54 protein-coding genes, 1 tRNA gene and 1 pseudogene (2 of these 56 cut by a window edge) are annotated in these 56,737 nt (G+C 60.4%); 28 read left to right on the top strand and 28 right to left on the bottom strand.

Annotated elements, in window-relative coordinates:
- From mexE to HW090_RS00810, 4 genes are all read left to right on the top strand, one after another.
- Positions 1–289, top strand: partial view of a multidrug efflux RND transporter periplasmic adaptor subunit MexE gene (gene mexE / locus HW090_RS00825; RefSeq protein ID WP_179111688.1) — the 3' portion only. 947 nt of this gene lie to the left of the window's left edge; only the last 289 of its 1,236 coding nucleotides appear in the window; its start codon lies off the left edge, out of view; its stop codon occupies positions 287–289.
- Between the two features lie 77 nt (positions 290–366).
- Positions 367–3,549, top strand: a complete 3,183-nt coding sequence (locus HW090_RS00820; RefSeq protein ID WP_179111687.1) for an efflux RND transporter permease subunit — start codon at positions 367–369, stop codon at positions 3,547–3,549.
- Between the two features lie 74 nt (positions 3,550–3,623).
- Positions 3,624–4,988 (top strand): efflux transporter outer membrane subunit, encoded by a 1,365-nt coding sequence (locus HW090_RS00815; protein WP_179114780.1) that lies wholly within the window; start codon positions 3,624–3,626, stop codon positions 4,986–4,988.
- A gap of 138 nt (positions 4,989–5,126) precedes the next feature.
- On the top strand, positions 5,127–5,486 hold the full coding sequence (locus HW090_RS00810) for an MmcQ/YjbR family DNA-binding protein (RefSeq protein ID WP_179111686.1): 360 nt from the start codon (positions 5,127–5,129) through the stop codon (positions 5,484–5,486).
- A 4-nt stretch (positions 5,487–5,490) separates the two neighbouring features.
- Here the strand turns inward: HW090_RS00810 and HW090_RS00805 are convergent, their stop codons facing one another.
- Together HW090_RS00805 and HW090_RS00800 are read right to left on the bottom strand one after the other, a co-directional pair.
- Positions 5,491–6,321, bottom strand: coding sequence for an undecaprenyl-diphosphate phosphatase (locus HW090_RS00805; RefSeq protein WP_179111685.1), 831 nt, complete (start codon positions 6,319–6,321; stop codon positions 5,491–5,493).
- A gap of 99 nt (positions 6,322–6,420) precedes the next feature.
- Positions 6,421–6,508, bottom strand: a tRNA-Ser gene (locus HW090_RS00800).
- A gap of 115 nt (positions 6,509–6,623) precedes the next feature.
- Here HW090_RS00800 and HW090_RS00795 point away from each other — a divergent pair.
- From HW090_RS00795 to HW090_RS00770, 6 genes are all read left to right on the top strand, one after another.
- Positions 6,624–7,292, top strand: a complete 669-nt coding sequence (locus HW090_RS00795; RefSeq protein ID WP_179111684.1) for a Bax inhibitor-1/YccA family protein — start codon at positions 6,624–6,626, stop codon at positions 7,290–7,292.
- A gap of 110 nt (positions 7,293–7,402) precedes the next feature.
- Positions 7,403–7,795, top strand: a complete 393-nt coding sequence (tusD, locus tag HW090_RS00790) for a sulfurtransferase complex subunit TusD (protein WP_179111683.1) — start codon at positions 7,403–7,405, stop codon at positions 7,793–7,795.
- Between the two features lie 2 nt (positions 7,796–7,797).
- Positions 7,798–8,154, top strand: coding sequence for a sulfurtransferase complex subunit TusC (gene tusC / locus HW090_RS00785; RefSeq protein WP_179111682.1), 357 nt, complete (start codon positions 7,798–7,800; stop codon positions 8,152–8,154).
- Positions 8,154–8,456, top strand: coding sequence for a sulfurtransferase complex subunit TusB (gene tusB / locus HW090_RS00780; RefSeq protein WP_179111681.1), 303 nt, complete (start codon positions 8,154–8,156; stop codon positions 8,454–8,456). The genes tusC and tusB overlap by 1 nt, the downstream gene beginning before the upstream one ends.
- On the top strand, positions 8,453–8,788 hold the full coding sequence (locus tag HW090_RS00775) for a TusE/DsrC/DsvC family sulfur relay protein (protein ID WP_179111680.1): 336 nt from the start codon (positions 8,453–8,455) through the stop codon (positions 8,786–8,788). Before tusB ends, HW090_RS00775 begins: the two co-directional genes overlap by 4 nt.
- A gap of 96 nt (positions 8,789–8,884) precedes the next feature.
- Complete coding sequence (locus tag HW090_RS00770) at positions 8,885–9,859, top strand: glutathione S-transferase family protein (protein ID WP_179111679.1); 975 nt, start codon at positions 8,885–8,887, stop codon at positions 9,857–9,859.
- A 6-nt stretch (positions 9,860–9,865) separates the two neighbouring features.
- Here the strand turns inward: HW090_RS00770 and cysG are convergent, their stop codons facing one another.
- The 6 genes from cysG to ftsK form a co-directional block, all read right to left on the bottom strand.
- Positions 9,866–11,233 carry a siroheme synthase CysG gene (gene cysG, locus HW090_RS00765; RefSeq protein ID WP_179111678.1) on the bottom strand — a complete coding sequence of 456 codons (1,368 nt, stop codon included), beginning with the start codon at positions 11,231–11,233 and terminating at the stop codon, positions 9,866–9,868.
- Between the two features lie 46 nt (positions 11,234–11,279).
- Positions 11,280–12,560 carry a serine--tRNA ligase gene (gene serS / locus HW090_RS00760; protein ID WP_179111677.1) on the bottom strand — a complete coding sequence of 427 codons (1,281 nt, stop codon included), beginning with the start codon at positions 12,558–12,560 and terminating at the stop codon, positions 11,280–11,282.
- Positions 12,561–12,625: 65 nt separating this feature from the next.
- Positions 12,626–13,000 (bottom strand): fluoride efflux transporter CrcB, encoded by a 375-nt coding sequence (gene crcB / locus HW090_RS00755; protein ID WP_179111676.1) that lies wholly within the window; start codon positions 12,998–13,000, stop codon positions 12,626–12,628.
- The gene (locus HW090_RS00750) at positions 12,997–14,322 is read right to left on the bottom strand and encodes a replication-associated recombination protein A (protein ID WP_179111675.1); all 1,326 of its coding nucleotides are present in this window, start codon (positions 14,320–14,322) and stop codon (positions 12,997–12,999) included. Before HW090_RS00750 ends, crcB begins: the two co-directional genes overlap by 4 nt.
- Before the next feature lie 52 nt (positions 14,323–14,374).
- A complete protein-coding gene (lolA, locus tag HW090_RS00745; RefSeq protein ID WP_179111674.1) occupies positions 14,375–14,995 on the bottom strand; it encodes an outer membrane lipoprotein chaperone LolA in 621 nt (206 codons plus the stop codon).
- Positions 14,996–15,011: 16 nt separating this feature from the next.
- Entirely contained in the window at positions 15,012–17,414 is a 2,403-nt protein-coding gene (gene ftsK / locus HW090_RS00740) for a DNA translocase FtsK (RefSeq protein ID WP_179111673.1), read from the bottom strand.
- 193 nt (positions 17,415–17,607) lie between these two features.
- Between ftsK and trxB the strand changes: the two genes are divergently transcribed.
- The 4 genes from trxB to infA all read left to right on the top strand — a co-directional run bounded on the left by trxB (position 17,608) and on the right by infA (position 20,323).
- On the top strand, positions 17,608–18,555 hold the full coding sequence (gene trxB, locus HW090_RS00735; RefSeq protein ID WP_179111672.1) for a thioredoxin-disulfide reductase: 948 nt from the start codon (positions 17,608–17,610) through the stop codon (positions 18,553–18,555).
- 14 nt (positions 18,556–18,569) lie between these two features.
- On the top strand, positions 18,570–19,265 hold the full coding sequence (gene aat / locus HW090_RS00730) for a leucyl/phenylalanyl-tRNA--protein transferase (protein WP_179111671.1): 696 nt from the start codon (positions 18,570–18,572) through the stop codon (positions 19,263–19,265).
- 31 nt (positions 19,266–19,296) lie between these two features.
- Positions 19,297–20,004, top strand: a complete 708-nt coding sequence (locus HW090_RS00725) for an arginyltransferase (protein WP_179111670.1) — start codon at positions 19,297–19,299, stop codon at positions 20,002–20,004.
- 100 nt (positions 20,005–20,104) lie between these two features.
- The gene (gene infA, locus HW090_RS00720; protein WP_002553999.1) at positions 20,105–20,323 is read left to right on the top strand and encodes a translation initiation factor IF-1; all 219 of its coding nucleotides are present in this window, start codon (positions 20,105–20,107) and stop codon (positions 20,321–20,323) included.
- Positions 20,324–20,388: 65 nt separating this feature from the next.
- On the opposite strand, the gene clpA is transcribed toward infA, so the two are convergent.
- Entirely contained in the window at positions 20,389–22,656 is a 2,268-nt protein-coding gene (clpA, locus tag HW090_RS00715; protein ID WP_179111669.1) for an ATP-dependent Clp protease ATP-binding subunit ClpA, read from the bottom strand.
- A gap of 32 nt (positions 22,657–22,688) precedes the next feature.
- Complete coding sequence (clpS, locus tag HW090_RS00710; protein WP_179114779.1) at positions 22,689–23,051, bottom strand: ATP-dependent Clp protease adapter ClpS; 363 nt, start codon at positions 23,049–23,051, stop codon at positions 22,689–22,691.
- 215 nt (positions 23,052–23,266) lie between these two features.
- Here clpS and cspD point away from each other — a divergent pair, with 215 nt between their 5' ends.
- Entirely contained in the window at positions 23,267–23,521 is a 255-nt protein-coding gene (cspD, locus tag HW090_RS00705) for a cold shock domain-containing protein CspD (protein ID WP_179111668.1), read from the top strand.
- 51 nt (positions 23,522–23,572) lie between these two features.
- Here the strand turns inward: cspD and rlmKL are convergent, their stop codons facing one another.
- Positions 23,573–25,729: a bifunctional 23S rRNA (guanine(2069)-N(7))-methyltransferase RlmK/23S rRNA (guanine(2445)-N(2))-methyltransferase RlmL gene (gene rlmKL / locus HW090_RS00700; protein ID WP_179111667.1), complete on the bottom strand. Its 2,157-nt coding sequence runs from the start codon at positions 25,727–25,729 to the stop codon at positions 23,573–23,575.
- A 338-nt stretch (positions 25,730–26,067) separates the two neighbouring features.
- Here rlmKL and rmf point away from each other — a divergent pair, with 338 nt between their 5' ends.
- Positions 26,068–26,283, top strand: coding sequence for a ribosome modulation factor (gene rmf / locus HW090_RS00695; RefSeq protein ID WP_131184119.1), 216 nt, complete (start codon positions 26,068–26,070; stop codon positions 26,281–26,283).
- 57 nt (positions 26,284–26,340) lie between these two features.
- Here the strand turns inward: rmf and HW090_RS00690 are convergent, their stop codons facing one another.
- On the bottom strand, positions 26,341–27,363 hold the full coding sequence (locus HW090_RS00690; protein ID WP_179111666.1) for a quinone-dependent dihydroorotate dehydrogenase: 1,023 nt from the start codon (positions 27,361–27,363) through the stop codon (positions 26,341–26,343).
- Between the two features lie 81 nt (positions 27,364–27,444).
- Positions 27,445–27,663: a DUF2835 domain-containing protein gene (locus HW090_RS00685; RefSeq protein WP_179111665.1), complete on the bottom strand. Its 219-nt coding sequence runs from the start codon at positions 27,661–27,663 to the stop codon at positions 27,445–27,447.
- A gap of 212 nt (positions 27,664–27,875) precedes the next feature.
- On the opposite strand from HW090_RS00685, the gene HW090_RS00680 reads away from it, so the two are divergent.
- From HW090_RS00680 to HW090_RS00665, 4 genes are all read left to right on the top strand, one after another.
- Entirely contained in the window at positions 27,876–29,006 is a 1,131-nt protein-coding gene (locus HW090_RS00680) for an MFS transporter (protein WP_179111664.1), read from the top strand.
- A gap of 24 nt (positions 29,007–29,030) precedes the next feature.
- The gene (locus HW090_RS00675; protein ID WP_179111663.1) at positions 29,031–30,083 is read left to right on the top strand and encodes an RNA methyltransferase; all 1,053 of its coding nucleotides are present in this window, start codon (positions 29,031–29,033) and stop codon (positions 30,081–30,083) included.
- A 200-nt stretch (positions 30,084–30,283) separates the two neighbouring features.
- Entirely contained in the window at positions 30,284–31,939 is a 1,656-nt protein-coding gene (locus HW090_RS00670) for a nitrite/sulfite reductase (protein WP_179111662.1), read from the top strand.
- Positions 31,923–32,420 (top strand): DUF934 domain-containing protein, encoded by a 498-nt coding sequence (locus HW090_RS00665; RefSeq protein WP_179111661.1) that lies wholly within the window; start codon positions 31,923–31,925, stop codon positions 32,418–32,420. The genes HW090_RS00670 and HW090_RS00665 overlap by 17 nt, the downstream gene beginning before the upstream one ends.
- 69 nt (positions 32,421–32,489) lie before the next feature.
- On the opposite strand, the gene HW090_RS00660 is transcribed toward HW090_RS00665, so the two are convergent.
- Together HW090_RS00660 and sohB are read right to left on the bottom strand one after the other, a co-directional pair.
- Positions 32,490–33,488, bottom strand: a complete 999-nt coding sequence (locus HW090_RS00660) for a YhdH/YhfP family quinone oxidoreductase (RefSeq protein ID WP_179111660.1) — start codon at positions 33,486–33,488, stop codon at positions 32,490–32,492.
- Positions 33,489–33,498: 10 nt separating this feature from the next.
- Positions 33,499–34,530 (bottom strand): protease SohB, encoded by a 1,032-nt coding sequence (gene sohB / locus HW090_RS00655; protein ID WP_179111659.1) that lies wholly within the window; start codon positions 34,528–34,530, stop codon positions 33,499–33,501.
- 232 nt (positions 34,531–34,762) lie between these two features.
- On the opposite strand from sohB, the gene HW090_RS00650 reads away from it, so the two are divergent.
- Entirely contained in the window at positions 34,763–35,077 is a 315-nt protein-coding gene (locus HW090_RS00650; RefSeq protein WP_179111658.1) for an SCP2 sterol-binding domain-containing protein, read from the top strand.
- A 7-nt stretch (positions 35,078–35,084) separates the two neighbouring features.
- Here HW090_RS00650 and HW090_RS00645 read toward each other — a convergent pair whose 3' ends face one another.
- Together HW090_RS00645 and cysK are read right to left on the bottom strand one after the other, a co-directional pair.
- Positions 35,085–35,729: a tRNA-uridine aminocarboxypropyltransferase gene (locus tag HW090_RS00645; RefSeq protein ID WP_179111657.1), complete on the bottom strand. Its 645-nt coding sequence runs from the start codon at positions 35,727–35,729 to the stop codon at positions 35,085–35,087.
- A 142-nt stretch (positions 35,730–35,871) separates the two neighbouring features.
- A complete protein-coding gene (gene cysK, locus HW090_RS00640; RefSeq protein ID WP_179111656.1) occupies positions 35,872–36,846 on the bottom strand; it encodes a cysteine synthase A in 975 nt (324 codons plus the stop codon).
- A 205-nt stretch (positions 36,847–37,051) separates the two neighbouring features.
- Between cysK and HW090_RS17785 the strand changes: the two are divergent.
- The 4 genes and pseudogenes from HW090_RS17785 to HW090_RS00625 form a co-directional block, all read left to right on the top strand.
- Positions 37,052–37,417, top strand: a pseudogene (locus HW090_RS17785) (IS3 family transposase); the annotation flags it as partial.
- A gap of 119 nt (positions 37,418–37,536) precedes the next feature.
- Positions 37,537–37,917 carry a hypothetical protein gene (locus HW090_RS00635; protein ID WP_179111655.1) on the top strand — a complete coding sequence of 127 codons (381 nt, stop codon included), beginning with the start codon at positions 37,537–37,539 and terminating at the stop codon, positions 37,915–37,917.
- Positions 37,918–38,352: 435 nt separating this feature from the next.
- On the top strand, positions 38,353–39,198 hold the full coding sequence (locus HW090_RS00630; RefSeq protein WP_179111654.1) for a MoxR family ATPase: 846 nt from the start codon (positions 38,353–38,355) through the stop codon (positions 39,196–39,198).
- 16 nt (positions 39,199–39,214) lie between these two features.
- On the top strand, positions 39,215–40,393 hold the full coding sequence (locus tag HW090_RS00625; protein ID WP_179111653.1) for a VWA domain-containing protein: 1,179 nt from the start codon (positions 39,215–39,217) through the stop codon (positions 40,391–40,393).
- Between the two features lie 6 nt (positions 40,394–40,399).
- Here the strand turns inward: HW090_RS00625 and HW090_RS00620 are convergent, their stop codons facing one another.
- The 3 genes from HW090_RS00620 to HW090_RS00610 are packed head-to-tail and all read right to left on the bottom strand — an operon-like array spanning position 40,400 to position 42,135.
- A complete protein-coding gene (locus HW090_RS00620; RefSeq protein WP_179111652.1) occupies positions 40,400–40,912 on the bottom strand; it encodes a DUF2937 family protein in 513 nt (170 codons plus the stop codon).
- Positions 40,912–41,688 (bottom strand): class II glutamine amidotransferase, encoded by a 777-nt coding sequence (locus HW090_RS00615; protein ID WP_179111651.1) that lies wholly within the window; start codon positions 41,686–41,688, stop codon positions 40,912–40,914. The genes HW090_RS00620 and HW090_RS00615 overlap by 1 nt, the downstream gene beginning before the upstream one ends.
- A gap of 18 nt (positions 41,689–41,706) precedes the next feature.
- Positions 41,707–42,135: an MFS transporter gene (locus HW090_RS00610; protein WP_179111650.1), complete on the bottom strand. Its 429-nt coding sequence runs from the start codon at positions 42,133–42,135 to the stop codon at positions 41,707–41,709.
- 142 nt (positions 42,136–42,277) lie between these two features.
- On the opposite strand from HW090_RS00610, the gene HW090_RS00605 reads away from it, so the two are divergent.
- Complete coding sequence (locus HW090_RS00605) at positions 42,278–42,712, top strand: universal stress protein (protein ID WP_179111649.1); 435 nt, start codon at positions 42,278–42,280, stop codon at positions 42,710–42,712.
- A 50-nt stretch (positions 42,713–42,762) separates the two neighbouring features.
- On the opposite strand, the gene HW090_RS00600 is transcribed toward HW090_RS00605, so the two are convergent.
- Entirely contained in the window at positions 42,763–44,673 is a 1,911-nt protein-coding gene (locus HW090_RS00600; protein ID WP_179111648.1) for an ATP-binding cassette domain-containing protein, read from the bottom strand.
- A gap of 150 nt (positions 44,674–44,823) precedes the next feature.
- Between HW090_RS00600 and rimO the strand changes: the two genes are divergently transcribed.
- The gene (gene rimO, locus HW090_RS00595; RefSeq protein ID WP_179111647.1) at positions 44,824–46,161 is read left to right on the top strand and encodes a 30S ribosomal protein S12 methylthiotransferase RimO; all 1,338 of its coding nucleotides are present in this window, start codon (positions 44,824–44,826) and stop codon (positions 46,159–46,161) included.
- A gap of 197 nt (positions 46,162–46,358) precedes the next feature.
- Entirely contained in the window at positions 46,359–47,651 is a 1,293-nt protein-coding gene (locus tag HW090_RS00590; RefSeq protein WP_179111646.1) for an OprD family porin, read from the top strand.
- A gap of 304 nt (positions 47,652–47,955) precedes the next feature.
- Here the strand turns inward: HW090_RS00590 and HW090_RS00585 are convergent, their stop codons facing one another.
- From HW090_RS00585 to rpsA, 7 genes are all read right to left on the bottom strand, one after another.
- Entirely contained in the window at positions 47,956–49,800 is a 1,845-nt protein-coding gene (locus tag HW090_RS00585) for a SurA N-terminal domain-containing protein (RefSeq protein ID WP_179111645.1), read from the bottom strand.
- Between the two features lie 163 nt (positions 49,801–49,963).
- Positions 49,964–50,236 (bottom strand): nucleoid-associated protein HU-beta, encoded by a 273-nt coding sequence (hupB, locus tag HW090_RS00580; RefSeq protein ID WP_010490206.1) that lies wholly within the window; start codon positions 50,234–50,236, stop codon positions 49,964–49,966.
- 132 nt (positions 50,237–50,368) lie between these two features.
- The gene (lon, locus tag HW090_RS00575; protein WP_179111644.1) at positions 50,369–52,765 is read right to left on the bottom strand and encodes an endopeptidase La; all 2,397 of its coding nucleotides are present in this window, start codon (positions 52,763–52,765) and stop codon (positions 50,369–50,371) included.
- A 125-nt stretch (positions 52,766–52,890) separates the two neighbouring features.
- Entirely contained in the window at positions 52,891–54,171 is a 1,281-nt protein-coding gene (gene clpX / locus HW090_RS00570; RefSeq protein ID WP_179111643.1) for an ATP-dependent Clp protease ATP-binding subunit ClpX, read from the bottom strand.
- A 91-nt stretch (positions 54,172–54,262) separates the two neighbouring features.
- A complete protein-coding gene (gene clpP, locus HW090_RS00565; protein ID WP_179111642.1) occupies positions 54,263–54,901 on the bottom strand; it encodes an ATP-dependent Clp endopeptidase proteolytic subunit ClpP in 639 nt (212 codons plus the stop codon).
- Between the two features lie 84 nt (positions 54,902–54,985).
- Positions 54,986–56,299, bottom strand: a complete 1,314-nt coding sequence (gene tig / locus HW090_RS00560; protein ID WP_179111641.1) for a trigger factor — start codon at positions 56,297–56,299, stop codon at positions 54,986–54,988.
- Between the two features lie 171 nt (positions 56,300–56,470).
- Positions 56,471–56,737, bottom strand: partial view of a 30S ribosomal protein S1 gene (gene rpsA / locus HW090_RS00555; RefSeq protein WP_179111640.1) — the end only. Its footprint extends 1,416 nt past the window's final position; 267 of the gene's 1,683 nt are visible here — the last part of the coding sequence; its start codon lies beyond the right edge, outside the window — the gene reads right to left on this strand; its stop codon occupies positions 56,471–56,473.

Below are 56,737 nucleotides of genomic sequence, written 5' to 3'. Positions count from 1 at the left end.
GAAATTCGTGCTGGTGCTGGGCGAAGACAACAGCGTGGCCTACCGCGCCATCGAACTGGGGCCGAAGCTGGAAGGCCTGCGCATCGTGCGCCAGGGCCTGAGCAAGGGCGAAAAGATCGTCGTCAACGGCCTGCAACGCGCCATGCCCGGTGCCATCGTCGACCCGCTCGCGGTGCCCATGGCCGATGAAAACACTCTGGCCCAGCTGACGCGCCTGCAACAGGGCGCCGACAGTAGCCAGGCCGCACGCCTGGCCATCGAAAGCAACGCCCGCTCTCCACGCGGCTGACAAGACGCCTGGTGCGCACGACACGCCCTACCCCGACCGTAGGGTGCGCCATGCGTGCCAGAGCCTGAGGACTCTCCATGAATTTCTCGCAATTCTTTATCCAGCGGCCGATCTTCGCTGCGGTGCTGTCGCTGCTGATCCTGATCGGCGGGTCTATCTCGCTGTTCCAGTTGCCGATCAGCGAATACCCGGAAGTGGTACCGCCCACCGTGGTGGTGCGTGCCACCTTCCCCGGCGCCAACCCCAAGGTCATCGGCGAGACCGTTGCCTCGCCGCTGGAACAGGCCATCGTCGGCGTGGAAGGCATGCTCTACATGTCGTCGCAATCGACCAACGACGGCAAGCTGACCCTGACCGTTACCTTCGCCCTCGGCACTGACCTGGACAACGCCCAGGTGCAGGTGCAGAACCGCGTGACCCGCACCCAGCCGACCCTGCCCACCGAGGTGCAGCGGCTCGGCGTGACCGTGGACAAGGCCTCGCCGGACCTGACCATGGTGGTGCACCTGACCTCGCCGGACAATCGCTACGACATGCTCTACCTGTCCAACTACGCCGCGCTCAACGTCAAGGACGAGCTGGCGCGGCTGGACGGTATTGGCGACGTGCAACTGTTCGGCATGGGCAACTATTCGCTGCGGGTCTGGCTCGATCCCCAGCAGGTGGCCTCGCGCAACCTGACCGCCAGCGACGTGGTCGAGGCCATTCGCGAGCAGAACCGCCAGGTCGCCGCCGGCGCCCTCGGCGCGCCGCCGTCCGATGCCGGCAACAGCTTCCAGCTGTCGATCAACACCCAGGGGCGCCTGGTCACCGAGGAGGAGTTCGAAAACATCATCGTCCGCGTCGGCGACAACGGTGAGATCACCCGCCTCAAGGACATCGCACGTATCGAACTTGGCTCCAGCCAGTACGCGCTGCGCTCGTTGCTGAACAACCAGCCGGCCGTGGCCATCCCGGTGTTCCAGCGCCCTGGTTCGAATGCCATCGAGATCTCCGACTCGGTGCGTGCGCGCATGGCCGAGCTCAAGCAGAGTTTCCCGCAGGGCATGGACTACGAGATCGTCTATGACCCGACCATCTTCGTCCGTGGCTCCATCGAGGCGGTGGTGCATACCCTGCTCGAAGCCATCGTGCTGGTGGTGCTGGTGGTGATCCTGTTCCTGCAGACCTGGCGCGCCTCGATCATCCCGCTGGCCGCCGTGCCGGTGTCGCTGATCGGCACCTTCGCCGTGATGCATATGTTCGGCTTTTCGCTCAATGCGCTGTCACTGTTCGGCCTGGTGCTGGCCATCGGTATCGTGGTGGACGACGCGATCGTGGTGGTGGAGAACGTCGAGCGCAACATCGCCCTCGGCAAGTCGCCGCTGGATGCGACCCGCCAGGCCATGAAGGAAGTGACCGGACCGATCGTCGCCACCGCCCTGGTGCTGTGCGCGGTGTTCGTACCGACTGCATTTATTTCCGGCCTGACCGGCAAGTTCTACCAGCAGTTCGCGCTGACCATCGCCATCTCAACGGTGATCTCCGCCTTCAACTCGCTGACTCTGTCGCCCGCCCTGGCCGCCGTGCTGCTCAAGGACCACCATGCGCCGAAGGACCGCTTCTCACGCCTGCTCGACAAGCTGTTGGGCGGCTGGCTGTTCGGCCCGTTCAATCGCCTGTTCGAGCGGGCCAGCAACGGCTATGTCGGCACCGTGCGCCGTGTGCTGCGCGGCAGCGGCATCGCCCTGGTGCTGTATGTGGGCCTGCTGGCGCTCGGCTACCTGGGCTTCGCCAACACGCCGACCGGCTTCGTACCGCCACAGGACAAGCAGTACCTGGTGGCCTTCGCCCAGTTGCCGGATGCGGCGACGCTGGATCGCACCGAGGCCGTGATCAAGCGCATGTCGGAGATCGCCGGGCAGCACCCTGGTGTGGCGAACACCGTGTCCTTCCCGGGCCTGTCGATCAACGGTTTCACCAACAGCCCCAACAGCGGCATCGTCTTCACGCCGCTCAAGCCCTTCGATGAGCGCAAGGACCCATCGCTGAGCGCAAGCGCCATCGCCGCCGAACTCAATGCGCAGTTCGCCGGTATCCAGGATGCCTATATCGCCATATTCCCGCCGCCACCGGTGCAGGGACTGGGCACCATCGGCGGCTTCCGTCTGCAAATTCAGGACCGTGGCAGCCTGGGCTACGACGAGCTGTACCTGCAGACGCAGAACATCCTCAACAAGGCGCGGCAACTGCCGGAGCTGAACCCCATGTCGGTGTTCACCAGCTATCAGGTCAACGTGCCACAGGTGGATGCCGCCATCGACCGCGAGAAGGCCAAGACCCATGGCGTGGCCATCAGCGATGTGTTCGACACCCTGCAGGTGTACCTGGGCTCGCTGTACGCCAACGACTTCAACCGTTTTGGTCGCACCTACCAGGTCAATGTCCAGGCCGACCAGCAGTTCCGCCTGGAGCCCGAACAGATCGGCCAATTGAAGGTGCGCAACAACCGGGGCGAAATGGTGCCGCTGTCGGCCTTCGTCAAGGTCGACGACAGTGCAGGCCCCGACCGGGTGATGCACTACAACGGCTTCCTCACCGCCGAAGTCAACGGTGCCGCGGCACCGGGCTACAGCTCCGGCCAGGCCGAGGTCGCCATCGCCCGCCTGCTGGCCGAGGAACTGCCCAATGGCATGACCTACGAGTGGACCGACCTGACTTACCAGCAGATCCTTGCCGGCAATACCGCGATCTTCATCTTCCCGCTCTGCGTGCTGCTGGCCTTCCTGGTGCTGGCCGCCCAGTACGAAAGCTGGAGCCTGCCGCTGGCAGTGATCCTGATCGTGCCGACGGTGCTGTTCGCCGCCATCATCGGGGTGATCCTGGCCGGTATCGACAACAACATCTTCACCCAGATAGGCCTGATCGTACTCGTGGGCCTGGCGTGCAAGAACGCCATCCTGCTGGTGGAGTTCGCCAAGGACAAACAGGAAGAAGGCCTGGATCGCGTCGCCGCCGTGCTGGAAGCCTGCCGCCTGCGCCTGCGCCCGATCCTGATGACCTCCATCGCCTTCATCATGGGTGTGGTGCCGCTGGTGCTGTCCACCGGTGCCGGTGCCGAGATGCGCCATGCCATGGGCGTCGCGGTGTTCTCAGGAATGATCGGCGTGACCTTCTTCGGCCTGTTGCTTACCCCGGTGTTCTACGTGCTGATCCGCGCGTTCGTCGAAAAACGCGAAGCACGCAAGGCCAACGCCATTCAGACGGAGGTCCATGCATGAACCTGCCACATATCCCTCGCGAGCCTGGATATCGCTCGCGAAGCCTCTCTGGCGCCCATTTCGCCAAGGCCGGCATGCCCGCGTTGCTCGCCCTGGCACTCAGCGCCTGCGCTGTCGGCCCGGATTATCAGGTGCCAGTCACCGAACCTGCGCACATCGCCACACAGGACGCGGGCAACTACGACCGCTCGCGCTTCGAAAGCGCCTGGTGGCAGCAGTTCGACGATCCGATCCTGGACCAACTGGTGCAACGCTCGCTGACGGACAACCGCGAGCTGCGCGTGGCCTTCAATCGCCTGCGCGCCGCCCGGGCGATTCGTGACGACACGGCCAACGACCGCTTCCCCACCGTGACCAGCCGTCTTGGTAGCGAGTTCGGCAAGGGCCAGCAGCCGCCGACCAGCGAGCAGCGCATCCGTCAGGAACGCTATGACCTTGGCCTTGACACGGTCTGGGAGCTGGACCTGTTCGGCCGTATCCAGCGTCAACTGGAAGCCAGTGAAGCACGCATCGAAGTGGCCGAGGCCGATTACTACCAGTTGCAGGTGAGCCTGATCGCCGAGCTGGTCGACGCCTATGGCACCCTGCGCGGGGCACAACTGCGCGAACGTATCGCCCGCGACAATCTGAAGAACCAGCAGGACTCGCGGGCCATCACCGAGCAGTTGCGCGACGCGGGTGTCGGCAGCGAACTGGACGTGCTGCGTGCCGATGCCCGTCTGGCCGCCACCGAAGCCAGCCTGCCGCAACTGCAGGCGCAGCAGGTGCGCGCACAGAACCGTATCGCCACCCTGCTCGGCCAGCGGCCCGAACGGCTGGGGGTGGACCTGTCCGCCAGGCCACTGCCGGCCATCGCCAAAGCTCTGCCCATTGGCGACCCATCCGAGCTGCTGCGCCGACGCCCAGACGTGCGCGCCGCCGAACACCGGCTGGCGGCCGCCACAGCGGATATTGGCGTGGCCACGGCGGATTTGTTCCCTCGGGTCAGCCTGTCCGGCTTCCTCGGTTTCACTGCCGGGCGAGGTTCGCAACTGGGCGCAGCGGATGCGCGGGCGTGGAGCGTGGCGCCGAGCATCAGTTGGGCAGCCTTCGACCTCGGTAGCGTACGCGCCCGTCTTCGTGGTGCCGAAGCCGACGCCGATGGCGCCCTGGCGCAGTACGAGCAACAGGTGTTGCTGGCGCTGGAGGAAACGGACAACGCCTTCAGCGACTACGGCAAGCGTCAACAGCGCCTGCTCTCGCTGGTGCGCCAGGCCGAAGCCAGTCGGGCCGCCGCGAGCCAGGCGACGATCCGCTACCGCGAAGGCACCGTGGATTTCCTGGTGCTGCTGGATGCCGAGCGTGAGCGCCTGGCGGCCGAGGATGCCCAGGCCTCGGCCGAGGTCGAGCTGTACAGCGGTATCGTCGCCCTCTACAAGGCGCTTGGTGGCGGCTGGTAGCCACACACTTTCCGCTTTCGATTGGCCCCGCTCCGCCAATCGCTTACGCCCCGGGGATTCCATGATCTCCGGGGCTTTTTTGATCGAGCGCGAAGCCGATAGACTTGCCCGCTCAACCGTTTGCTATGGGAAAGGATGATGACCCCGGAACAGATCGCCGCATTCTGCCTGTCACTGCCAGGCGCCCGCGAAGACTTCAAATGGGGCAGCAACCGGGTGTTCTCCGTGGCGGGCAACAAGATGTTCGCCGTCCTCGACTTTCTCGGTGAAGGGCTGGCCTTCAAGGTCGATGACGACCTGTTCCTCGGCTATGTCGATCGCCCAGGCATCCACCCCGCCCCGTACCTGGCGCGTGCACACTGGATCAATATGAACGCCCGCCAGTTACCGCTCGGCGAGGACGAGTTGCGTCGTGCACTGGTGCGCTCGCACCAACTGGTGGTCCGCCGGTTGCCGAAGCGCCAGCAGCCCGGATTGCTGCTGGACGAGCAAAGGTAGCGCGTCAGGGCTGCACCGTACTCCAGTCGATCAACTGGAAGTGCCAGGTCGCGAGGATGAACAGGCCGAATGCAATGCGGTACCAGGCAAACACCCCGTAGCTGTGATTGGCGATGAATTTCAGCAAGGCACGCACAGTGAGCATCGCCACGACGAAGGTGGTGACGAAGCCGATGGCGAAGATCGGCAGATCGCTCCATTGCAGGATGTCGCGGTACTTGTACAGCGAGTAGACCGTCGCCGCGACCATGGTCGGCATCGCCAGGAAAAAGGAAAATTCCGTCGCCGCCTTGCGCGACAGACCGAACACCAGGCCGCCAATGATGGTGGCGCCGGATCGGGACGTACCCGGAATCAGCGCCAGGCACTGGGCGAGGCCCACCTTGAACGCCAGGCTCCAGGTCATGTCGTCCACCGACTCCGCTCGGATCGGGTGCTCGCGCTTTTCCGCCCAGATCATCACGATGCCGCCCAGAATCAAGGCGGTCGCCACCGTGATCGGGTTGAACAGCCAGTACTCGATCAGATCGGCGAACGTCAGGCCGAAAATGACCGCTGGAATGAACGCCAGCAGCAGATTACCGGTGAAACGCCGTGCCTTGGGCTCATTCGGCAGCCCTCGCAATACCCCGAAGATACGTGCACGAAACTCCCACATCACGGCCAGGATGGCACCGAGCTGGATGATGATCTTGAACGCCGTAGCGGTTTCGCCATTGAAGGCCAGCAGATCGCCGACCACGATCAAGTGTCCGGTGCTGGAGATCGGCAGGAACTCGGTCAGCCCCTCCACCACACCCAGAATGAAGGCCTGAAACGCTACCCAGATATCCATCGTGCTCCCCAGTTCGGAAACGGCACCTTGACCAATGATCGGACTGTGCCACCCCGGAAACGCGAAAGCCCCGGATTACGGGGCTTTCAGGGTATCAGGTGGCGGAGGCGTAGAGATTCGAACTCTAGGTGCTGTTACACACGGCGGTTTTCAAGACCGCTGCCTTAAACCACTCGGCCACACCTCCAAATTTGCGGCGTAATCATACCGAATCGACACACACTGTCAAACACTGTCGTCAATCCGCAGTATCGCTCTGTTATGATCGTGCCGTTTCTACCCTATCGACAGGAGTGCCGCACATGCACGAACACGAATACGCGCTTGGCCATGCGCAGGCGGACCAGCAAGCGGTCAGCCGCGTTCTGCGCAATACCTATGGCCTGCTGGCCATGACCCTGGCCTTCAGTGGGGTGGTCGCCTACATGGCGATGCAGGCGAATGCTCCCTATCCAAACCTGATCGTCCTGCTGGTCGGTTATCTGGGGCTCTTCTTCATCACGGCGAAACTGCGCAATTCGGTATGGGGCCTGGTCTCCACCTTCGCCCTGACCGGTTTCATGGGGTATACCCTAGGCCCGATCCTCAACATGTACCTGGGCATGGCAAACGGTGGCGAGCTGGTTTCCACTGCCCTGTCCATGACCGCGCTGGTGTTCTTCGGCCTCTCCGCCTTCGTGCTGGTCACGCGCAAGGACATGAGCTTCCTCAGCGGTTTCATCACTGCCGGTTTCTTCGTCCTGCTTGGAGCTGTCGTAGCGAATCTGTTCTTCGAGATCAGCGGCTTGCAACTGGCGATCAGCGCAGGCTTCGTGCTGTTCTCCTCGGCCTGCATCCTGTTCCAGACCAGCGCCATCATCCACGGTGGCGAGCGCAACTACATCATGGCCACCGTCGGCCTGTATATCGCGCTGTACAACCTGTTCATCAGCCTGCTGCAACTGCTGGGAATCTTCGGCTCCGACGATTGATTCGTACCAGGGTAGCCAACGCGCCCCGAGAGGCCTGACCTCTCGGGGCTTTTCGTTTTCATGGACTGAAGCAGTATCATGACGCCCGGTTTCCCGATGTGGAGCGCTGTATGAAGTTCGCCATTGCACTGTTCTCCCCTGCTCACTCGCCCGCAGCCCGGCGCGCGCTGCGCTTTGCCCAGGCGGTATTGCAGCAGGGGCATGAGATCGTGCAGGTATTCCTCTATCAGGATGGCGTGCAGACGGCATCGGCCAACCTCGTGTTTCCTCAGGACGAGTCGGACGTTGCCCAGCAGTGGCGACAGTTCATCCAGGCGCACCAGCTCGATGGGGTCGTGTGCATCGCGGCCGCCTTGCGCCGTGGTGTGCTCGACCAGCAGGAAGGCGCTCGTCATACCCGACCTGCGGCCAACCTCGCCACGGAGTGGAGCCTGTCCGGCCTGGGGCAGTTGCATGACGCCGCGCAGCAGGCAGACCGCCTGGTCTGTTTCGGAGGGCATTGAACATGCGCTCCATGTTGATCATCAGCCGACAATCACCCTGGTCAGGTTCTGGCGCGCGTGAGGCCTTGGATATCGCCCTGGCTGGCGGAGCGTTCGAGCTGCCAATATCGCTGCTGTTTCTCGATGACGGCGTTTTCCAGCTTTCTCCCGGGCAGGCCGCGTCTTGCCTGGAGCAAAAGGACCTGGCCGCGAACCTGCAAGCCTTGCCGCTGTTCGGCATAGAGGCCATCCATGTCTGCCGACATAGCCTGCTCGAACGCGGATTGTCCGAGGGCGAACTGTCCATCCCGGCCAGCGTGCTCGATGACGAGGCACTGCGCGCCCTTATCGCCACCCATGACCACGTGATCTGCCTCTGATGAGCACACTGCACATACTCTCCCACTCGCCTTTCGACGGCAGCCGCCTGGATACCTGCCTCCGGCTCCTGCAAGCCGGGGATGCCTTGTTGCTGTGTGGCGACGCCACCTATGCGCTCGCCAGCGGAACCCGCCAGCGCCAGGCGATCGAGTGCCTGCCGGTCGCTATTGCCCTGTATGCCCTGGCCGAGGATATCCAGGCCAGGGCGCTGACCGATCTGCCCGAACGCCTTACCGAGGTCGACTATCCGGGGTTCGTCGATCTCTGCTGTCTCCACGCGAAGAGCACCAGTTGGTCATGAACGCATTGCATGTAGCCGGTCGTGACATTCCCCTGGACCCGGATGGTTATCTGGTCGAGCTGGACGACTGGCAGCCCGAGGTCGCCCGGGCACTGGCACAGGACGAAGGCATCGAACTGGATGAGCGGCACTGGGAAATACTCGAGTTGCTGCGCCGCTTCTACGATGAATTCCAACTGGCTCCAGCCAATCGCCCATTGATCAAGTACGTGTCGCTCAAGCTCGGCGCGGAAAAAGGCAACAGTCTTTACCTGAATGCCTTGTTCCAGGGGCCTCCAGCAAAGCGGGCCGCACGCCTTGCCGGCCTGCCCCGGCCAGCCAATTGCTTCTGACCGATCGACCAGAAAGATCGTTATCAGCAGCCTTTCCGTCGTTTTCACGGTCGTATCGCTCATAGACTGTCGAAAAACGACTGAAAGGAGACCGGCATGGGACGTCTTGCACAGGGTGTCTGGTTCGCTCAGGAAGATCTGATCGACAAGGATGGTCAGTTCCGGCGCCAGGCGACGCAGCGACGCAACTGGATCAGCGCAGAGGGCGACTTCCAGCCCGAAGCGGGACGCTACCACCTGTATGTATCGCTGGCCTGTCCCTGGGCCCACCGGACGCTCATCTACCGCAAGCTCAAGGGGCTGGAATCCCTGATCAGTATGTCCGTGGTCAGTTGGCTGATGGCCGAGGATGGCTGGACCTTCGACCAGAGTCTCGGGTCGAGCGGCGACGCCTTGCAAGGACTGCAGTACCTTCACCAGCTCTATACGCTGGACGACCCCGGCTACAGCGGCCGGGTCACCGTACCCGTGCTCTGGGACCGCAAACACCAGCGCATCGTCAACAACGAATCGGCCGATATCATCCGCATCTTCAACGATGCCTTCGATGACCTGACGGCTTCACCTCTCGACCTTTACCCCACCCACCTGCGTGAAGAGATCGACAAGCTCAACGAGCGCATCTATGAAGACCTCAACAATGGGGTATACCGGGCGGGTTTCGCGACCCGGCAGGCAGCTTATGAAGCGGCGTTCGATACGGTTTTTTCCAGCCTGGATGATCTGGAAGCCTTGCTGCACGAACGTCGCTACCTGACAGGAGAGTACCTGACCGAAGCGGATTGGCGCCTCTTCACCACGCTGGTGCGTTTCGACGCTGTCTACCACGGGCACTTCAAGTGCAACCTGCGCCGCATCGGCGACTATCCCAACCTGAGCGGCTGGCTGCGCGAGCTGTACCAGTGGCCAGGCATTGCCGAAACAGTCAACCTGCAGCACATCAAGCGGCACTACTACCAGAGCCACCGCGCGATCAATGCCAACGGCATCGTACCGAAGGGACCAGCACTCGACCTGCAAGCCCTACCCGGCAGGGAGCATCTGCCAGGCAAGGGGATACACAAAAGGTGATGCCAATCAGACCTTGAACCAGGCCAGCTTGTCGCGCAGGGTGACGACCTCGCCGACGATCAGCAAAGTCGGCGCCTGGACCTGCTCAGAAGCAATGCGCTCCGGCATATCGCCCAGTGTGCCGGTGAATACCTGCTGATTCTCCGTGGTGCCCTGCTGGACCAGTGCAATCGGCGTTTGCGCCGAACGACCATGGGCGATCAGTTCCCGGCAGATGATTGGCAGCCCGACGAGGCCCATGTAGAACACCAGGGTTTGTCCCGGCGCGACCAGGTCCTGCCAGGGCAGGTCGCAACTGCCGTCCTTCAGGTGTCCGGTCACGAAGCGGACCGACTGGGCATGATCGCGATGCGTCAGCGGAATCCCTGCGTAGGCCGCACAACCGCTGGCCGCGGTAATGCCAGGCACCACCTGGAAAGGTATGCCATGGGCCGCCAACTCCTCGATCTCCTCTCCGCCGCGACCGAAAATGAAGGGATCGCCCCCTTTCAAGCGTAGGACGCGCTTCCCAGACAAGGCCAGGTCGACCAGTTGCTGGTTGATCTGCCCCTGGGGCAAAGCATGCTGGTCGCGTTGCTTGCCGACATAGACACGCTCTGCATCACGGCGGCACAGCTCGACGATCGCCGGTGCCACCAGGCGGTCATAGAGCACCACATCGGCCTGCTGCATCAACCGCAGGGCACGGAACGTCAGCAGGTCAGGATCGCCCGGACCGGCACCGACCAGATAAACCTCTCCTTGCGCGGGACTGCCGAACGTATCCAGGCGCTCCGCCAGGTGAGCGGCTGCCTTGTCGTCTTGCCCGGCCAGGACCTGCTCGGCGATGGGCCCCTGAAAGACCTCCTCCCAGAACAGACGCCGTTGCCGGGCATCCTGCAAACGCTCCTTGACGGTCGAACGGAAGCGCTTGGCCAATCCGGCCAGGCGGCCATAAGCCGCCGGAATCCAGGTTTCGATCCGGGCACGCACCAGCCGAGCCAGTACCGGTGCATCACCACCGCTGGAGACGGCGACGATCAATGGTGAGCGGTCGACGATGGCCGGGAAGATGGCGCTGCAAAGTGCGGGCGCATCGACCACGTTCACCGGAATGCCCAGCGCCTGGGCATCGTGCGAAACCTGGGCATTGACCTTTAGATCATTGGTACAGGCGACGATCAGCGACATGCCGTTCAGGTCGCTGGCCTGGTAGGCACGCGGCCGGCAGTGCTCCGCCAACGCTTCGAGCTCAGGCTCGATCTGTGGTGCGACGACATGCAGCACGGCCCCGCTCTGGGCAATCAGACGAGCCTTGCGCAGGGCGATGGTGCCGCCACCGACGATCAGGACGGCACGTCCCTTGAGGTTGTGAAACAGCGGAAGAAACTCCATACCGCTCAATACCCCCGCACGCGGATCAAGGTCGGATCGACAGCGTTCAACCGATCACCTCGATGCCGCCCATGTAGGGTTTGAGCGCATCCGGAACCCGCACCGAGCCATCCGCCTGCTGGTAGTTTTCCAGCACTGCGACCAGCGTGCGGCCCACTGCCAGGCCAGAGCCATTGAGGGTATGCACCAGTTCCGGCTTGCCCGTCTCGGGGTTGCGGTAGCGGGCCTGCATGCGCCGCGCCTGGAAGTCGCCACAGTTGGAGCAGGAGGAAATCTCACGGTATTTGTCCTGGCTCGGCACCCAGACTTCCAGGTCATAGGTCTTGGTCGCGCTGAAGCCCATGTCACCGGTGCACAGCGCCAGGACACGATAAGGCAGGCCAAGCGCCTGGAGCACCTTCTCGGCATTGCCCGTAAGCTCTTCGAGCGCCTCGAAAGAACGCGACGGCTCGACGATCTGCACCATCTCGACCTTGTCGAACTGGTGCTGGCGGATCATGCCGCGGGTGTCGCGACCAGAGGCACCCGCCTCGCTGCGGAAGCACGGCGTGTGGGCGACGAATTTCAACGGCAGCGTACGCAGGTCAAGGATCTCGCCGGAAACGATATTGGTCAGCGACACTTCGGCGGTCGGGATCAGGTAGAAGTCCGCCTCGCCCTCACGGGAAATCTTGAACAGGTCTTCCTCGAACTTCGGCAATTGACCGGTGCCCTGCAGCGCCGGCGCCTGCACCAGATACGGGGTGTAGGCCTCTTCATAGCCGTGCTCGCGGGTGTGCAGGTCGATCATGAACTGCGCCAGGGCGCGGTGCAGTCGGGCGATGGGGCCGCGCATCAGGGCAAAACGCGCGCCGGAGAGCTTGGCGGCGGTTTCGAAGTCGAGCCAGCCGTGCTGCTCGCCCAGGGCGACATGGTCCTTGATCGCGAAGTCGAACGTCGTCGGCGTGCCCCAGCGACGCACTTCGACGTTTTGCTCCTCGTCCGCGCCGACCGGCACCGAGGCGTCGGGCAGGTTGGGAATGTTCAGCAGCAGTTGGTCGAGTTCCGTCTGGATCGCCTCCAGTTCACGCTTGCCTGACTCGAGGTCCGCGCCCATACGGTCCACTTCAGCCAGCAGCGGCGCGATGTCTTCGCCCTGCTGCTTGGCTTTGCCGATCGCCTTGGAGCGTGCATTGCGCTCGGCCTGGAGCTGCTCTGTGCGGCTCTGTACGGTCTTGCGTTGCGCCTCGAGCGCTTCGATACGCGCCACGTCCAGCGTATAGCCACGGGTGGCCAGGCGGGCCGCGACGTCCTGTAGCTGGCTGCGCAGCAGTTTCGAATCAAGCATGATGGTTCTCGTCTTCTGGAGTTTCTTGGATGAGTAAGGGCAGGCGGTGCAGTGTACTGTCCGGCTCAGAGCCTGGCGAGGGTCAGCCCCAGCCAGGTCGCCAGCAGCCCGCCGAATACACTGAGGCCCATGTAACCGAACAAGGTCGCCAGTTGACCGCTCTCGAGCAGGCGCAGGTTGTCCAGGGAAAAGCTCGAGAAGGTCGTCAGGCCACCGACGAAGCCGACGATCAGGGTATTGCGCCATTCAGGCGAGATGGCCGGTCGGTCGAGAAAAAAGGCATAGAGATAGCCGATCAACAGGCAACCGACCAGATTCACCGCCAGTGTCGCGAGGAAATACTGGCGCGGCCAGTGCTGGGTGACCCAGAGCCCGACAGCGAAGCGCAGCAAGGTGCCCGCGACACCGGCGCAGGAGATCATCAGCAGCATGCGTATCATGGCTTGCGCCTCTGCCGTGGGCTCTCGTGATCCAGGCGTGCCAGGTGTTCCAGCTTGTCGCGAATCTTGCTTTCGAGGCCGCGTGGCACGGGTTGATAGTAGTGGCGCGGCTCCATGGCTTCGGGGAAATAGTCCTCCCCGGCGGCATAGGCATCCGGCTCGTCATGGGCATAGCGGTATTCCTCGCCATAGCCCAGCTCCTTCATCAGCCGGGTCGGCGCATTGCGCAGGTGCAGCGGCACTTCATGCGAGCCATTTTCCGCGACATCGCGTCGCGCGGCATTGAACGCGGCATAGACCGCATTGCTCTTCGGCGCACAGGCCAGGTAGACGATGGCCTGCGCCACCGCCAGCTCGCCCTCGGGACTGCCCAGGCGCTCCTGAACCTCCCAGGCGCCCAGGCACAGGTTCAATGCGCGAGGATCGGCATTGCCCACCTCCTCACTGGCCATACGCACCACGCGGCGGGCGATATAGAGCGGGTCGCAACCGCCGTCGAGCATACGCGCGAACCAGTACAGCGCGGCGTCTGGGTTGGAGCCTCGTACGGATTTGTGCAACGCCGATATCTGGTCGTAGAAGGCTTCTCCTCCCTTGTCGAAGCGACGGCGACTGTCGCCCAGCAGGTTCTGCAAGAGCTCCGGGGCGACGCTTTCACCAGGCTCGAGCAGGTCGGCAGCGTTCTCCAGCAGGTTGAGCAGACGCCGACCGTCGCCGTCTGCTGCCGCCATGAGGATGGCCAGGCTTTCCTCTGGCAACGTCAGGTTCAGCGCGCCCAGGCCTCGTTCCTCGGTCAATGCCCGGTTCACCAGCTTGCGCAACGCGGTCTCGTCCAGCCCCTTGAGCACATAGACCCGCGCCCGCGACAGCAGCGCATTGTTCAGTTCGAAAGAAGGGTTTTCGGTGGTGGCGCCAATGAAGATCAGCGTGCCGTCTTCCACATAAGGCAGGAAGGCATCCTGCTGCGACTTGTTGAAGCGGTGGACCTCATCGACGAACAGGATGGTCTTGCGCCCGTACTGGGCCGCCTGCTGCTTGGCGATCTCTACCGCCTGGCGGATCTCCTTGACCCCGGACAACACCGCCGAAATCGTCTCGAAATGCGCATCCGAAACCTTTGCCAGCAGGCGTGCCAGGGTGGTCTTGCCAACGCCTGGTGGGCCCCAGAACACCATGGAATGCAGGGCGCCCTGCTCCAGAGCTTCCCGCAGGGGCTTGCCACGGGCCAGCAGGTGCTGCTGACCGACGTATTCGTCCAGATTCTCCGGGCGCAAGCGAGCCGCCAGGGGCTGGGCGACAGGTTCGCGCTTGAACAGGTCCATCGCGTGATGGCTCCTCGTATCTGCTGGTCGTCGCCCGCTGCCGGGCGGCGGCTCACTCGGAAATGACGTCAGCCCCTTCGGGAATCTCGAAATGGAACTGCTTGGTGTCGATCGGCTGGTTCATCTTCACGCCGCTGAACAGGATATTGGTCCGCTGGCCGACGCTGTCGATCAGTTGCATATCGTTGATCACACCGCCACGGAAAGACAGGCGCAGGTTATCGAACAGGGTGTCCTTGGCCTTGGGTGTCAGCGTGAAGTCCACTACTTCACCCGCCTCCTTGTGCGTGACCTCGAAGTTCTCGCTGATACGCGAGACATCGCCGGACAGCAGCAGCGCCGGGGTATGGGTCAGGCGCTGGTCGAGTTGCTGGATGGTCACCTGCTCCAGGTCCGGATCATACAGCCAGACCTTCTTGCCGTCGGACACCAGCACCTGCTCCATCGGCGCATCGGTATGCCAGCGGAACTGTCCGGGGCGCTTCAGTGCGAGTTCACCCGCGGTTTCCTGGAGTTGCGTGCCACTGCCATCCAGGGAGAGCTGCGAAAAACGCCCGGTCAGGGTTTCCGCCTGGCTCAAGAGACCGCTCAGGCGCTGGGCGGACAATGCATCGGCATGCACCGGCATGGAAATCAGCAGAGCGGATGCGAACAACGAACGGATCAATTGCATAGTGCCTCTGTGCGACTCAGTCGCGGTGAGAGCCCGGCGCAATCACTTCGCGCGAGCCATTGGTATTCATGGCGCTGACCACACCGGCCATTTCCATCGCCTCGATCATGCGGGCGGCGCGGTTGTAGCCGATCTTCAGCTTGCGTTGCACGGCGGAGATCGACGCGCGACGGCTCTCGAGGACGAAGTTGACCGCCTCGTCATACAGCGGGTCGCTCTCGCTGTCCTCGCCCTCACCGCCCGAACCGCCCTCGAAACCACTGCCCGACTCTTCCACGCCAGCCAGGATTTCCTCGACATAATCCGGTGCGCCCCGGGCTTTCCAGGCCTCGACCACGCGGTGCACTTCGTCGTCGGAGACGAAAGCGCCATGCACGCGGATCGGCAACCCGGTGCCTGGCGGCAGGTAGAGCATGTCGCCGTGACCCAGCAGTTGCTCCGCGCCACCCTGGTCGAGAATGGTGCGCGAGTCGATCTTGCTCGACACCTGGAACGCCATGCGGGTCGGGATGTTGGCCTTGATCAGACCGGTGATCACGTCCACCGAAGGACGCTGGGTGGCCAGGATCAGGTGAATCCCCGAGGCCCTCGCCTTCTGCGCGATACGGGCGATCAGCTCTTCGACCTTCTTGCCGACGATCATCATCATGTCGGCGAATTCGTCCACGACCACGACGATGGTCGGCAAGGGCTTCAGGTAAGGCGGCTCGTCATCCATCGACTCGCGCTTGTAGAGCGGGTCGTGCAACGGCTCGCCGGCCTCGATGGCATCCTTGATCTTGCGGTTGAAGCCCGCCAGGTTACGCACCCCCATCGCCGCCATCAGCTTGTAGCGGCGTTCCATCTCGGCAACGCTCCAGCGCAGCGAGTTGGCGGCTTCCTTCATGTCGGTGACGACCGGGCACAGCAGGTGCGGAATGCCTTCATAGATCGAAAGTTCGAGCATCTTCGGGTCGATCATGATCAAGCGCGCCTCTTGCGGCGTCGACTTGAAGAGGATCGACAGGATCATCGCGTTGACCCCCACCGACTTGCCCGAACCGGTCGTACCCGCCACCAACAGGTGCGGCATCTTCGCCAGGTCGGCGATAACCGGCTGACCGCCGATGTCATGGCCAAGGGCGATGGTGACCGGTGATTTGGCCTCATCGTACTGGGTCGAAGACAGCACCTCGGAAAAATGCACGATCTGCCGGTCTTCGTTGGGAATCTCGATACCGACCGTGGTCTTGCCCGGAATCACCTCGACCACACGCACGCTGACCATCGCCAGGGAGCGGGCAAGGTCCTTGGCCAGGTTGGAGATGCGGCTGACCTTCACCCCGACGCCGGGCTGGATTTCGAAACGTGTGATCACCGGACCGGGATGGACCGACTCGACGACGACCTCGACCCCGAACTCCTTCAACTTGATTTCCAGCAAGCGCGACATCGCTTCCAGGGACTCGGGCGAGTACTGCTTCGGCTTCTTCTCGGGGGCATCGAGCAGAGAAATGGGCGGCAAACTGCCTTCGACCAGGGTATCGACGAACAGTGTCGCCTGCTTCTCCTTGAGCACCCGTTTGCTCGGCTCGGCCGCTTTCGGCGGAGCTGGCGGCTCGATGACGGGCACCACGCGGTTCTCCCGGGCACTCATGTGCCGGTTGAGCGACTCTTCACGCTCCAGCAGGCGCTCCTTGGCGCGCGCGCGCTCACGCTGGTCGGGCACCACCGGTGCGACCACCTCATTGACCACGTCGTCCGCTTCACGCAGTTGCGCGACCAGTTGCCGGCGCTCGTTGCGCGCGCTCCACCAACGGCTGCAGAAGCTCTGGATCAACTCGATCAGGTCGAGGGTGATCTTGCCGGTCAGGTCCATCACGCGGAACCAGGAGAGGTCGGTGAATACCGTCAGGCCGAAGAGGAAGAACGCCAGCAGCACCAGGGTGCTGCCTTGCACATTGAAAGTCACCTCGGCCCAGTTGCCGAGGCTTTCGCCCAGCGCGCCACCTGCCGAACCCGGCAGGCCGGAAGCGCCCTGGAAATGGATATAGGCCAGCGCCGAGCCGGACAGCACCAGGAATACCAGACCGATCAGCCGCCAGGAGAACAACCAGCCACTCCAGCTCCAGGGCTGGTGACGTGCACGGAAGACCTGCCAGGTCTTGACCGCGAGCAACAGGGGAAACAGATAGGCGAAGTAACCCAGCGCCATGAACAGCACATCGGCGAACCAGGCCCCTGCCCGTCCAGCGGCATTTTTCACCTGCTCCACGTTGCTGGTGTGCGTCCAGCCCGGATCACCTGCGTCGTAGGTGAGCAAGGCCATCCACAGGTAGGCGCAAAGCACACCAAGGGCAATCAGTGCTCCTTCCTTGAGGCGGGAGCCCAGTTGCTGCCGCCAGGCTGAGGTCGATGCTGTTGATACGGGATTCTTCAAAACGCTCTATATCCTGCGCCCTGGGCGCGCTCGGTGAACCAGTCTGCGGCATTGTACGGAGGATGCCGCACGCATACCAAGCCGGTTTGGGCTTTTCGCGATGCTTCGGTGTAGCATAACCGCCAGTTTTCTTTGTGTGCCTTTTGCGGCACAGGTTCATCCATTTCGAAACAAAGGCTTATGAGGGCTTTTTATGAGTGAAGTCAAGCATTCACGTCTGATCATTCTCGGCTCTGGCCCTGCCGGTTATACCGCTGCCGTCTATGCCGCTCGCGCCAACCTGAAGCCCCTGGTGATCACCGGAATCCAGCCGGGTGGACAACTGACCACCACCACCGAAGTCGACAACTGGCCCGGCGATGTCGAAGGCCTGACCGGACCGGCGCTGATGGAGCGCATGCGCGAGCACGCCGAGCGTTTCGACACCGAAATCGTCCACGACCATATCCACACCGCCGAACTGCAGCAGCGCCCGTTCCTGCTCAAGGGCGACGACGCCACCTACAGTTGCGACGCGCTGATCATCGCCACGGGCGCATCGGCCCAATACCTGGGCCTGCCATCGGAAGAAGCCTTTGCCGGACGCGGCGTATCCGCCTGTGCCACCTGCGATGGTTTCTTCTACCGCAACCAGGTGGTCGCGGTCATCGGTGGCGGCAATACCGCGGTCGAGGAAGCGCTTTACCTGTCCAACATCGCCAAGGAAGTGCACCTGGTCCACCGCCGCGACAAGCTGCGCTCGGAGAAGATCCTGCAGGACAAACTCCTGGAGAAAGCCGCCAACGGCAATATCCGCCTGCACTGGAACCACACCTTGGAAGAAGTGCTGGGCGATGCCAGTGGCGTAACGGGTGCGCGCTTGAAAAGCACGGAGTCCGGAGAAGAGAAGCGCCTCGACGCGGCAGGTGTCTTCATCGCCATTGGCCACAAGCCGAACACCGAGCTGTTCGTCGGGCAACTCGACACCCATGACGGCTATCTGGTGGTCAAAGGTGGCAGCCAGGGCGACGCCACCAGCACCAGTATCCCTGGCGTCTTCGCCGCAGGTGACGTAGCCGACCATATCTACCGCCAGGCCATCACCTCTGCCGGTGCCGGTTGCATGGCGGCACTGGATGCCGAGAGGTTCCTCGACAACTGAGTCGGGAGCGCCCGATGCTGACCTGGCTGTCGCGTGACTACCATGGCTTTCCACCGCTCGAAAGCGCATTGCGCGAGCCGAACGGGTTGCTGGCCGCCGGTGGCGACCTGAGCGTCGAGCGCTTGCTGGCCGCCTACCGGCATGGCTGTTTCCCCTGGTACCAGGAGGGACAGCCGTTGCTCTGGTGGTCGCCAAACCCGCGCATGGTGCTGTTCCCTGCCGAGTTGCACGTGTCGCGCAGCCTGGGCAAGAGCCTGCGCCGACAGCCTTTCCAGATCACCTTCGACCAGGACTTTGCTGCCGTCATCGGTCATTGTGCCGGGCCTCGCCGGGATGCCGACGGCACCTGGATAACCAGCCCGATGCAACAAGCCTATCTGCGACTGCACACGCTGGGCGTGGCGCACTCGGTGGAAGTCTGGCAGGACGAGCGGCTGGTGGGTGGCTTGTACGGTCTTGCCATGGGACGGCTGTTCTTCGGCGAGTCCATGTTCAGCCATGTCACGGATGCCTCGAAGATCGGCTTCGTCCATCTGGCCAGACGCTTGCAAGCGTGGAACTTCGAACTGATCGACTGCCAGATGCACACCCGGCATCTGGCCAGCCTCGGTGCACGCGAAATACCCCGGCAGGCGTTCGCGACGGCCCTGCGTGACTACCTGGGCAAGCCGGGCGAGTCGAACTGGCAGAGCGGCACGGCTGTCTCCTAAACTGACGCCATGAAATGGATGAGGGTTGACCATGACCTCGCTGGCGCGCCTGAAATTCTATGCCACACAGCCACACGACTGTAGCTACCTTCCAGAGCAGCAGGCCACGACGCTGTTTCTCGACCCCAGCCAGCCCATGGACGAGGAGGTTTACGCGCAGTTATCGGAAGTCGGCTTCCGCCGCAGTGGCGACCACCTCTACCGCCCCCATTGCCAGGCGTGCAGCGCATGCGTGCCTGCACGGCTGCCGGTGGCCGCACACGTATTCAATCGCCAGCAGAAACGCATCCTGAAGCGCAATGCCGACCTGGAAGTGACACGCAGCCGTCCCGCCTGTACCGACGAAATCTACGCGCTCTATGCCCGCTATATAGAACAGCGTCATGCCGATGGCGACATGTATCCCCCCAGCCGCGAGCAGTTCATGTCCTTCCTCGTCAGGGACCTGCCCTTCTCGCACTTCTACGAATTTCGCCAGGCAGGGCAACTGCTGGCCGTGGCGGTCACCGACGTGCTGCCCAACGGGCTGTCGGCGGTCTACACCTTCTATGAACCCGAGCAGGCCCATCGAAGCCTTGGACGTTACGCGATTCTCTGGCAGCTCGAAGAAGTTGCCCGCCTGGAACTGGATGCGCTCTACCTTGGCTACTGGATCAGGGGCTGCCGGAAAATGAACTACAAGACCGAATACCGGCCAATCGAGCTCCTGGTCAATCAGCGATGGGTACGACTCAACTGAAGCCTTGGCTCTAGTGGCCATTTCGGGCACAATACCCGCCGCTTTTGCCTGGGCATCGACTTGTATCAGGCTACTCTTTGGTCACCGAGGACTTTACTGAATGTCGAAAGAAGACAGCTTCGAAATGGAAGGCACTGTCGTCGACACCCTGCCAAACACCATGTTTCGCGTGGAGTTGGAAAACGGGCATGTCGTTACCGCGCACATCTCCGGGAAGATGCGCAAGAATTACATCCGGATTCTCACCGGTGACAAGGTACGGGTCGAACTGACCCCGTACGACCTGAGCAAGGGTCGTATCACCTACCGCGCACGCTGATCCGAGATACGAAAAAGCCCGGCAAGTTTCCTTGCCGGGCTTTTTCAATTGGCCCGCAAAAACACTCAGGCCATTTCTTCGGCGATCTCGAACTCGAAATGCAGTTCCTCGCCCTGCATGTCCACGTGCACCACGCCGCCGCCATGGGATAGCTCGCCAAAGAGGATTTCCTCGGCCAGCGGACGCTTGATGCGATCCTGGATCAGGCGCGCCATGGGGCGCGCACCCATCTGCGCATCGTAGCCATGTTCGGCCAGCCAGTTGCGCGCCACTTCCGAGACTTCCAGCGTGACGTGCTTGTCCTCCAGTTGTGCCTGCAGCTCCACCAGGAACTTGTCGACGATGCTCTTGATGACTTCGTGGCTGAGACGGCCGAACTGGATGATGCTGTCCAGGCGGTTACGGAACTCGGGCGTGAAGCTCTTGCGGATGACTTCCATGGCATCCGAGGTGTGATCCTGATGGGTGAAGCCGATCGACGCCCGCGCAGCGGTTTCCGCGCCGGCGTTGGTGGTCATGATCAGGATGACATTGCGGAAGTCCGCCTTGCGCCCGTTGTTGTCGGTCAGGGTGCCGTGGTCCATCACCTGCAGCAGCAGGTTGAAGACTTCCGGGTGGGCCTTTTCGATTTCATCCAGCAGCAGAACGCAATGCGGCTGCTTGGTAATCGCCTCGGTGAGCAGGCCACCCTGGTCGAAACCGACGTAGCCCGGAGGCGCGCCGATCAGACGCGAGACCGTGTGCCGCTCCATGTACTCGGACATATCGAAGCGCACCAGCTCGATCCCCATGGCCCGCGCCAACTGGCGGGCCACCTCGGTCTTGCCGACACCGGTCGGGCCTGCGAACAGGAACGAGCCAATGGGCTTGTCCGGCGCCTTCAGGCCTGCACGTGACAGCTTGATCGCCGTCGCCAGCGAATCGATGGCATCGTCCTGACCGAAGACCGTGAGCTTGAGGTCACGCTCCAGGTTGCGTAGCAGCTCCTTGTCCGAAGAGGTGACGTGCTTGGGCGGAATACGGGCGATCTTGGCCACGATATCTTCCACCTGGGGCACATCGATACTGCTGACGCGCTTCTCCTCCGGCAACAGGCGCTGATAGGCCCCGGCCTCATCGATCACGTCGATGGCCTTGTCCGGCATGTGCCGATCATTGATGTAGCGCGCCGCCAGTTCGGCCGCGGCACGCAGCGCCTCATCCGTGTACTCGATGTGGTGGTGCTGCTCGAAGCGACTCTTGAGGCCACGCAGTATGCCGATGGTGTCTTCCACCGAGGGTTCGCTGACATCCACCTTCTGGAAACGCCGGGCCAGCGCCCGGTCCTTCTCGAAAATGCCGCGGAACTCCTGGAAGGTCGTGGAACCTATGCAACGGATTTCCCCGGAAGACAGCAGAGGCTTGAGCAGGTTGGAAGCATCCATTACACCGCCGGATGCCGCACCGGCGCCGATGATGGTGTGGATCTCGTCGATGAACAGGATCGCCTGTGGCCGCTTGCGCAGCTCACCCAGCAACGCCTTGAAGCGCTTCTCGAAGTCGCCACGGTATTTGGTGCCAGCCAGCAAGGCGCCAAGGTCCAGGGAATAGACCACGCTGTCGGCCAGCAGGTCAGGCACCTGGCCATCGACGATACGCTTGGCCAGCCCTTCGGCGATCGCCGTCTTGCCGACACCCGCCTCGCCCACCAGCAGCGGGTTGTTCTTGCGTCGACGCGCCAATATCTGCGCGACGCGCTCCACTTCGCTTTCGCGCCCGACCAGCGGGTCGATCCGACCCTGGCGCGCCGCCTCGTTCAGATTGCTGGCATAGGCGTCGAGCGGGCTGCTTGTGCTGCCACCCTCCACGCTCTCTTCGTCCTGCATTTCCGCGTCGCTTTCCCCGGGCTCATTGCCGGAAACCTTGGAAATCCCATGGGCGATGTAGTTGACGACGTCGATACGGGCCACGTTCTGCTGCTTGAGCAGGAACACAGCCTGGCTTTCCTGCTCGCTGAAAATGGCCACCAGCACGTTGGCGCCCGTCACTTCGCGCTTGCCGGAACTCTGCACATGGAATACCGCACGCTGCAGCACACGCTGGAACCCCAGGGTCGGCTGCGTCTCGCGCTCTTCATCATGCTGAGGGATAAGTGGCGTGGTGGAGTCGATAAACTCCTGCAAGTCGTGACGCAGCCTATCCAGGCTGGCACCGCACGCACGCAATACCGCGGCAGCCGCCTCGTTATCGAGCAGGGCCAGCAGCAGGTGCTCCACCGTCATGAACTCATGCCGCTTGGCACGGGCCTCCTTGAAGGCCAGATTCAGAGTGACTTCCAGCTCTCGATTCAACATAGCTTCACCTCTTGCCTGGACCGTTCTTCGGATTAAGCGTCTTTCTCTATCTCGCAGAGCAGCGGATGCTGGCATTCCCTAGCATATTGATTGACTTGAGCGGCCTTGGTTTCAGCGATATCACGCGAATAGATACCGCACACCGCCTTTCCTTCCGTATGGACGGCCAACATGATCCGGGTGGCCTGCTCCCGGTTGTGACTGAAGATACCTTCAAGCACCTCGACGACGAAGTCCATTGGCGTGTAGTCGTCATTGAACATGATCACTTTATACATCGGCGGCGCCTGTAAAGCAGGCTTGGCCTCCTGCACAGCGATGCCGGAATCATGACCATCTGTGTCGTCATAGTGATCCTGGCCGGAAGACTGACGAATCTCGGGTATTGCATGCATGCGTATCGGTTTCTCGATCTGGGCCGGACAGCCGGAATGGTTGATGTGTTTCACGGCAGCCGACGAGCCACCTTGACTATCAGCCAAACGATGATAAAAACGGTAAGTGCCTACATCGGTAACGGGTTGTGCGCGACAGACCCAGCGGGCCTCGTGAGCGCAGAATGAAATGGATGTTACTCCAGTAATGGACTCCTTTGCAGAGGGATACCAGCATGCTAAGTGGTAAGGTCAAGTGGTTCAACAATGCCAAGGGCTACGGTTTCATCGTTGCCGATGGCGAGAGTGAGGACCTGTTCGCCCACTATTCGGCCATACAGATGGATGGTTACAAGACACTGAAAGCCGGGCAAGCGGTCAAGTTCGAGATCATCCAGGGGCCCAAGGGGCTGCACGCGGTCAATATCCAGAACCCGCAGAGCGCAGATGCCTCCACCCTCATCAGCGCACCGATATCGGCAGCGGTCTGAACGCCTCGGCGGTGTGGACGGCGCCCAGCGCGCCACACCGTCCGGCCACGCTCATTTACCTGCGCTGATCATCCAGGCGCGGTGGATACGGCTGCTGCGCTGGAAGTCGGCATCCAGCGTTCGCGCACTGATCTCTTCTATTACATAGCGTGAAGCAAGCCCCTCATCCAGGGAGAAGCGACGGAAGTTGTTCGAGAAGTACAGAACACCACCCGGCGCCAGTCTGGCCATGGCGAGGTCGAGCAATTCGACATGATCGCGCTGCACATCGAAAACCCCCTCCATGCGCTTTGAGTTGGAGAACGTCGGCGGGTCGATGAAGACCAGGTCGTATTCACCGCGGTCACTGCGCAACCATTCCATGACATCCGCCTGTTCCAGGCGCTGCCTGTCCGAGAAACCATTGAGCGCCAGATTGCGCCGCGCCCAATCCAGATAGGTTTTCGACAGGTCGACGCTGGTGGTGCTCCGAGCACCACCACGGGCAGCGTGCACCGTCGCCGTCGCCGTGTAGCAGAACAGGTTGAGAAAGCGCTTGCCGGCGGCTTCGTGCTGGATGCGCTGGCGCAGCGGGCGATGATCGAGGAACAGACCGGTATCGAGGTAGTCGGTCAGGTTGACCAGCAACCTGACCCCGCCCTCCGCCACTTCGAGAAATTCCCCCTTGGTTGCTTGCCGCTCGTACTGGCGAGTGCCTGTCTGGCGCTCACGCCGCTTGACCACGATACGGTCCTGGGGGATTTCCAGTGCCTGCGGCAAGGCGGACAGCGCATCCATCAATCGCTCCTGGGCCTTTACCGGATCGATGGAGCGCGGCGGTGCGTATTCCTGCACATGCACCCAGTCCCGATACAGATCCACCGCAACGGCGTATTCAGGCATGTCCGCGTCATACAACCGATAGCATTCCACACCTTCGCGACGTGCCCACTTGCCCAGCGTACGCATGTTCTTGCGCAGGCGGTTGGCGAACATCTGTGCGCCTTCGCTCAGGCGCGCCGTTGGCACTTCCTGCTGTTCGCGCCGTTCGGTCACGAAACTCTGAGGATCGATCTGCATCAACAGCAACTTGCAAGGCAAGGCTCCGTTCCAGAACGCATATTGCTTGTGACTGCGAATACCCATGCGTTTACCAAGATCCGGGGCGGCCGTGAAGATGCCCGCCTCCCAGCCAAGGCAGGACTGGCGCAGACGCTCGCCCAGGTTCTGGTAGAGATACAGCAGGCTCGCTTCGTCGCCCAACCGCTCGCCATACGGCGGGTTGCAGATCACCAGACCTTTCTGGCCCTTGTCGGTGCGTGGCTCGAAGGTCGCCAGTTCACCCTGATAGATGCGCACCCACTCCGACAGTCCCGCACGCTCTATATTGTTGCGTGCCGGCTGGATCAGGCGCGGATCAGCCTCATAGCCTCGAATCCAGAGTGGCGACTTGGCCAGCCCGGCTTCGGCGCGCTCTTTCGCTTCATTGGCCAATCGCGTCCAGATCGCCGGGACATGGCCAAGCCAGTGACTGAAGCCCCAGCGCTCACGCTTCAGGTTGGGGGCGATATCGGCAGCGATCATCGCCCCTTCGATCAGGAAAGTACCGACACCACACATGGGATCGGTCAGCGCACCGCCCTCCTGCGCGATACGTGGCCAACCGGCTCGGATCAGGATGGCGGCAGCCAGGTTTTCCTTCAGTGGTGCCGCACCTTGCTGGAGGCGATAGCCGCGCTGATGCAGGCTGTGCCCGGACAGGTCGATCGACAGCACAGCCTGCCCGCGCTCCAGGTGCAGGTGCACGCGTAAATCAGGATTCACCTTGTCGACCCCAGGCCGCAGGCCTGTCGGCGTACGCAGGCGATCGACGATGGCATCCTTGACCTTCAGGGCGCCGAAGTGCGTGTTGTCGATGCCCGAACCCACGCCACTGAACTCGACGGCCAGGGTCCCATCAGCACTCAGGTGTTCGGACCAGTCCAGCTCATGGACGCCCTGGTAGAGCGTCTCGGCGCTCTGCGTGGGAAAGCGTTTGAGCACCAGCAACACACGGTTGGCCAGGCGTGACCAGAGGCACAGCCGATAGGCCACCTCCAGGCTGGCCTGGCCGCGTACGGCAGAGACCTGCTCGCGCGCGTCTTCCAGTCCGAGTTCGCTCGCCTCGGCCAGCAGCAGGTTTTCCAGCCCTTTGGGGCACGTCAGTATCAGTTCGTGGCGATCGCTCATGAGGCATCCGTGAGTCGCAATGGGTAGGCCGCGCCCTCCCTTCGTCGGATGGTCACGGTCGTTATGGCAGGGGAACTCGGATCTCCCACTGCGTGAAAAGTCTGTCAGGGCCGCCCCTTACAGCGTTATGGGGCTATAGCTTATGGGTTAGCACCATGGTCAGGTTACGTGCTTATGACAAAACGATCATTCCAGCCACAGGTGCATTGGGTTAGAACTCGACCGGCCAGTCATTTTTACGCACTGGCCGGAGGTCGCCACGCCGGCAGCGACCTCTCTGCAGTAACGAAGCTTCATCACAAGCAGGAACACCAGTCAACCACTGAGGGCAATACCCAATGAGAAGACTCAAGCGTGATCCGATGGAACGAGCATTTCTGCGCGGTTATCAACATGGCATCCATGGTAAATCCCGTGATCTGTGCCCATTTTCCCACCCCGGCATCCGCCAAGCCTGGATCAACGGCTGGCGCGAGGGTCGCGGAGACAACTGGGACGGCCTGACCGGAACAGCCGGTCTGCATCGGCTGAATGAATTACGAGCTGTCGGCTGATCCTGGCCAGTAGAATTCGCTGCACCAGGGGCTCCCAGGAGCCCCTACCCGCTTGACTCAGCGCGGTAGCACTGCAATCGCATCCACGGCTTCCCGGATCAGGGCCGGTCCCTTGTAGATGAACCCCGAATACAGCTGGACCAGACTGGCCCCGGCCTGGATCTTCTCCGCCGCATGGCGCCCTTCCGTTATACCGCCCGCCGCGATGATGGGTAGACGTCCGCCCAAGGCTTCAGCCAGGACACGTACCGTATGCGTACTCTTGTCACGCACCGGAGCCCCCGACAATCCACCCGCCTCATCGGCATGAGCAAGACCGGCGACACCGTCGCGGGCCAGGGTGGTATTGGTCGCGATGATCCCGTCCAGGCCTGCATCGAGTACGGATTGGGCCACGGACGCGATTTCTTCGTCGGTCATGTCAGGTGCGATCTTGACCGCCAGCGGTACACGTCGGCCATGCTGGATTTCCAGCCGTTCGCGGCAGGCACGCAGTGCGTCGAGCAATTGTTTGAGCGACTCACCGAACTGCAGGCTGCGCAGGCCGGGGGTATTGGGTGAACTGACATTCACCGTGACATAGCTGGCATACGGATAGACACGCTCCAGGCAGAGCAGATAGTCCGTATCGGCCTGTTCGACGGGTGTGTCGAAGTTCTTGCCGATATTGATGCCCAGCACACCCTTGAAGTCTGCCGCGACCACATGCGCCAGCAGGGCATCCACCCCATGATTGTTGAAGCCCATGCGGTTGATGATCGCTTCGGCTTCGGGCAGGCGAAACAGGCGTGGCTTGGGATTGCCCGGCTGCGCCCTGGGCGTGACCGTGCCGATCTCGAGAAAACCGAAACCCAGTTGCGACAACCCGAGAATGGCCTCGCCATTCTTGTCCAGCCCGGCGGCAAGACCGACCGGATTGGGGAACTCCAGCCCCATGACCGTGACCGGCAAGGCAGTAGGCTTGCGAGTCAGCAACCCATTGAGACCCAGGCGTCCCCCCGCCCCGATCAATTCGAGCGACAGTTCATGGGAGGTTTCTGGCGTGAGTTTGAAAAGTAACTGGCGGGCCAGGTTATACATGCGCAATCCAGTGTCGAGACCATGACGATGCGGCAGTATAACAGGGGCTTCCGTGTGCGGCTGCAGATCGCGGCGGCGGGATTACAGGCGCCGCAGACTGATCAGTTCGCCCTTGTCGGTGAAGTCCAGTACGAAGCTGCCATTCAGCCCTTCCCGGCTGAAGAATGGCCGCAGGTGATGAGCCGGCAGGCTGACACGCTTGCCCTCACGGCTGCGCACCAGGATGCGATTGGCCCGCCCCTGGTAAAGCGCCAGCAAGCGCTCGGGGGAAATCACGATATCCAGCACCAGACTCGGCATGCGGCTCCCTACGTTCAGTATCGATTGAAAGTGCTCACTGAGCAGGCGGGCATTCTGCCTGGCCCGTCACCTACAGGCCAGGCGGCAGGCGCACTGTCATCGTCTTTCGTGTATGTTGGCCGCCCCTTGATGGGGCCGGTTCGACATGTACCGGACTTTATGCTTTTTATTACGCGACTTAATTACGCGACTCGTAGACCAAGACACCCCACATGACCGACAGGAACGACTCTCCCCTGATACGCCGAGCCACCCGCAGTGGCTTTTTCATGGCGGGCCTGGGACTTTCCGTCTGGGCGCCGCTGGTGCCCTATGCACGAGAGCGCATCGAAATGAGCGATGCGCTGTTCGGCATCCTGTTGCTGTGCATTGGCTTCGGCTCACTGACCTGGATGCCGCTCTCCGGGCTACTGGTCGCCCGCGTAGGCATCCGCCCGGTCATCATTGCCTGCATCGCCTTCCTGCTGCTGGCCCTTGCCGGCATGGTCCTGACAAGCTCCTTGCCATTGCTGGCCCTGGCGCTGTTCTGCTTCGGTGGTAGCCTGGGCGTGCTCGACGTGGTGCTCAATATCCAGGCGCTGTTGGTGGAGCGCAGTGCCGGCAAACGGCTGATGTCGAATTTTCATGGCATGTTCAGCCTGGGCACCATCAGCGGCTCCCTGCTGCTGACTGCCCTGCTGATGCTTGGCCTGCAGCCTGCCACCGGCACGGCGGCCATGATCCTGCTTATCCTCGTGGGTACGCTGGTCGTCTACCGTGGATTCCTGCCGGATCGTGCGCCCGGAGGTGGCGTCGCATTCATGCGGCCTACTGGCATGGTGCTGCTGGTCGGTGCAATGTGCTTCGTGGTCTACCTGGCCGAAGGCGCCATCCTCGACTGGAGTGCGCTCTACCTGACACAGGAAAAGGCCCTGGACACGGCACGGGGAGGCCTCGGCTACGCCAGCTTCGCCTTGATGATCACCCTCGGCCGCTTCACGGGTGACAGGCTCACCCGGATATTGGGGACCGTGCGCGTCATTCTGTTCGGCGGACTGCTGGCGGCAAGCGGCATCCTGCTGAGCATATGGGCCGATGCCTGGCCACTGGTCCTGGTGGGTTATGGCATCTGCGGGCTGGGTTGCGCCAATGTTTCGCCCGTGCTGATCTCCTCGCTCAGCCAACAGAAGAGCATGCCGGTTCACCAGGCTGTCACCGCCGCCACCACCATCGGCTTCGCGGGAGTGCTCGCGGGGCCGGCACTCATCGGCGCCATCGCACATTTCAGTTCCCTCGGCTTTGCCTTTGCCGCCGTGGCACTGATGCTGGTAGCCATTGCCTGCAACAGCCGACGTTTCGCCTGATCCTGAGACCCGCCCGAAGACACCATGCGTATATCCGACCTTTACCAGCAGCTCGCCCGAACAGGCGCAAAAGAGGTCCACAGCCAGCGCTTGATGCGTATGTGGCTGCAAGGCCTACCGCCAGGCAGCGGCACGCGGCGCCAGAAAAGCGAGGACTTCCTGCCGCTCGCGGTGCGCGAGGCCTTGCCCGGCCTGGAGGATGAGTGGCAACGACTGGCCCGCGTGCATACACAGAACCCTGGCGAGGACGGCTCGAACCGGTTACTGGTCGAGCTGGCTGACGGGCAAATGGTCGAAAGCGTGCTGCTGCCTCGGGGCGGCTTGTGTGTTTCCAGCCAATTGGGCTGCGCTGTCGGTTGCATCTTCTGCATGACGGGCCGCTCAGGGCTGCTGCGCCAGCTCGGCAGCGCCGAGATCGTCGCCCAGGTCGCCATCGCCCGTCGGCTGCGCGCAGTCAACAAGGTGGTCTTCATGGGCATGGGCGAGCCCGCACACAACCTCGACAATGTTCTGGAAGCCATCGACCTGCTTGGCACGATGGGCGGTATCGGCCATAAGCAGTTGGTGTTCTCCACCGTCGGCGATATGCGCGTTTTCGAGCGCCTGCCGCAACAGCGGGTCAAGCCAGCGTTGGCGCTATCGTTGCACAGCACTAATGGCGCGCTACGCGAACGCCTGTTGCCGAAAGCTCCGCGCATCAGCCCGCAAGCGTTGGTGGAACATGCCGAAGTCTATGCCCGCGACGGGAACTACCCCATCCAGTATCAGTGGACGCTGCTGGCCGGTATCAACGACTCTCAGGAAGAAATGGACGCTCTTATACACTTGCTCAAGGGCAAGTTCGCCATCCTCAATATCATTCCCTACAACAGCATGGAGAATGACCAGTTCCAACGCCCGGCCACGGAACGCACACGCCAGATCATGCGCTACCTGCACAGCAATGGCGTCCTGACCAAGGTTCGCGATTCCGCAGGGCAGGAAATCGATGGCGGTTGCGGGCAATTGCGCGCCAGGGCCACGGCTGCGCCTCGCAATACAAGAGTGATATCCGGTGAGAGCTCACTGACGGAATAAGAGTGATTCCCAGGCAGCCTTTCCTGCGCTCGGAGGCGTGCATTGGGGGCTGCATTCATGGCATCGCCATATAGATGGAATGAATATTCTTATTCTAAAACTTCGATTTGGTGCATAAGCGGATAACTGGTATCTTGCCCTCCCGCGCGACCGTGTGCGCGATATAAAAGCTGCAATCAGCCTGAATAACAGGACGCCTCATGTACGTTTACGACCAGTACGACCAACATATCATCGAGGATCGCGTACGCCAGTTCCGCGACCAGACGCGCCGCTTCCTCGCCGGTGAACTGGGCGGCGAAGAGTACCGTCCGCTGCGCTTGCAGAACGGCCTCTATATCCAGCGTTTCGCCCCCATGCTGCGCGTTGCCGTGCCCTATGGCCTGATGTCTTCGACCCAGGTCCGCAAGCTGGCGGATATCGCACGCAAGTACGACAAGGGCTATGCCCATATCAGTACCCGGACCAACGTGCAGTACAACTGGCCGGAACTCGAAGACGTGCCGGAAATCCTGGCCGAGCTGGCGACCGTGCAGATGCATGCGATCCAGACCAGCGGCAACTGTATCCGCAATACCACCACCGACCAGTTCGCCGGCGTCGCCAAGGACGAATTGATCGACCCGCGCCCCTGGTGCGAGATCATCCGTCAGTGGTCGACCTTCCACCCGGAATTCGCCTTCCTGCCGCGCAAGTTCAAGATCGCCGTCAACGGTGCCGTCAGTGACCGCGCCGCCATCGAAGTGCACGATATCGGCCTCGAGTGCGTCGAAGAAGCAGGCGAACTGGGCTTCCGCGTCACCGTGGGTGGCGGCCTGGGCCGTACCCCTATCGTCGGCAGCCTGATCCGCCCCTTCCTGCCCTGGCAGCACCTGCTCACCTACCTCGATGCCGTGCTGCGCGTCTACAACCGTTACGGTCGTCGCGACAACAAGTTCAAGGCGCGCATCAAGATTCTGGTCAAGGCCCTGACACCTGAAGTGTTCGCCGAGCGTGTCGAAGCCGAGTGGCAGCACCTCAAGGATGGCCCGAACACCCTGACCAGTGAAGAAGTCCAGCGCGTCAGCCAGTACTTCGTCGATCCGCACTACCTGCAACTGGCAGACCAGGACGAGCTGCTCGCCAGCCTCGATGCCGAGTACCCCGGTTTCGCCCGCTGGCGCCAGCGCAATGTCGTGGCGCACAAGAAGCCTGGCTATGCCGCCGTCACCCTGTCGCTCAAGAGCACGGCGGTCGCGCCTGGCGACGTCACCGACAAGCAGCTGTACGCCATCGCCGACCTGGCCGATCGCTACAGCTTCGGCGAAGTGCGCAACTCCCACGAACAGAACATGATTCTTGCCGATGTCGAGCAGAGCCGCCTGTTCGAACTCTGGAACGAGCTGCGCGAACTGGGCGTCGCCACCCCCAATATCGGCCTGCTGACCGATATCATCTGCTGCCCGGGCGGCGACTTCTGCTCGCTGGCCAACGCCAAGTCGATCCCGATCGCCGAGTCGATCCAGCGCCGCTTCGACGATCTGGACTACCTGTTCGACATCGGCGACCTCGACCTGAACATCTCTGGCTGCATGAACGCCTGTGGCCACCACCACGTCGGCCATATCGGCATTCTCGGCGTGGACAAGAAAGGCGCCGAGTTCTACCAGGTCTCCCTGGGCGGAAGCGCCGGGCGCAATGCCAGCCTGGGCCAGATCCTCGGCCCATCCTTCGCGCAAGATGTGATGCCCGACGTGATCGAGAAGATCATCACCGTCTACGTAGAGCAACGTACCGAAGACGAGCGTTTCATCGACACCTACCGCCGAATCGGCATTGACCTCTTCAAGGAGCGCGTCTATGCAGCGAATCATTAAGAACCGCCAGGTCATCGACGATGACTGGAGCCTGGTCGCGCGCGACACAGCGCTTGATGCACTGCCCAACAGCGGCAAGCTGATCGTGCCGTTCACGCTCTGGAAAGAGCACGCCCCCGCCCTGAAGGCGCGGGATGGCGAACTGGGCGTATGGCTGGATGCAGATGAAGCCGTCGAAGATATCGCAGAGCAGTTGGGTGACTTCCAACTTGTCGCGCTCAACTTCCCGGCATTCACCGATGGCCGCCATTACTCCAGCGCCCGCCTGCTGCGCGAGCGCTATGGCTACAAAGGGGAGGTGCGCGCCATTGGCGATGTGCTGCGTGACCAGCTGTTCCTGATGAATCGCTGCGGTTTCGATGCATTCGCGGTGCGGGCGGATTGCGATCCGCATGCAGCCCTGGAGGGATTGAGCGACTTTTCCGTAACCTACCAGCCTGCTGCGGACGAACCACTGCCACTGTTCCGCCGTCGCGGCTGATACAGCCTTGGCTGGACCTGCCCGCGAATAGCGCAATGCTTCGCGGGCAGGGTTGGAGCGCTTATCGGGTCAATCCTTCAGGCTGACCAGCACACGCCCTACCTGCTTGCCGGCCAATGTGGTTTCTATGGCCTTCGGCAGCTCTTCCAGACTCACTTCATGAACCAGCTCGTCCAGGTGCGGGATCTTCCACTGCAGGGACAGCTTGTCCCACATGGACGCTTTCACCACCAGCGGAATCTCCACCGAATCCACGCCCAGCAGGTTCACACCACGCAGGATGAAGGGCAGCACACTGGCCTGGAAATTGACACCGGCGGTCAAGCCGCAGCAGGCGACGCTCGCACCGCGACGCAGGGATTTGACGACATTGAACAGGATGTCTCCACCCACCGTATCCACCGCACCAGCCCATTGCTCCTTGAGCAGCGCTTTCTCCATGCCGGCCTGTAGAACCGAACGCTCGACAACATGATGGGCGCCCAGCGCACGAAGAAAGTCGCCCTGCTCCGCCTTGCCGGTGACCGCCGCCACTTCATAGCCAAGGCTGGACAGCAGTGCGATGGCAATGCTGCCCACACCGCCCGTGGCACCTGTCACCAATACCGGACCTTGTGCCTGCCCCGACTCAAGGCCGGCTCGCTCGAGCTTTTCCACGCACAGGGCGGCAGTCAGGCCGGCGGTTCCCAGTAACATGGCTTCGCGCAGGGAAAGGCCGCTTGGGCGCTTGATCACCCAGGACGCGGGCACACGGATGTATTGGCCGTAACCGCCCGACGTATTCATGCCCAGGTCGTAGCCGGTAACGATGACCTCATCCCCCACGGCGAACTCGCCAACCGAGGACTCTGCCACCACTCCGGAAGCATCGATGCCAGGCGTATGCGGGTACTCGCGGGTGACACCGCGATTGCCACTGGCCGACAGTGCATCCTTGTAGTTCAAGGATGAATAGTGGACGCGGATCAGTACCTCACCTGCCGGCAGCTCGTCGACACGCCGCTCGACGATGCTGGAAACGAAAGAACCTTGCTGTTCATGGACCTGCAATGCCTTGAAGTGGGTCATATTCTTCTCCTTATTGCCAGAATCGTTGTTCGCTCAGACGGCTCCAGCCTCGACTCAGCGCCTGCTCGCAGGCTGTTGCCGCTGCCAGGCCGAAGCGCTGGGGAAGGCTCTTGCGTTGTGCATAGTGCACATGGAAGACCTGCGCATTCGCGGCGCGGTCCGCCAGGTATTCGTCACTGGTGCTGATCTCGTCGACCAAGCGCAAAGCCTGGGCACGGGTTCCCAGCCAGACCTCGCCAGTGGCCACCTCATCGATGGAGAGCTGCTCGCGGTATTGGGCTACGAAGTCCTTGAACAGTTCATGGGTGGTTTCCAGGTCTTCCTGGAATTTCTCCCGCCCCTTGTCGGTATTCTCACCGAACACGGTCAGGGTGCGCTTGTACTCACCAGCAGTGAGCACCTCGAAATCGACTTCGTGCTTTTTCAGCAACCGGTGCAGGTTCGGCAACTGCGCCACCACACCGATGGAACCAAGGATGGCGAATGGTGCCGCCAGTATCTTGCCGCCGATGCAGGCCATCATGTAGCCGCCACTGGCCGCCACCTTGTCGACACAGACTGTGAGGGGAATGCCGGTATCGCGGATACGCACCAGTTGCGAAGCGGCCAACCCGTAGGAGTGCACCATGCCGCCACCGCTTTCCAGGCGTACTACGACTTCATCGGTGGGTTTTGCCAGGGTCAGGACCGCAGTCACTTCATGACGCAGGCTTTCGACGGCGGAAGCCTTGATATCGCCGTCGAAGTCGAGCACGAAGACCCGAGAAGCTGACGGCGCAGCCTCTTTGCGTGAAGCCTTCTCGGCCTTGGCTTCCTGCTTGCGCAGCGCTTTCAGGGCATCCTTTTCCAGCACAGCCTGCTCCAACCGCTGGCGCAGGCCCTTGTAGAAATCATTGAGCCTGCGCACTTCCAGCTCACCCTCTCGCTGCTGCCCCCCTCTGGCCCGGCGCAGTGCCGCCAGGGCGATCAAGATGGCAATGATGGCGAACACCACCGTCAGTGTCTTGGCCAGAAATCCAGCGTAGTCAGCAAGAAATTCCACATACCCTCCTAGGCAAGCTCATGCATCGAAGCATCAGCATACCGATGCCCCTCATTTCGAGCTAGAAAAAGGCATTTCAAACAATCGTATGAATTTACGTTGACACTCCCAGGCCTTGCCCCTACCCTCGCGAAAACCGTGCAGTACTGCGGCTTATACCCGCAGTCTGGTCGGCATTCGGCTCCATCATGCCGAGGAGTCAGCCCCCACAGCCTATAAGAAGGAATCGACCATGAGCTCCGTAGACGAAACCATCAAGGGTATGCAAGCCAAGTTCAACGCCAGCGCCGCTGCCGGCCTGGACCTGATCTTCCAGTTCAACATCACCGATGCCAGCAACTACTATCTGGTCGTCAAGGACGGAACCGGCGAATTCAAGGAAGGCGAGTCCGACGATGCCAACGTCACCCTGATCATGGACAGTGAGACCATCAAGGGCATCATCAGCGGTGAAACGGACGGCATGCAGGCCTTCATGGGTGGCCGCCTGCGCACCGAAGGCGACATGATGCTGGCGCTCAAATTGAGCGAGCTCTTCCCAGCCTGACTCTCGCCTAGGTCGACCGGTCCGGTTCCGGACTGGTCGTCGCGTACGTATCGGCGCCCTTGCCGACATGATTACGCTGGAACGTATCCTCTCCCATCGCCTCGATCTGCCCCTCGATCAGCGCCTCGAAAGGCCGTAGCAGCTCATCGAAACGCGTAGGCGCTTCCAGTCTGTTCAGCACCTGAACCACTGCTTCCACCGTAGACAAGGCCCCTGCCATCGGCGCTTTACGAATACGGTAGCGACTGACTTGCCCGGCCGGCAGGCTAATCCGAGGCAGGCACTTCAGGCATGGATTCAGGTGAAGGATCTTGCGCGCTTTGCGCCAACTGCCATCCGGCACCAGCAATAGCCCCGGTTTCGACGGTATCGCCCCACAGGCAGGCTCGCGCCCCGACTCGTCCGGAAACAGCAGTGCAACGCCTTCCATCTCGGCAGCCAGCAAGGCCTCCAGAGCCTCGAAACGCTCACCGACCCAGAGTTGCGCATTACGCAAGCCGAGCGCAGCCAGGCGAGCAGTATTCAATGCATGCCCGGTCTCACTGTGGTGTTGCAGGATCAAGACACGGGTATGGCTGGCGAGGTCCGGTATCAGTGGACACAAGCAGTGGCTGGCAGGACGGCAGCAGCGGGAACATTGCGGGCGAGCCATGGAGCATGAGTGCCTTTCGCAGCGAAAAGGGTTGGCATCCTACCCGTAAAAGCAGAATGCCGCCCCTGCGAGGGGATACAGTGGATTTACCTACCGGCCAGCAGTGTGCCTCGCGGAAAACCGGCAACTCACGGCCTTGCGCTCACTGCACCAGTTCTTTTTCATCGAACAGATCAGCAAACAGCATCGTCGACAGGTAACGCTCGCCCGAGTCCGGCAGGATGACGACGATATTCTTGCCCTGCATCTCCGGCTGCTCGGCCAGACGAATAGCCGCCGCCATCGCCGCACCACCCGAGATACCCGCAAGAATGCCTTCTTCGCGCATCAGGCGCAGGGCGACAGCCTTGGCCTCTTCATCCTCGACAAGATCGACACGATCCACCAGCGACAAATCGAGGTTCTTCGGTACGAAACCCGCACCGATACCCTGGATCTTGTGCGGGCTGGGCTTGATTTCTTCGCCAGCCAGCGCCTGGGTGATCACCGGAGAGCCTGCGGGTTCGACCGCCACGCTCAACAGCGGCTTGCCCTTGGTCTGCTTGATATAGCGGGAGACCCCCGTGATGGTGCCGCCTGTGCCCACGCCAGCGACCAGCACATCGACATTGCCATCGGTGTCATTCCAGATTTCCGGCCCGGTGGTCTTCTCGTGGATGGCAGGGTTGGCCGGGTTCTCGAATTGCTGGGGCAGGAAGAATTGTGCCGGATCGGCTGCTGCGATTTCCTGGGCTTTCTCGATGGCGCCTTTCATGCCCTTGGCCGGCTCGGTCAGCACCAGTTCGGCACCCAGAGCCTTGAGCACCTTGCGTCGTTCCAGGCTCATGGAGGCCGGCATCGTCAGGATCAGCTTGTAGCCTCGCGAAGCGGCGACAAAGGCCAGGCCGATACCGGTATTGCCCGAGGTCGGCTCGACGATGGTCATACCGGGCTTGAGCAACCCCTTCTCTTCCGCATCCCAGATCATTCCAGCTCCGATGCGGCACTTGACCGAGTAGGCCGGGTTGCGACCCTCGATCTTGGCCAGGATGCTGACGCCCTTGGGGCCGAGGCGATTGATCAGGACCAGCGGCGTATTACCAATGCTGCTGGCGTTGTCGGAAAAAATTCGGCTCATGCTTGCAGTTCCTGAAAAGGCAAAGACAAGTTCAAGAGCCTATGTCGCCCATGGCCAGGCGGCAAGTCGAATGCTGACTCATATTCGTCAAAGTGTGGCTTGAGCAACCTCTTCGGCTCATTTCTGAACCTGTAAAGGCTAGCTACGATGGCTACGCCACTGCCAGCCACTTCGCCACCACAAAAATAGCCGGCTTGACTTCGACTATGTGGCGTTCATCGTGGACGTTCATTCCCGGTTCATCGTCGACCGGCGTGTCAGTCGGTGCATGCCTCTGGACGCGCTTGAGCAGGCACTTTACACACGCCAGCCCGAACCTCATCGTCCGGATCATCACGGCTACAGGGGGGGCAATACCTGTCGATTAGTTACAGCGAACGGCTGGGTGAAGCAGACATTGAATCCTCAGTTGGCAGCACCAGGACAGCTACGACAACGTGATAGCAAAGAGCATTACGGCCTCTACAAAGCTGAGCTGATTCACAAGTGAGATGCATGGAAAAGCGTAGGGACCTTGGAATGGGAAACTCAAAAGTGGGTGACTTGGTTCAACCACCAGCGCCGATTGGAAATAGGCAACCAGCGGAGTTTGAGGCACTATACGAACAGAGTCAGATCGCGATATCCGTTTCCACCTGACTCAAACGAAATAGCCTCCGTGATACCCGGCACAGTTCATAAAGGAAGAAAATGAAACAAATTTACCAAAATTTCAAAAATTCAATTTTTGTGAGTGCATTAGGCTTTCTAAGTGCATGCGCCGGCCCTCCCGCAAGTCAATCCAAAGCAGAAGCCAATCGTTTTGAGTGGAGTAGTGTAAAAAGCCCGATTGAGATATCCGAGTGTGTGAGTCAGGCTTGGGAATCAATGCTAATCCCAAATTTTGTATTTGTCAGGCCTCTCATACAAGGCTATCGCATAGACAAAACTAGTGATCTCGGCCACCTTTACCTAAGCGCTGAAATTAGAGAATTACCAAATAGCTCGCAGATAACCGTATGGATTACTAACTATGTTTGGCTTCAGTCCCAACAAGATGATGCAAAAAATGCAGTTATTTCATGCTTGTAATCCATCGTAATTTCTACCGAATCGTGCTGATTTCGCATACCACACGTACCTATAACTCGGCAGAAAGAACAGGATTATATTTAGGTACAAAGCAACTGACCGGTAGCGTTTTCAACACAAACAGCAGAGGCTCACGCACTCTCAACTTCATCTTATATATCAAATTTCCGTATTCATCATTGCTGCTGGGGGCGATAGCCTGAACAGGCTAACTGCCATGCCACTCCAAGTGGCGAGGGAAGTAATCATGACGTGTACAATAGCCAGCCTTCACAGAAAATGCGTTCAAGAGCTCTTTCATCACACGATGCCAAGCATATAATTGCCCCAGTCGGTCGACATCAATGTTCGTACCCAAGCGAATCCGGCCATACTGGCCGATCTCGCGGACATGTATATAGTCGAACACATAATTCCGGCCCGCAGGTAGAACCGATGAAATTCGAAGGCACCGCCTCCTATGTCGCCACCGACGATCTCAAGCTGGCGGTCAACGCTGCCGTCACCCTGCAACGCCCACTGCTGATAAAAGGTGAGCCCGGCACTGGCAAGACGCTGCTTGCCGAGCAATTGTCGGAAGCCTTCTCTGCGCCATTGATCACCTGGCATATCAAGTCCACCACCAAGGCCCACCAGGGACTCTACGAATACGATGCTGTCAGCCGACTGCGCGACTCGCAGCTGAACGCCGAACGGGTCAACGACGTCCGCAACTACATTCGCAAGGGCAAGCTGTGGGAAGCCTTCACCTCGCCCCAACGGGCCATCCTGCTGATCGACGAGATCGACAAGGCCGATATCGAGTTCCCCAACGATCTGCTGCAGGAGCTCGACCGCATGGAGTTCTTCGTCTACGAGACGGGGGAAACCATCAAGGCCGTGCAGCGGCCGATCATCATCATTACCTCGAACAACGAGAAAGAACTGCCGGATGCCTTCCTGCGCCGCTGTTTCTTCCACTACATCGCCTTCCCGGACCGCAAGACCCTGGAGCGGATCATCGATGTGCACTATCCCGGCATAGCCAGCACGCTGGTCGCTGAAGCCCTGGATATATTCTTCGACATCCGCAAGGTACCCGGCCTGAAGAAGAAACCCTCCACCAGCGAACTGGTGGACTGGCTCAAGCTGCTGATGGCCGACCAGATCGGTGTGGACTTGCTGCGCGAGCGCGACCCGAGCAAGGCCATCCCTCCCCTGGCCGGCGCGTTGGTCAAGAACGAGCAGGATGTGATGCTGCTCGAGCGTCTGGCTTTCATGAGCCGGCGCGAAAAGCGCTGAACGCGAGGGACAGAACATGCTGCTCGGTCTGTTCAACGAATTGCGCACGGCCAAGGTGCCGGTTTCCCTGCGCGAGCTGCTTGACCTGCATGAGGCCCTGGAGCAGCACCTGGTGTTCGCCGATATGGAGGCGTTCTACTTCCTGGCGCGCAGCCTGCTGGTCAAGGACGAACGCCATTTCGACAAGTTCGACCGGGCTTTTTCCGCTTACTTCAATGGCCTCCAGAACCTCGACGAACACCTTGAAGCCCTGATCCCTGAGGAATGGCTGCGCAAGGCGTTCGAGCGCAGCCTGACAGCCGAGGAGCGCGCGCAGATACAATCACTGGGCGGGCTCGATAAACTGATCGAGGCCTTTCGTCAGCGCCTGGAAGAACAGAAAGAACGCCATGCCGGCGGCAGCAAATGGATCGGCACAGGCGGTACCAGCCCATTCGGCTCGGGTGGCTACAACCCCGAGGGCATTCGCATCGGCAGCGAAGGTGCGCGCCAGAGCAAGGCGGTCAAGGTCTGGCAGCAGCGTGAATATCGCAACCTCGATGATCAGGTCGAGATCGGTACACGTACGATCAAGATGGCCTTGCGTCGCCTGCGCAAGTTCGCTCGCCAGGGCGCCCGTGACGAGCTGGATCTGGCGGGCACCATCAGCGAAACGGCGCGTGATGGCGGGTTGCTGAACATCCAGATGCGCCCGGAACGGCGCAATGCGGTCAAGCTGCTTCTGTTGTTCGACGTGGGCGGCTCGATGGATGCGCATATCCAGGTCTGCGAAGAGCTGTTCTCGGCCTGCCGCAGCGAGTTCAAGCACCTCGAGTACTTCTACTTCCACAATTTCATCTACGAATCAGTGTGGAAGAACAGCGTGCGGCGCATGGCCGAGCGCACCTCGACCTTCGACCTGCTTAACACCTATGGCGAGGACTACCGGGTGATCTTCGTCGGTGACGCCTCGATGGCGCCCTATGAAATCACCCAGCCGGGCGGCAGCGTCGAACACTGGAACGAAGAAGCCGGTCATGTCTGGATGCGGCGCTTCACCGAACGCTACAAGAAGCTCATCTGGATCAACCCCTACACGGAAGAATCCTGGGGCTACTCACACTCGACCGGTATCGTCCGTGAGTTGCTGCAGGGCCGTATGTACCCGCTGACCCTGCAAGGTCTTGAGCGTGGCATGGACGCACTGTCCGGATAGTGCGGATCAGGAAAAGCGCGAGACGCGGGGGCGCCCAACGAGCAGACGGTGCACGGCCAGAAACACAAGCTCCACCAGCCAGGACAATAGCAACGCGCCGCCAAGCCCCCAAGTGATGGCTTCAGGTGTCAGCAGCACCTGATAGCGATAGCCCGCGTAGGTCTCGGCCCGCAACAGGCTATCGGCCGCAAAGGCCACATGCCAGGCGCGCGCATACCAGGGGCCGTTCATGGCCTGCCATTCCCGGTCAAGCAATTCGACACGCTGCACCAGGATTTCCAGGCTGCGCGCATCACTGCGGATTACCGGATCATCACTGGCGCGATAATGGGTGACCAGTTTGTTCAGGTCGCCCTGGAAGAATTTTTCCGCCGTCTCACGGAAACCCTGCAGGCCGATCTCGGCCTCTTGGCGGTGCGCATCAACACGCAACGCATAAGCCTCGATAAAGCCAGGCCATTGCACCCCGATCAACAGGCCCAGGCCAAACAGCACCAGACGCAGATAGCTACGCAGCATCAGTCGACTCTCCCTGAGCCCACGCATTCGCCGAGGCGCCACAGGCTCCACTGCCCGGGTTCATGCAGGCTCCACTGTTCATTTTCGGTCAAGGGTTCGGTGGCCAGGACAGTAACCACATCCTGGGGCGTGGTTTCCGACTGGAAATCCACCGTCAGGTCGGCATCCTTCAGTTGCGCCGGGCCGAACGGTGCCCTACGGGTGATCTGTGCCAATTTGCTCGAACAGAAACTGAACAACCACTGGCCATTGCTCAAGAGGCAATTGAACACGCCCTTTCTACGGTATTCGTTGCAGGCCTCGATCAGCGTTGGCAGCAAGGTCTCGGCGTCGGTTGCCTCGGGAAATGCAGAGCGTATCCGGTTGAGAAGATCGCAGAATGCGGCTTCGCTATCGGTATCGCCCACCGCTTGGTAAAAACCCTTGGCAGGTGCAAAGTCACCCAGTTGACCATTGTGGGCGAAACACCAGTGCTGGCCCCAGAGTTCGCGCACGAACGGGTGCGTATTGACCAGTCCGACCTTGCCGACGTTGGCGTGGCGAATATGGCCAATCACCACTTCGCTCTTGATCTGGTAGCGCTGGATCATCTTCGCGACCTCGGAGTCGCAACTGGCCACAGGGTCCTGGAAAAGCCGCAGCCCTTTGCCTTCATAGAAGGCGATGCCCCAGCCGTCCTTGTGCGGGCCGGTCTTGCCGCCTCGCTGCATCAGCCCGGTGAAGCTGAAGACGATGTCTGTCGGCACATTGGCACTCATGCCCAACAATTCGCACATTTGCCCTTTCCGCCCTGCTTAGATTCGTGGCTCGAGCCGTTCTCGAACGCTTGGCCTGGGTTCGTCGTCTTCATGCACCTGGCGCGCAGGCGAGCGGCCCTGTGGCCCTCGGTTGCGTTCGAAAGCCCAGCGCACCAGCGCGAACAGAAGATAGCCGCCCAGCGCAAACAACCCATAGAGCGCCAGATCGGAAACCGCTCGCCAGGCGTTGTCACCTACATGAAACAGCATATCCAGCGCGGTGATCGCCACGGCCGGGGCGTAGGTACCCTGCTCCGGATCGAGGATGGTCGGTGTCAGCAACAACACCGCCATCAGCAGGCGCAGGGGCTCGCGCAACCAGCGCCACATCCAGCGAGTCATGCGCCACCAGACCAGCAGGCATCCCAGCGCCGCCACTGCATAGAGGGTCCAGGCCAGGGAGTAATCGTTCTCAAATATCAACATAGGACGTCTCGGAATGCCGTCACAGCGAAGTATCAGCCGCAAAGGCGGGAATGATACAGCAACTTCCGCAACAAACTGGCGCTGGAATACCTGACCGAGAGGCCGTATAAAGTTGGGCAGCCGCTATTTCAGGAGCACCGCCATGACCTATAAACATATTCTGGTCGCCATCGACCTGACCGAGGACTGCCTGCCCGTCGTACAGAAAGCCCAGGCGCTTGCAAACGATGCCGAGCTGGAACTGGTGCACATCATCGAGCCCATGGCCATGGCATTCGGTGGCGATGTGCCGATGGACCTTTCACTGCTGCAGGAGCAGCAATTCGAACAGGCCCGCGCCCGCCTGGACACCTTCGCCACACAATACCCGGAACTCCCGACCGCCCAGCGGCACCTGCTCTATGGGCAGCCCCGCCAGGAAGTCCATCGTCTGGCGGGTGAACTGGGCTGCGACCTGATCGTCGTCGGCAGCCATGGCCGGCATGGACTGGCACTGCTGCTCGGCTCGACCACCGACGATATCCTGCACGGTGCGCCCTGCGACGTGCTGGCAGTGCGCTTGAGCAAGAACACCTGAAGCCATACAGCGGCGCTGGGCAGGCCATCGCAGGACAGCCTGCCCGCCTCTCATCCCTCCAGTTCGGCCCAACGCTCCAGTAGCACGTCCAGCTCGGCCTGCAACTGTTCGAGGCGGGCCAGGGCCGCAGCCGTGACATCAGGCGCCTGCTGATAGAAGGTCGGTTTGGCGATATCCTGCTGCACGCGCCCTATCTCGTTTTCGAGCGCCTCGATCTGACCCGGCAAGGCTTCCAGCTCGCGTTGCAGCTTGTAGCTGAGTTTCTTCCGGGGAGCCTCGGCCGGCGCTGCGGCGACTGGCTGGGCAGTCTGGATGGCGACCTCGGCAACCGGCTGCGGTTTTTCCTCCGAAGCACCCAGCAGTCGTATGGAACCACCCTGGCGCAGCCAGTCCTGGTATCCACCGACATACTCCCGGACGCGACCATTACCTTCGAACACCAGCGTGCTGGTCACCACATTGTCGAGGAATGCCCGGTCATGGCTCACGATCAGAACGGTGCCCTTGAACTCCAGCAGCACCTCTTCCAGAAGCTCCAGGGTTTCCACATCCAGATCGTTGGTTGGCTCATCGAGCACCAGCAGGTTGGCCGGCTTGCTGAACAGCTTGGCCAGCAGCAAGCGCGCCCGCTCTCCCCCTGACAGCGCCTTGACCGGTGTACGAGCCCGTTGAGGGCTGAACAGAAAATCCCCCAGGTAGCTGAGCACATGGCGGTTCTGGCCGTCGATGCTGATGAAATCACGACCTTCCGCCACGTTGTCGACCACGGTTTTCTCAAGGTCCAACTGATGACGCAACTGGTCGAAATAGGCAATTTCCAGCTTGGTCCCCGTTTCGATAAGACCGCTGCTGGGTTGCAGGTCGCTCAGCAGCAACTTCAGCAGTGTTGTCTTGCCGGTACCATTGGCGCCCAGCAGACCGACACGGTCGCCCCGCTGCAACACCATCGAGAAATCACGAATCAGCGTCTCCCCGCCGGCGGCATGTGCAAAGGATACATCCTCGGCCACGATCACCTGCTTGCCAGATTTGCTTGCGACTTCGAGCTGGATATTGGCCTTGCCCTGCCGATCACGGCGCTCGCTACGCTCCACCCGCAATGCTTTCAAGGCCCGTACGCGGCCTTCGTTACGCGTGCGCCGCGCCTTGATACCCTGGCGTATCCAGACTTCTTCCTGGGCCAGCTTCTTGTCGAACAGCGCATTGGCGGTTTCTTCCGCCGCCAGTTGCTGCTCCTTGTGCACGAGGAAGCTGGCGTAATCGCCGTTCCAGTCGATCAGGTGGCCTCGGTCGAGTTCGAGGATGCGAGTGGCCAGGTTCTGCAGGAAGGCACGGTCGTGGGTGATGAACAGCACCGCGCCGTTGAAGCCCAACAGGGCTTCTTCGAGCCAGGCGATAGCGCCGATGTCCAGGTGGTTGGTTGGCTCGTCGAGCAGTAACAGGTCCGGTTCGGAAACCAGTGCCTGGGCCAACAGCACACGCCGCCGCCAGCCGCCGGAAAGCTCGGCGAGCGTCTTGTCGGCTGGGAGTTGCAAACGACTCAGGGTGCTGTCCACCAACTGTTGCAGACGCCAGCCATCCTTCGCTTCCAGCGCTTGCTGTACGTGCATCAGTTTGTTCAGGTCTTCATCATCACGGATGTTCTGGCTCAAGTGATGGTATTCGGCGAGCAATTGACCGACACCATCGAGTCCCTCGGCCACCACGTCGAAGACGGTACGCTCATCCGCACGTGGCAGCTCCTGCGGCAACTCACCGATCTTCAGGCCCGGGGCGCGCCAGATCTCACCGTCATCCGCTGCCTGCTGGCCTTTTACCAGGCGCAACATGCTGGATTTCCCGGTGCCATTGCGACCGATGATGCAGACCCGCTCGCCGCGCGCGATCTGCCAGGACACGCCGTCGAGAAGCGGCATGGCGCCGTAGGCAAGGGAAACATCGGTGAACTTGAGCAGCGTCATGACTACCTCCGCAAAACTGGTCGCGCAGTCTACCAGCTAACGGCACGGCACAAGCAGCTTGAACGCCATGCCTTCGAGCGTGCAGCGGATCGCAGGCCCTTATAAAGGCCTGTATACTCGCGCGCGATTTTTACCTACCCGTGATCAGTCATGACTATTCAGAAAGAGAGCAAAGCTCCGAGTGTCGGTTTTATATCCCTTGGCTGCCCCAAAGCCCTGGTGGATTCCGAGCGCATCCTCACGCAACTGCGCATGGAGGGCTATACCGTCGTACCGACCTATCAGGACGCTGACGTCGTGGTCGTCAATACCTGCGGTTTCATCGACAGCGCCAAGGCCGAGTCCCTGGATGCCATTGGTGAGGCCATCGCCGAAAACGGCCGTGTCATCGTCACCGGCTGCATGGGCGTGGAAGAAGGTAGCATCCGCGACGTGCACCCCAACGTACTGGCCGTGACGGGCCCCCAACAGTACGAACAGGTAGTCAATGCCGTGCATGAGGTGGTGCCACCCAAGCTCAATCACAACCCATTGATCGACCTGACGCCACCACAAGGCATCAAACTGACACCGCGCCACTACGCCTACCTGAAGATTTCGGAAGGCTGCAACCACAGTTGCAGCTTTTGCATCATCCCTTCGATGCGCGGCAAGCTGGTCAGCCGGCCGGTAGGCGATGTGCTGAGCGAAGCCGAGCGCCTGGTCAAGGCTGGCGTCAAGGAACTGCTGGTGATCTCCCAGGACACCAGCGCCTACGGGGTCGACCTCAAATACAAGACCGACTTCTGGAATGGCCAGCCGGTCAAGACCCGTATGCTCGAGCTGTGCCAGGCATTGTCGAGCATGGGTGTCTGGGTGCGCCTGCACTACGTCTACCCCTACCCCAACGTCGATGACGTGATCCCATTGATGGCGGCCGGCAAGCTGCTGCCCTACCTGGACATCCCGTTCCAGCACGCCAGCCCGAAAGTCCTCAAGGCCATGAAGCGCCCCGCCTTCGAAGACAAGACCCTCGCCCGCATCAAACAATGGCGCGAGATCTGCCCCGAACTGACCATTCGCTCCACCTTCATCGTTGGCTTTCCCGGCGAGACAGAGGAGGACTTCCAGTACCTGCTCGGTTGGCTGAGCGAGGCTCAACTCGACCGTGTCGGCTGCTTCCAGTACTCCCCGGTGGATGGCGCGCCGGCCAACGACCTGGGACTCGAGCCCGTGCCTGACGAAATCAAGCAAGAACGTTGGGAGCGCTTCATGGCCCACCAGCAGGCCATCAGCGCCGCACGCCTGCAGCGCAAGATCGGCCAGGAGATAGAAGTGCTGATCGACGAAGTGGATGAAGAAGGTGCCATCGGCCGCTCCTGGGCCGACGCGCCGGAGATCGACGGCAATGTCTACCTCGACAGCGAACGCCCCCTGAAGCCCGGTGATAAAGTCCGCGCCCTTATTACCCACGCCGATGAATACGACCTTTGGGCCGAAGTGATCTGAGTCATTCCAGGTACGAGCCTTTCTGCCCATGCGAGAAAAGTTCGTACCTATTGGCCATAAGCCCTTTACTTATAAGGATCAAAGACTAAAGTCTAAGGGCTGAAATTGCACTGTAATGTTTTAGTGCATAGGCCGTTCGTAAAAACAAAAAAACAAAGCAGTAATCAGAGCATCACCCATACGAGGAGAAATAAGAAATGCTCAAGACTCCAATTGCACGGGGTGTAGCCCTGGCTTCTCTGGGAGCAACGCTGGCCATCCCTTCGCTGTCTCAGGCAGCCTTCATTGATGACAGCAAAGCCAGCCTGGAACTTCGTAACTTCTACTTCAATCGTGATTTCCGTGATGGCGGAACCGCAGGTAGCCGCCAGTCCAAGCAAGAAGAATGGGCACAAGGCTTCCTGCTGCGCTACGAGTCCGGCTTCACCGAAGGCACCGTCGGCTTTGGCGTCGATGCCATTGGCCTGCTCGGCGTACAGCTGAACTCGGGCGGCGGTACTGGCGGCACCGGCCTCCTGCCGGGTGGCTACAAGGATGATGCTCCGGACAACTACTCCGAATTCGGCCTGGCTGCCAAAGCCAAACTGTCCAATACAGTCCTCAAGATCGGTAGCCTGCAATTCAAGAACCCTGCCCTGGGTACCAGCGACAGCCGCCTGCTGCCGCAACTGATGCAAGGCGCCCAACTGGTTTCCAAGGAAATCGACGGCCTGACCCTCGACCTGGGTTATGCCAACCGCACCAACCTGCGCAACTCCAGCAACCATGAAGTGATGACAGTCCAGACGGGTAACCGTCGTGGCATCACGGCCAAGAATGGCGCAGCTCTCGCCGTCGATGACAACGAATCCGACGATTTCCGTTACCTGGGCGGCAGCTATGCCATCACCAAGGACCTGACAGCGACCTACTACTACAGCAAGCTGGAAGACCTCTACAAGCAGCACTCCACCAATCTGGTGCATGTCCTGCCGCTGGGTGAAGGCCAATCGCTGAAGACTGACCTGCGCTATGCACGCTCCAAGGACGATGGTCGCACGAACATCGACAACAAGGCGCTTGGCGCCATGGTCACCTACTCTCTGAGCGGCCACAGCTTCGGCCTCGGCTATCAGAAGATGAGCGGTGACACCGGCTTCGCCTACGTTGGCGGCGCAACCGACCCCTTCCTGGTCAACTACGTGCAGATCAACGATTTCGCCAACAAGGATGAGAAGTCCTGGCAAGCTCGTTATGACTTCAACTTCGCATCCATCGGTATTCCAGGCCTTTCTCTGATGACCCGCTACCTGACAGGCGATGGTTTTGACCGCGCCAACGGCAGCAACGGCAAAGAGTGGGAGCGTGATACCGATATCGCCTACACCATTCAGGATGGCACCTTCAAGAACCTGAACATTCGCTGGCGTAATGCGACCGTGCGTAACAACTACGCTCGGGATATCGACGAGAATCGCCTGATTGTCAGCTACACCATCCCGCTGCTGTAAGTGCTTCGCTAGACACTAGCGGAACTTGCATCAAAAACCCCGGCTATTATGGCCGGGGTTTTTATTTGGCTTTCACAAATTGCAGGGGATTCATTCTTGATCTTGCACTCGCTCGCGTGGACATCATTCACCAAGTCAACGTTCGTCGTCTCTCTGCTGCCAGAGGACTCCGTGAGTTGTGAGAATGGATTTGTGTACGCGGGTGACCACCTAAAACCACAAGACACCAGCCCAAACATAACTTCGACCAACAAAAAGCCCGGCGTTATAAGCCGGGCTTGTGAAGTCGCATCAAGAAACCTGCTTACAGTTTCTCAATCTTGGCTTTGGCCTGCTGATAATCGCGATAGGCCGCAAAATCCAGCTGGCCCGACCTGGAGGCCAGGAAGCGCCGGTAATTCAACTTATCCTCGTCACTCAGTGTGTCTTCTGGCTCACTGACACCATCGAGACGCAGGACGACATAATCGCCGTTTGCCAGCGTGACACCTGTATAAGTTGGCGCATCCTTGGGTTTTGGCATGCGGAATACCGCTTGCAATACGGCCGGAGCAACATTCTCCTGCGCACGGGTTGCCGCCTCGACAACACTCCACTGATCCTTGAGCTCTCCTGCTTTTGCCTGGACAAGCCGTTGCTGGCCTTCCGCAGAAGCTTTCTCGGTTGCTTTTTCCTTGCGCAATTGCCGGGCAATGGCGTCCTTGACCTTCTCCAGCGGCAGTGTCTCCGACTGCAGATGCTCTTTGGCACGCAGGACAATGGAAGTATCCGGATCAAGTTCGATGATGCCACTGTTTGCACCGTCGACCAGCACTTCATCACTGAAAGCGGCCTGCAGCACCTGCCGGTTGGAGGCGATGCCTTCGCCACCGTCGCGGCCGAATGCAGGTGTCGTATTGACAGTCAAGCCAAGCTCCTGGGCCGGCTGGGCAAGATCAGCTGCCTCGAAGGCGGAGTCCTCAAGCTGCTTGCCTGCTTCGACAAAACGTTGCTCTACCTGACGCGCCTTCACTTCACGCTCAAGCTCGGGCTTGAGGCTGTCGAAACTCGGAACGACTGGAGACTGGACACCCAGCAGCTTGATCACGTGCCAACCGAATTCGGTTTGGACCGGAGCGGAAACCTGATTTTCCTGCAAGGCGTAGAGCGCATCTTCAAAGGCCGGATCGTAGACGCCCTTGCCAGCGAAGCCGAGGTCACCACCTTCTGCGGCAGAACCTGTATCGTCGGAAAACTCCTTGGCCACCGCAGCAAAATCTTCGCCGGCTTTCAAGCGTGCCTCAATCTGCTCAAGACGCTCTTTGGTCTGTGCCTCGGAGCGATCCCCAGCCTCGACCAGAATGTGGGCAGCGCGGCGCTGCTCGGCCAGGTTGGCAATCTGCTTCTCGTATAGCTCCTGCAGCTCTTCATCCGAAGCCTCCACCTGATCGAAGAAGGACTCCTTGCGAAGCTCTACATACTCGACCACGACCTGCTCCGGGGAGCGGAAACGATCGGTATTGGCACTGTAGTAGGCGCTGATTTCCTCGTCGGACACCTCGACCACATCCGGATTGGACTTGACGATGATGCTGGCGAAATCACGCGTCTGTTGCTCGAGACGAGCAAAGTCAGCCACCTGGCGATCAGTGACGAATCCGGTACCGGAAATACCCGCACGCAACTGACCGATCAGTAATTCCTGCTCCAGCAACTGACGGAACTGCAGGCGGTTGTAACCCATCTGCTGAATGACCTGATCGAAACGGCCTGCATTGAATGCGCCATCGACCTGAAATTCCGGTGTTTGCAGGATCAACTGATCCAGAGCCGCCTGGGAAAAGGCAAAACCAGCCTTGTCGGCGCTTTGCAGGAGAACCTGTCGTTCGATCAAACCGGAAAGCGCAGCCTCACGCAGCAGACGATCGTCAAGCAAGGAAGCGTCGAAATCGCGACCGAACTGCTGTGCCAGTTGACGGCGCTGCATGTTCACAGCCTGCTCAAGATCCGCCTGAGCAATTTTTTCGCCGTTGACTTCCGCTACATCGCGGCTGTTTCCGCCCGAGTTGAATATGGCCTCAACGCCGGTCAGTGCCAACAGGACCACAATGACGCCGATGATGGTCTTGGCAATCCAGCCTTGAGAATTATCCCTGATGTTTTGAAGCATGCATCCCCCGGGTAGCTGCGTAATACGACGAACAGCGCAGGTGAGTCCAGATAAAAGAAAGGCGCATCCATGGATGCGCCCTCTCGGTGCTTTGAAACGACTGGGATACAGGGGTGAACCAGCACCAGTCGCTTCTACAAGCTAGAGTCAGGATCGAAGACGCTTAGTTGACCGCGTCCTTGAGAGCCTTGCCGGCTTTGAAACCCGGAATTTTTGCAGCAGCGATGCTGATTGGGTTACCCGTCTGAGGATTACGACCGGTACGAGCGGCACGCTCTTTGACAGCGAAGGTACCAAAGCCGACCAGGACAACAGAGTCGCCAGCTTTCAGAGCACCGGTGACGGATTCGATCACAGCGTCCAGCGCACGGCCGGCGACAGCTTTCGGGATATCAGCAGATGCGGCGATGGCATCAATCAGTTCCGACTTGTTCACTCTTGAATCCCCTTGAATATTCTATGGAGTCGTATCTTCGATTTTTCGGGTGTAAGCAAAGCGATGCTGAGCGCTGCTGACAAGGGGCCGTTTATATCAAGGCACCCAAAATTTTGTCAATCATGCCCCGGACTAATGCGTGCTGATCCTTTCCTTGGAGTCTAGCTCGCGCTTTTCTTCCGTTGCAACAATCTCTGGAACCGTATCAGACAAGGGCTCCGGGGCATATTGCAACGCAATTTGCAGGACCTCGTCAATCCACTTGACCGGTTTAATCTGCAGGTCCTGTTTAATGTTCTCAGGAATTTCCTTCAGATCGCGCTGGTTCTCTTCAGGGATGATGACCGTCTTGATCCCTCCCCGGTGGGCGGCCAGCAGTTTCTCTTTCAGCCCCCCGATCGCCAGCACCTGGCCACGCAAGGTGATTTCCCCAGTCATGGCCACATCGGCACACACAGGTATCTGCGTCAGCGCGGAAACCAGTGCAGTGCACATACCGATGCCGGCACTCGGACCATCTTTGGGCGTTGCCCCTTCAGGTACGTGGATGTGGACATCCTGCTTCTCATGAAATTCAGGCTCCAGCCCAAGGCTGCGTGCACGGCTACGCACCACCGTCATCGCAGCAGTGATCGACTCGCCCATGACATCGCCCAGGGAACCGGTCTTGGTCAGACGGCCCTTGCCAGGCATCGCTGCGGCTTCAATCGTCAGGAGTTCACCGCCAACCTGCGTCCAGGCCAACCCAGTCACCTGGCCCACCTGGTCCTGTTCCTCGGCCAGTCCGTAACGGAATTTGCGTACGCCCAGATAGTGTTCGAGATTGTTCGTGTCGATGCGCAGACTGAGCGCCTTCGTCGCGCCATGCTCCTTCACCACCTTGCGGCAGACCTTCGCCAGTTGGCGCTCCAGACTACGCACACCGGCTTCTCGCGTGTAATAGCGAATGATGTCTCGCAGCGCAGAATCGTCGAATGCCAGTTCACTGGCCTTCAATCCGTTAGCCTTGATCTGCTTGGGCGCCAGATAGCGGATGGCGATGTTTATCTTTTCATCTTCGGTATAGCCAGGCAGGCGGATGACTTCCATGCGGTCCAGCAATGGCGCAGGGATGTTCATCGAGTTGGCTGTACAGAGGAACATGACCTCGGAAAGGTCGTAATCGACCTCCATGTAGTGGTCATTGAAGCTGTGGTTCTGTTCGGGATCGAGCACTTCCAGCAGGGCCGACGCTGGATCGCCACGCATGTCGTTGCCCAGCTTGTCGATTTCATCCAGCAGGAACAGCGGGTTACGCACCCCGACCTTACTCATGCGCTGGATCAGGCGCCCTGGCATGGAGCCGATGTAGGTTCGACGGTGCCCGCGGATTTCCGCTTCGTCCCGCACCCCACCGAGCGCCATACGGACGAACTTGCGATTGGTCGAACGAGCAATGGATTCGGCCAGCGAGGTCTTGCCGACACCGGGTGGCCCCACCAGACACAGGACCGGCCCCTTGAGCTTTTTCACTCGCTTTTGCACTGCAAGGTATTCAAGGATGCGCTCCTTGACCTCTTCGAGTCCGTAATGGTCGGCATCCAGGACCTCTTCAGCCTTGGCAAGATCGAAACGAACCTTGCTGACAGCCTTCCAGGGCACATTGACCAACCAGTCGATATAGGAGCGAACCACCGTGGCCTCGGCCGACATCGGCGACATCTGCTTGAGCTTGTTCAGCTCGGCCATGGCCTTGGTGTGTGCATCCTTGCTCATGCCAGCGTCATCGATGCGCTTTTTCAGGTCATCGATTTCGTTGTGCCCTTCATCCAGATCGCCCAGCTCCTTCTGAATGGCCTTCATCTGCTCGTTCAGGTAGTACTCGCGCTGGCTGCGCTCCATCTGCTTCTTGACGCGCCCCCGAATGCGCTTCTCCACTTGCAGCAGATCGAGTTCGGCATCCAGAAGCGCCAGGACATGTTCGACACGCGCGGGTAGCTCAGCCACCTCCAGAATGGCCTGCTTCTGCTCGATCTTGAGCGTCATATGGGCAGCCATGGTGTCGACCAGGCGCGCAGGGTCATCGATTGAGGAAAGCGATGTCAGGACTTCGGCAGGAACCTTCTTGCCGAGTTGTACGTATTGCTCGAACTGCCCCAGCAAGGTCCTGGAGAAAACCTCGGCCTCTTTCTCGCTGACGTCGACCTCATCGAGCAACTGCACCTCCGCACAGAGGTGGGAAGCGTTGTCGATGAATGATTCGATTTCGCCACGCTGTTCGCCCTCGACCAGAACTTTCACTGTTCCGTCGGGCAACTTGAGCAATTGAAGGATGGTGGCAACGGTGCCAACCCGATACAGCGCATCCTCGGCTGGATCATCATCCGCAGGATTCTTCTGTGCGATCAGCAGTATCTGCTTCTCGCCGGCCATCGCCGCCTCCAGGGCCTCGATGGATTTCTCACGCCCAACGAATAGCGGTATCACCATGTGTGGATAAACCACGACATCTCTCAGCGGCAAAAGGGGCAATTCGATGGTTGTTTTCATAATTGGGCTCTACGACGGCGATGAACGGGCAAGACTGATACGCATTGACGAACCCTTAACATGAGGGCCCATCATGCAAAAAACAAGGATGAAAAAACAAAGGGGCCGAATGGCCCCTTTATCTATCAAGCCTCAGGTGCAGCCTTGGCTGGCGGCTCGGCACTTTCGTAAATCAAGAGCGGCTGGGAAGAACCTTCGATGACACTTTCATCGATCACGACCTTGCTGACATCTTTCTGAGAAGGGATCTCGTACATGGTGTCGAGCAGAACGCCCTCAAGAATGGAGCGCAACCCACGCGCACCCGTCTTGCGCTCCAGAGCCCGGCTGGCGACAGCCTTCAGGGCATCGGAGCGGAACTCCAGCTCGACGCCTTCCAGTTCGAACAGCTTGGCGTATTGCTTGGTCAGCGCGTTCTTCGGCTCGGTCAGAATCTGGATCAATGCCGGCTCATCCAGTTCATCCAATGTAGCGATCACAGGCAATCGACCGACGAACTCGGGAATCAGGCCAAATTTGACCAGATCATCCGGCTCCACCGAGCGCAGTGCCTCGCCGATTTTCTTGCCCGGCTCACGGCTGCGTACTTCGGCGGCGAAACCGATGCCCGCTTGCGTGGAACGCCCCTGAATGACCTTCTCCAGGCCAGCAAAGGCGCCACCGCAGATGAACAGGATGCTGCGTGTATCGACCTGCAGGAACTCCTGCTGGGGATGCTTGCGACCACCTTGCGGCGGCACCGAGGCGACAGTGCCCTCGATCAGCTTCAGCAGTGCCTGCTGCACACCTTCACCAGACACATCGCGAGTGATGGAGGGGTTGTCCGACTTGCGCGAGATCTTGTCGATCTCGTCGATGTAGACGATGCCCATCTGAGCCTTCTCGACATCGTAATCGCACTTCTGCAGCAGCTTCTGGATGATGTTCTCGACGTCTTCACCGACATAACCTGCTTCGGTCAACGTCGTCGCATCAGCAATGGTAAAGGGAACGTTGAGCAGGCGAGCCAGCGTCTCTGCCAACAGCGTCTTACCGGAACCGGTTGGGCCGATCAGCAGGATATTGCTCTTGCCCAGCTCGACTTCTTCCTTCTTGTCGCGTTGGTTGAGGCGCTTGTAGTGGTTATAGACAGCGACTGCAAGAATCTTCTTCGCACGTTCCTGACCAATCACATACTGGTCGAGAATGCCGCTGATTTCCTTGGGCGTTGGCAGTTTGTGCGAGTTGTTCTCGGCCTGGGCTTCCTGCACCTCCTCACGGATGATGTCGTTGCACAGGTCGACACACTCGTCGCAGATGAAAACGGAGGGGCCGGCAATCAGTTTGCGCACTTCGTGCTGACTCTTTCCGCAGAAAGAGCAGTACAGGAGCTTTCCGGAATCCTCGCCGTTGCGGGTGTCAGTCATTCGGTCAATCCAATACGGTAGTCTTGCAAGACAAGATGAAGGCAATCGGGGGCGTTTTCAACCCCAGGCGGCCTGCGCCCGGAGCAAAGAGTCAGATAGCCAGTTGGCGGCGGCTATGAACCTGGTCGATCAGGCCGTATTTGACTGCCTCCTCGGCACTCATGAAGTTGTCGCGGTCCGTATCACGCGCAATGACATCGATCGGCTGCCCGGTGTGATCGGCCAGGATACGATTCAAGCGCTCGCGGATGGTCAGGATTTCGCGCGCGTGGATCTCGATGTCCGAGGCCTGCCCCTGGAAGCCGCCGAGCGGCTGGTGAATCATCATGCGCGAATGCGGCAGGCAATAGCGCTTGCCCGCTGCGCCACCAGCCAACAGCAATGCACCCATGCTGCAGGCCTGGCCAATACAAGTGGTGGTGACGTCCGGTTTGATGAACTGCATGGTGTCATAGATCGACATGCCAGCCGTGACGGAACCACCCGGGGAGTTGATATAGAGGTGAATGTCCTTCTCGGGATTTTCCGCTTCGAGGAACAGCAACTGCGCAACCAGCAGGTTGGCCATGTAGTCTTCGACCTGCCCGACGAGGAACACCACACGCTCTTTCAGGAGGCGCGAATAGATGTCATAGGCCCGCTCACCGCGCGCCGACTGCTCGATCACCATCGGGACAAGACCGCCAGCGGCCTGGATGTCCGGAACATGCATGAAGGAATTGCGGGACATAGCTAAGGTTACTCCCTGTGTCATTGCCTCAAATGCATAAGCCAGCGCGAGGCTGGCTTATGCTGGCGTACTCGAACGGATGAATCAGGCGGCTTGAGGTGCTTGCGCGGCCTTGACGGCTTCCTCATAGGACACCGACTTGTCGGTTACCTTGGCCTGCTTGAGAACAGTATCTACAACTTGTTCTTCGAGTACAACAGAACGAACTTCGTTCAGCTGCTCGTCATTCTTGTAGTACCAGGCCACCACTTGCTCAGGTTCCTGATAGGCAGACGCCATTTCCTCGATCAGCTCGCGGACACGGGCTTCATCAGGCTTGAGTTCGTTCTTCTGTACGACTTCGGCGACGATCAGCCCCAGCACGACGCGACGCTTGGCTTGCTCGGCAAAGAGTTCAGCAGGCAGTTGATCGGGCTTGATGTTGCCGCCGAACTGCTGGACGGCCTGGGCACGCAGGCGGTTGACTTCGTTATCCAGCAGCGCTTTCGGCACCTCGACTGGATTGCTGTCGACCAGCCCGTCCATGACCTGAGTCTTGACCTTGGTCTTGATGGCCTGGCGCAGTTCGCGCCCCATGTTCTTCTTGACCTCGGCACGGAAGCCTTCCAGGCCATCTTCCGTCACGCCGAAACGGGCGAAGAACTCATCGTCCAGCTCCGGCAGCTTGGGCTCGGCAACGCTGTTGACGGTGACAGTGAACTCGGCAGTTTTGCCAGCCAGGTCGAGGTTCTGGTAGTCCTCGGGGAAAGTTGGCGTGATCACACGCTCTTCACCGCCCTTGGCGCCCACCAGGGCTTCTTCGAAACCAGGAATCATGCGGCCAGAGCCAAGCACCAGTTGAGTGCCCTTGGCAGAACCACCAGCAAACGCTTCTCCGTCGATCTTGCCAACGAAATCGATGTTGACCTGATCGCCGTTCTCGGCCGCGCGATCAGCAACGGTCTCGAAACGAGTGCTCTGCTTGCGCAGGATTTCCAGCATGTTGTCGACGTCAGACTCACCGACTTCAGCTTGCAGGCGCTCGACTTCGATGCCGTCAAAACCAGCCAGTTCGAACTCTGGGAACACCTCGAAAGTCGCGATGTACTCAAGGTCCTTACCCTTTTCGAAGACCTTGGGCTCGACCGCAGGCGCGCCGGCAGGGTTCAGCTTTTCAGCCACGACTGCTTCATAAAAAGTAGCCTGGATGACATCACCCAGGGCTTCCTGGCGAGCAGCCTCTTCATAACGCTGACGGATCACGCTCATCGGCACTTTGCCCGGGCGGAAACCTGGAATCTTTGCACGGCTGGCGGTCTGCTGCAGACGCTTGTTGACTTCGGTCTCGATACGCTCGGCCGGCACGCCGATAGTCAGGCGGCGCTCAAGAGCAGAGGTGCTTTCAACAGAAACTTGCATGTATTTTCCTCGTTGCACAGACATAAGCCGGGCGTTCCGGCCCCAGAATGGGGATGCATTCTATTAGCTCGAATGACAGAAGTCACCCATCGCCAGGGGCCGTGCCCACTCATGAAATTCTCGGATACGAAAAGGGCGACCGAAGTCGCCCTTTTCAATGGAGATCAGAACTCAGTTCTGGTTTTCCATTTGCGCACGGATCAGATCACCAATGGTGGTCGGGCCGGTGCTTTCCACGGCGTCCTGCTTGCGCAGGCCCTGGATGGCTTCTTTCTCGTCATCCACGTCCTTCGACTTGATGGACAGGCTGATGACGCGGGACTTGCGATCGATGCTGATGATCTTGGCTTCGACTTCGTCACCTTCTTTCAGCACATTGCGGGCATCTTCGATGCGGTCGCGGCTGATTTCAGAAGCTTTCAGCGTAGCTTCGATATC

This window comes from Pseudomonas sp. ABC1, assembly GCF_013395055.1.
Classification (GTDB): domain Bacteria; phylum Pseudomonadota; class Gammaproteobacteria; order Pseudomonadales; family Pseudomonadaceae; genus Stutzerimonas.
Note: the sequence above shows the minus strand (reverse complement) of the source record. Positions and strands in the feature narration are given on the sequence as shown.

Excerpts from the sequence above, each read along its gene's own strand:
- HW090_RS00820 (WP_179111687.1), top strand. The coding sequence starts at position 367 with ATGAATTTCTCGCAATTCTTTATCCAGCGGCCGATCTTCGCTGCGGTG.
- HW090_RS00815 (WP_179114780.1), top strand. The coding sequence starts at position 3,624 with ATGCCCGCGTTGCTCGCCCTGGCACTCAGCGCCTGCGCTGTCGGCCCG.
- HW090_RS00810 (WP_179111686.1), top strand. The coding sequence starts at position 5,127 with ATGACCCCGGAACAGATCGCCGCATTCTGCCTGTCACTGCCAGGCGCC.
- HW090_RS00805 (WP_179111685.1), bottom strand. The coding sequence starts at position 6,321 with ATGGATATCTGGGTAGCGTTTCAGGCCTTCATTCTGGGTGTGGTGGAG.
- HW090_RS00795 (WP_179111684.1), top strand. The coding sequence starts at position 6,624 with ATGCACGAACACGAATACGCGCTTGGCCATGCGCAGGCGGACCAGCAA.
- tusD (WP_179111683.1), top strand. The coding sequence starts at position 7,403 with ATGAAGTTCGCCATTGCACTGTTCTCCCCTGCTCACTCGCCCGCAGCC.
- tusC (WP_179111682.1), top strand. The coding sequence starts at position 7,798 with ATGCGCTCCATGTTGATCATCAGCCGACAATCACCCTGGTCAGGTTCT.
- tusB (WP_179111681.1), top strand. The coding sequence starts at position 8,154 with ATGAGCACACTGCACATACTCTCCCACTCGCCTTTCGACGGCAGCCGC.
- HW090_RS00775 (WP_179111680.1), top strand. The coding sequence starts at position 8,453 with ATGAACGCATTGCATGTAGCCGGTCGTGACATTCCCCTGGACCCGGAT.
- HW090_RS00770 (WP_179111679.1), top strand. The coding sequence starts at position 8,885 with ATGGGACGTCTTGCACAGGGTGTCTGGTTCGCTCAGGAAGATCTGATC.
- cysG (WP_179111678.1), bottom strand. The coding sequence starts at position 11,233 with ATGGAGTTTCTTCCGCTGTTTCACAACCTCAAGGGACGTGCCGTCCTG.
- serS (WP_179111677.1), bottom strand. The coding sequence starts at position 12,560 with ATGCTTGATTCGAAACTGCTGCGCAGCCAGCTACAGGACGTCGCGGCC.
- crcB (WP_179111676.1), bottom strand. The coding sequence starts at position 13,000 with ATGATACGCATGCTGCTGATGATCTCCTGCGCCGGTGTCGCGGGCACC.
- HW090_RS00750 (WP_179111675.1), bottom strand. The coding sequence starts at position 14,322 with ATGGACCTGTTCAAGCGCGAACCTGTCGCCCAGCCCCTGGCGGCTCGC.
- lolA (WP_179111674.1), bottom strand. The coding sequence starts at position 14,995 with ATGCAATTGATCCGTTCGTTGTTCGCATCCGCTCTGCTGATTTCCATG.
- trxB (WP_179111672.1), top strand. The coding sequence starts at position 17,608 with ATGAGTGAAGTCAAGCATTCACGTCTGATCATTCTCGGCTCTGGCCCT.
- aat (WP_179111671.1), top strand. The coding sequence starts at position 18,570 with ATGCTGACCTGGCTGTCGCGTGACTACCATGGCTTTCCACCGCTCGAA.
- HW090_RS00725 (WP_179111670.1), top strand. The coding sequence starts at position 19,297 with ATGACCTCGCTGGCGCGCCTGAAATTCTATGCCACACAGCCACACGAC.
- infA (WP_002553999.1), top strand. The coding sequence starts at position 20,105 with ATGTCGAAAGAAGACAGCTTCGAAATGGAAGGCACTGTCGTCGACACC.
- clpA (WP_179111669.1), bottom strand. The coding sequence starts at position 22,656 with ATGTTGAATCGAGAGCTGGAAGTCACTCTGAATCTGGCCTTCAAGGAG.
- clpS (WP_179114779.1), bottom strand. The coding sequence starts at position 23,051 with ATGCATGCAATACCCGAGATTCGTCAGTCTTCCGGCCAGGATCACTAT.
- cspD (WP_179111668.1), top strand. The coding sequence starts at position 23,267 with ATGCTAAGTGGTAAGGTCAAGTGGTTCAACAATGCCAAGGGCTACGGT.
- rlmKL (WP_179111667.1), bottom strand. The coding sequence starts at position 25,729 with ATGAGCGATCGCCACGAACTGATACTGACGTGCCCCAAAGGGCTGGAA.
- rmf (WP_131184119.1), top strand. The coding sequence starts at position 26,068 with ATGAGAAGACTCAAGCGTGATCCGATGGAACGAGCATTTCTGCGCGGT.
- HW090_RS00690 (WP_179111666.1), bottom strand. The coding sequence starts at position 27,363 with ATGTATAACCTGGCCCGCCAGTTACTTTTCAAACTCACGCCAGAAACC.
- HW090_RS00685 (WP_179111665.1), bottom strand. The coding sequence starts at position 27,663 with ATGCCGAGTCTGGTGCTGGATATCGTGATTTCCCCCGAGCGCTTGCTG.
- HW090_RS00680 (WP_179111664.1), top strand. The coding sequence starts at position 27,876 with ATGACCGACAGGAACGACTCTCCCCTGATACGCCGAGCCACCCGCAGT.
- HW090_RS00675 (WP_179111663.1), top strand. The coding sequence starts at position 29,031 with ATGCGTATATCCGACCTTTACCAGCAGCTCGCCCGAACAGGCGCAAAA.
- HW090_RS00670 (WP_179111662.1), top strand. The coding sequence starts at position 30,284 with ATGTACGTTTACGACCAGTACGACCAACATATCATCGAGGATCGCGTA.
- HW090_RS00665 (WP_179111661.1), top strand. The coding sequence starts at position 31,923 with ATGCAGCGAATCATTAAGAACCGCCAGGTCATCGACGATGACTGGAGC.
- HW090_RS00660 (WP_179111660.1), bottom strand. The coding sequence starts at position 33,488 with ATGACCCACTTCAAGGCATTGCAGGTCCATGAACAGCAAGGTTCTTTC.
- HW090_RS00650 (WP_179111658.1), top strand. The coding sequence starts at position 34,763 with ATGAGCTCCGTAGACGAAACCATCAAGGGTATGCAAGCCAAGTTCAAC.
- HW090_RS00645 (WP_179111657.1), bottom strand. The coding sequence starts at position 35,729 with ATGGCTCGCCCGCAATGTTCCCGCTGCTGCCGTCCTGCCAGCCACTGC.
- cysK (WP_179111656.1), bottom strand. The coding sequence starts at position 36,846 with ATGAGCCGAATTTTTTCCGACAACGCCAGCAGCATTGGTAATACGCCG.
- HW090_RS00635 (WP_179111655.1), top strand. The coding sequence starts at position 37,537 with ATGAAACAAATTTACCAAAATTTCAAAAATTCAATTTTTGTGAGTGCA.
- HW090_RS00630 (WP_179111654.1), top strand. The coding sequence starts at position 38,353 with ATGAAATTCGAAGGCACCGCCTCCTATGTCGCCACCGACGATCTCAAG.
- HW090_RS00625 (WP_179111653.1), top strand. The coding sequence starts at position 39,215 with ATGCTGCTCGGTCTGTTCAACGAATTGCGCACGGCCAAGGTGCCGGTT.
- HW090_RS00620 (WP_179111652.1), bottom strand. The coding sequence starts at position 40,912 with ATGCTGCGTAGCTATCTGCGTCTGGTGCTGTTTGGCCTGGGCCTGTTG.
- HW090_RS00615 (WP_179111651.1), bottom strand. The coding sequence starts at position 41,688 with ATGTGCGAATTGTTGGGCATGAGTGCCAATGTGCCGACAGACATCGTC.
- HW090_RS00610 (WP_179111650.1), bottom strand. The coding sequence starts at position 42,135 with ATGTTGATATTTGAGAACGATTACTCCCTGGCCTGGACCCTCTATGCA.
- HW090_RS00605 (WP_179111649.1), top strand. The coding sequence starts at position 42,278 with ATGACCTATAAACATATTCTGGTCGCCATCGACCTGACCGAGGACTGC.
- HW090_RS00600 (WP_179111648.1), bottom strand. The coding sequence starts at position 44,673 with ATGACGCTGCTCAAGTTCACCGATGTTTCCCTTGCCTACGGCGCCATG.
- rimO (WP_179111647.1), top strand. The coding sequence starts at position 44,824 with ATGACTATTCAGAAAGAGAGCAAAGCTCCGAGTGTCGGTTTTATATCC.
- HW090_RS00590 (WP_179111646.1), top strand. The coding sequence starts at position 46,359 with ATGCTCAAGACTCCAATTGCACGGGGTGTAGCCCTGGCTTCTCTGGGA.
- HW090_RS00585 (WP_179111645.1), bottom strand. The coding sequence starts at position 49,800 with ATGCTTCAAAACATCAGGGATAATTCTCAAGGCTGGATTGCCAAGACC.
- lon (WP_179111644.1), bottom strand. The coding sequence starts at position 52,765 with ATGAAAACAACCATCGAATTGCCCCTTTTGCCGCTGAGAGATGTCGTG.
- clpX (WP_179111643.1), bottom strand. The coding sequence starts at position 54,171 with ATGACTGACACCCGCAACGGCGAGGATTCCGGAAAGCTCCTGTACTGC.
- clpP (WP_179111642.1), bottom strand. The coding sequence starts at position 54,901 with ATGTCCCGCAATTCCTTCATGCATGTTCCGGACATCCAGGCCGCTGGC.
- tig (WP_179111641.1), bottom strand. The coding sequence starts at position 56,299 with ATGCAAGTTTCTGTTGAAAGCACCTCTGCTCTTGAGCGCCGCCTGACT.